At 32.3% G+C, this 56,345-nt stretch carries 67 protein-coding genes and 1 pseudogene (1 of these 68 cut by a window edge); 24 read left to right on the plus strand and 44 right to left on the minus strand.

Translation table 11 applies throughout. The annotated features are described in order from the left end of the window. Nucleotides 1-104: 104 nt before the first annotated feature. From F0460_RS09395 to F0460_RS09405, 3 genes are read left to right on the plus strand one after another with little or no spacing between them, the layout of a single operon-like run. Nucleotides 105-497, plus strand: coding sequence for a hypothetical protein (locus tag F0460_RS09395; protein WP_150012550.1), 393 nt, complete (start codon nucleotides 105-107; stop codon nucleotides 495-497). After that, nucleotides 497-805, plus strand: a complete 309-nt coding sequence (locus tag F0460_RS09400) for a hypothetical protein (RefSeq protein ID WP_150012552.1) — start codon at nucleotides 497-499, stop codon at nucleotides 803-805. Before F0460_RS09395 ends, F0460_RS09400 begins: the two co-directional genes overlap by 1 nt. A gap of 17 nt (nucleotides 806-822) precedes the next feature. Further along, the gene (locus F0460_RS09405) at nucleotides 823-1,155 is read left to right on the plus strand and encodes a hypothetical protein (RefSeq protein WP_150012554.1); all 333 of its coding nucleotides are present in this window, start codon (nucleotides 823-825) and stop codon (nucleotides 1,153-1,155) included. A 27-nt stretch (nucleotides 1,156-1,182) separates the two neighbouring features. On the opposite strand, the gene F0460_RS09410 is transcribed toward F0460_RS09405, so the two are convergent. From F0460_RS09410 to F0460_RS09445, 8 genes are all read right to left on the minus strand, one after another. Next, nucleotides 1,183-2,118: a hypothetical protein gene (locus F0460_RS09410; RefSeq protein ID WP_150012556.1), complete on the minus strand. Its 936-nt coding sequence runs from the start codon at nucleotides 2,116-2,118 to the stop codon at nucleotides 1,183-1,185. 25 nt (nucleotides 2,119-2,143) lie between these two features. Further along, entirely contained in the window at nucleotides 2,144-2,992 is an 849-nt protein-coding gene (locus tag F0460_RS09415; protein WP_150012558.1) for a hypothetical protein, read from the minus strand. Nucleotides 2,993-3,066: 74 nt separating this feature from the next. Continuing rightward, nucleotides 3,067-4,407, minus strand: coding sequence for a phage terminase large subunit (locus F0460_RS09420; RefSeq protein WP_150012560.1), 1,341 nt, complete (start codon nucleotides 4,405-4,407; stop codon nucleotides 3,067-3,069). Between the two features lie 15 nt (nucleotides 4,408-4,422). Beyond that, nucleotides 4,423-5,280 (minus strand): hypothetical protein, encoded by an 858-nt coding sequence (locus tag F0460_RS09425; RefSeq protein ID WP_150012562.1) that lies wholly within the window; start codon nucleotides 5,278-5,280, stop codon nucleotides 4,423-4,425. 220 nt (nucleotides 5,281-5,500) lie between these two features. After that, nucleotides 5,501-5,839, minus strand: coding sequence for a hypothetical protein (locus F0460_RS09430; RefSeq protein ID WP_150012564.1), 339 nt, complete (start codon nucleotides 5,837-5,839; stop codon nucleotides 5,501-5,503). 31 nt (nucleotides 5,840-5,870) lie between these two features. Continuing rightward, nucleotides 5,871-6,185 carry a hypothetical protein gene (locus tag F0460_RS09435; RefSeq protein WP_150012566.1) on the minus strand — a complete coding sequence of 105 codons (315 nt, stop codon included), beginning with the start codon at nucleotides 6,183-6,185 and terminating at the stop codon, nucleotides 5,871-5,873. Between the two features lie 2 nt (nucleotides 6,186-6,187). Next, nucleotides 6,188-6,742 (minus strand): GIY-YIG nuclease family protein, encoded by a 555-nt coding sequence (locus tag F0460_RS09440; protein ID WP_150012568.1) that lies wholly within the window; start codon nucleotides 6,740-6,742, stop codon nucleotides 6,188-6,190. A 626-nt stretch (nucleotides 6,743-7,368) separates the two neighbouring features. Then, a complete protein-coding gene (locus tag F0460_RS09445; RefSeq protein WP_150012570.1) occupies nucleotides 7,369-8,682 on the minus strand; it encodes a hypothetical protein in 1,314 nt (437 codons plus the stop codon). 1,002 nt (nucleotides 8,683-9,684) lie between these two features. Between F0460_RS09445 and F0460_RS09450 the strand changes: the two genes are divergently transcribed. Then, nucleotides 9,685-10,575: a hypothetical protein gene (locus F0460_RS09450; protein ID WP_150012572.1), complete on the plus strand. Its 891-nt coding sequence runs from the start codon at nucleotides 9,685-9,687 to the stop codon at nucleotides 10,573-10,575. A 27-nt stretch (nucleotides 10,576-10,602) separates the two neighbouring features. On the opposite strand, the gene F0460_RS09455 is transcribed toward F0460_RS09450, so the two are convergent. Then, nucleotides 10,603-10,920, minus strand: coding sequence for a hypothetical protein (locus F0460_RS09455; RefSeq protein ID WP_150012574.1), 318 nt, complete (start codon nucleotides 10,918-10,920; stop codon nucleotides 10,603-10,605). A 45-nt stretch (nucleotides 10,921-10,965) separates the two neighbouring features. Between F0460_RS09455 and F0460_RS09460 the strand changes: the two genes are divergently transcribed. Both F0460_RS09460 and F0460_RS09465 read left to right on the plus strand, forming a co-directional pair. After that, nucleotides 10,966-11,403, plus strand: coding sequence for a hypothetical protein (locus F0460_RS09460; RefSeq protein ID WP_150012576.1), 438 nt, complete (start codon nucleotides 10,966-10,968; stop codon nucleotides 11,401-11,403). A gap of 3 nt (nucleotides 11,404-11,406) precedes the next feature. Beyond that, nucleotides 11,407-11,922, plus strand: a complete 516-nt coding sequence (locus tag F0460_RS09465; protein WP_150012578.1) for a hypothetical protein — start codon at nucleotides 11,407-11,409, stop codon at nucleotides 11,920-11,922. 213 nt (nucleotides 11,923-12,135) lie between these two features. On the opposite strand, the gene F0460_RS09470 is transcribed toward F0460_RS09465, so the two are convergent. Continuing rightward, nucleotides 12,136-12,327 (minus strand): hypothetical protein, encoded by a 192-nt coding sequence (locus F0460_RS09470; protein ID WP_150012580.1) that lies wholly within the window; start codon nucleotides 12,325-12,327, stop codon nucleotides 12,136-12,138. 744 nt (nucleotides 12,328-13,071) lie between these two features. Between F0460_RS09470 and F0460_RS09475 the strand changes: the two genes are divergently transcribed. Both F0460_RS09475 and F0460_RS09480 read left to right on the plus strand, forming a co-directional pair. Next, on the plus strand, nucleotides 13,072-13,470 hold the full coding sequence (locus tag F0460_RS09475; RefSeq protein WP_150012582.1) for a hypothetical protein: 399 nt from the start codon (nucleotides 13,072-13,074) through the stop codon (nucleotides 13,468-13,470). Nucleotides 13,471-13,608: 138 nt separating this feature from the next. Then, nucleotides 13,609-13,995, plus strand: a pseudogene (locus tag F0460_RS09480) (magnesium chelatase subunit ChlI family protein); the annotation flags it as partial. Here the strand turns inward: F0460_RS09480 and F0460_RS09485 are convergent. The 6 genes from F0460_RS09485 to F0460_RS09510 all read right to left on the minus strand — a co-directional run bounded on the left by F0460_RS09485 (nucleotide 13,992) and on the right by F0460_RS09510 (nucleotide 20,075). After that, entirely contained in the window at nucleotides 13,992-14,705 is a 714-nt protein-coding gene (locus F0460_RS09485) for a hypothetical protein (RefSeq protein WP_150012586.1), read from the minus strand. The pseudogene F0460_RS09480 and the gene F0460_RS09485 sit on opposite strands and share 4 nt — an antisense overlap. 55 nt (nucleotides 14,706-14,760) lie before the next feature. Next, entirely contained in the window at nucleotides 14,761-15,627 is an 867-nt protein-coding gene (ypfJ, locus tag F0460_RS09490; protein ID WP_150012588.1) for a KPN_02809 family neutral zinc metallopeptidase, read from the minus strand. Nucleotides 15,628-15,651: 24 nt separating this feature from the next. After that, nucleotides 15,652-16,347 carry an RluA family pseudouridine synthase gene (locus tag F0460_RS09495; protein WP_150012590.1) on the minus strand — a complete coding sequence of 232 codons (696 nt, stop codon included), beginning with the start codon at nucleotides 16,345-16,347 and terminating at the stop codon, nucleotides 15,652-15,654. A 146-nt stretch (nucleotides 16,348-16,493) separates the two neighbouring features. Next, nucleotides 16,494-17,312, minus strand: a complete 819-nt coding sequence (gene panB / locus F0460_RS09500) for a 3-methyl-2-oxobutanoate hydroxymethyltransferase (protein WP_150012592.1) — start codon at nucleotides 17,310-17,312, stop codon at nucleotides 16,494-16,496. A 129-nt stretch (nucleotides 17,313-17,441) separates the two neighbouring features. Beyond that, nucleotides 17,442-18,641, minus strand: coding sequence for an SH3 domain-containing protein (locus tag F0460_RS09505; protein WP_223810795.1), 1,200 nt, complete (start codon nucleotides 18,639-18,641; stop codon nucleotides 17,442-17,444). A gap of 12 nt (nucleotides 18,642-18,653) precedes the next feature. Continuing rightward, on the minus strand, nucleotides 18,654-20,075 hold the full coding sequence (locus F0460_RS09510) for an L-serine ammonia-lyase (protein ID WP_150012594.1): 1,422 nt from the start codon (nucleotides 20,073-20,075) through the stop codon (nucleotides 18,654-18,656). 264 nt (nucleotides 20,076-20,339) lie between these two features. Here F0460_RS09510 and dnaK point away from each other — a divergent pair, with 264 nt between their 5' ends. Beyond that, the gene (gene dnaK, locus F0460_RS09515; RefSeq protein WP_150012596.1) at nucleotides 20,340-22,229 is read left to right on the plus strand and encodes a molecular chaperone DnaK; all 1,890 of its coding nucleotides are present in this window, start codon (nucleotides 20,340-20,342) and stop codon (nucleotides 22,227-22,229) included. Nucleotides 22,230-22,437: 208 nt separating this feature from the next. Next, nucleotides 22,438-23,196, plus strand: a complete 759-nt coding sequence (locus tag F0460_RS09520) for a hypothetical protein (protein WP_150012598.1) — start codon at nucleotides 22,438-22,440, stop codon at nucleotides 23,194-23,196. A 70-nt stretch (nucleotides 23,197-23,266) separates the two neighbouring features. On the opposite strand, the gene F0460_RS09525 is transcribed toward F0460_RS09520, so the two are convergent. Further along, a complete protein-coding gene (locus F0460_RS09525) occupies nucleotides 23,267-23,677 on the minus strand; it encodes a DUF4293 domain-containing protein (protein ID WP_150012600.1) in 411 nt (136 codons plus the stop codon). Nucleotides 23,678-23,861: 184 nt separating this feature from the next. Between F0460_RS09525 and rho the strand changes: the two genes are divergently transcribed. Together rho and F0460_RS09535 are read left to right on the plus strand one after the other, a co-directional pair. Next, on the plus strand, nucleotides 23,862-25,553 hold the full coding sequence (gene rho, locus F0460_RS09530; protein ID WP_150012602.1) for a transcription termination factor Rho: 1,692 nt from the start codon (nucleotides 23,862-23,864) through the stop codon (nucleotides 25,551-25,553). Between the two features lie 10 nt (nucleotides 25,554-25,563). After that, entirely contained in the window at nucleotides 25,564-25,995 is a 432-nt protein-coding gene (locus F0460_RS09535; RefSeq protein ID WP_150012604.1) for a rhodanese-like domain-containing protein, read from the plus strand. Nucleotides 25,996-26,025: 30 nt separating this feature from the next. Here the strand turns inward: F0460_RS09535 and F0460_RS09540 are convergent, their stop codons facing one another. Then, a complete protein-coding gene (locus tag F0460_RS09540; protein WP_150012606.1) occupies nucleotides 26,026-27,144 on the minus strand; it encodes an endonuclease in 1,119 nt (372 codons plus the stop codon). Nucleotides 27,145-27,150: 6 nt separating this feature from the next. Next, nucleotides 27,151-28,365, minus strand: coding sequence for an RsmB/NOP family class I SAM-dependent RNA methyltransferase (locus F0460_RS09545; RefSeq protein WP_150012608.1), 1,215 nt, complete (start codon nucleotides 28,363-28,365; stop codon nucleotides 27,151-27,153). A gap of 101 nt (nucleotides 28,366-28,466) precedes the next feature. Between F0460_RS09545 and F0460_RS09550 the strand changes: the two genes are divergently transcribed. After that, on the plus strand, nucleotides 28,467-29,123 hold the full coding sequence (locus F0460_RS09550; protein WP_150012610.1) for an HAD family hydrolase: 657 nt from the start codon (nucleotides 28,467-28,469) through the stop codon (nucleotides 29,121-29,123). A 33-nt stretch (nucleotides 29,124-29,156) separates the two neighbouring features. On the opposite strand, the gene F0460_RS09555 is transcribed toward F0460_RS09550, so the two are convergent. Then, nucleotides 29,157-29,639 carry a hypothetical protein gene (locus F0460_RS09555; RefSeq protein WP_150012612.1) on the minus strand — a complete coding sequence of 161 codons (483 nt, stop codon included), beginning with the start codon at nucleotides 29,637-29,639 and terminating at the stop codon, nucleotides 29,157-29,159. 107 nt (nucleotides 29,640-29,746) lie between these two features. Further along, nucleotides 29,747-30,166 (minus strand): nucleoside-diphosphate kinase, encoded by a 420-nt coding sequence (locus F0460_RS09560; RefSeq protein WP_125018903.1) that lies wholly within the window; start codon nucleotides 30,164-30,166, stop codon nucleotides 29,747-29,749. A gap of 99 nt (nucleotides 30,167-30,265) precedes the next feature. Between F0460_RS09560 and F0460_RS09565 the strand changes: the two genes are divergently transcribed. Further along, nucleotides 30,266-30,658: a group III truncated hemoglobin gene (locus tag F0460_RS09565; protein WP_150012614.1), complete on the plus strand. Its 393-nt coding sequence runs from the start codon at nucleotides 30,266-30,268 to the stop codon at nucleotides 30,656-30,658. On the opposite strand, the gene F0460_RS09570 is transcribed toward F0460_RS09565, so the two are convergent. The 11 genes from F0460_RS09570 to F0460_RS09620 all read right to left on the minus strand — a co-directional run bounded on the left by F0460_RS09570 (nucleotide 30,655) and on the right by F0460_RS09620 (nucleotide 39,994). Further along, entirely contained in the window at nucleotides 30,655-31,014 is a 360-nt protein-coding gene (locus tag F0460_RS09570) for a VOC family protein (protein WP_150012616.1), read from the minus strand. The genes F0460_RS09565 and F0460_RS09570 overlap by 4 nt on opposite strands. A gap of 5 nt (nucleotides 31,015-31,019) precedes the next feature. Next, nucleotides 31,020-31,715 (minus strand): hypothetical protein, encoded by a 696-nt coding sequence (locus F0460_RS09575; protein WP_091521667.1) that lies wholly within the window; start codon nucleotides 31,713-31,715, stop codon nucleotides 31,020-31,022. A gap of 83 nt (nucleotides 31,716-31,798) precedes the next feature. Further along, a complete protein-coding gene (locus F0460_RS09580) occupies nucleotides 31,799-32,011 on the minus strand; it encodes a helix-turn-helix domain-containing protein (RefSeq protein WP_150012618.1) in 213 nt (70 codons plus the stop codon). Beyond that, a complete protein-coding gene (locus tag F0460_RS09585) occupies nucleotides 31,989-33,098 on the minus strand; it encodes a serine hydrolase domain-containing protein (protein ID WP_150012620.1) in 1,110 nt (369 codons plus the stop codon). The genes F0460_RS09580 and F0460_RS09585 overlap by 23 nt, the downstream gene beginning before the upstream one ends. Before the next feature lie 4 nt (nucleotides 33,099-33,102). After that, on the minus strand, nucleotides 33,103-33,651 hold the full coding sequence (locus F0460_RS09590; RefSeq protein WP_150012622.1) for a DUF2975 domain-containing protein: 549 nt from the start codon (nucleotides 33,649-33,651) through the stop codon (nucleotides 33,103-33,105). Nucleotides 33,652-33,654: 3 nt separating this feature from the next. After that, nucleotides 33,655-34,212, minus strand: a complete 558-nt coding sequence (locus tag F0460_RS09595; RefSeq protein WP_150012624.1) for a DUF2975 domain-containing protein — start codon at nucleotides 34,210-34,212, stop codon at nucleotides 33,655-33,657. 3 nt (nucleotides 34,213-34,215) lie between these two features. Beyond that, entirely contained in the window at nucleotides 34,216-34,770 is a 555-nt protein-coding gene (locus tag F0460_RS09600) for a DUF2975 domain-containing protein (protein WP_150012626.1), read from the minus strand. 136 nt (nucleotides 34,771-34,906) lie between these two features. Further along, the gene (locus F0460_RS09605; protein WP_150012628.1) at nucleotides 34,907-36,742 is read right to left on the minus strand and encodes an ABC transporter ATP-binding protein; all 1,836 of its coding nucleotides are present in this window, start codon (nucleotides 36,740-36,742) and stop codon (nucleotides 34,907-34,909) included. Continuing rightward, nucleotides 36,742-38,472 (minus strand): phospho-sugar mutase, encoded by a 1,731-nt coding sequence (locus tag F0460_RS09610; protein WP_150012630.1) that lies wholly within the window; start codon nucleotides 38,470-38,472, stop codon nucleotides 36,742-36,744. Before F0460_RS09610 ends, F0460_RS09605 begins: the two co-directional genes overlap by 1 nt. 17 nt (nucleotides 38,473-38,489) lie before the next feature. After that, nucleotides 38,490-39,446: a glycosyltransferase family 2 protein gene (locus F0460_RS09615; RefSeq protein WP_150012632.1), complete on the minus strand. Its 957-nt coding sequence runs from the start codon at nucleotides 39,444-39,446 to the stop codon at nucleotides 38,490-38,492. Continuing rightward, nucleotides 39,446-39,994, minus strand: coding sequence for a DUF4199 domain-containing protein (locus F0460_RS09620; protein ID WP_150012634.1), 549 nt, complete (start codon nucleotides 39,992-39,994; stop codon nucleotides 39,446-39,448). The genes F0460_RS09615 and F0460_RS09620 overlap by 1 nt, the downstream gene beginning before the upstream one ends. Nucleotides 39,995-40,228: 234 nt before the next feature. On the opposite strand from F0460_RS09620, the gene F0460_RS09625 reads away from it, so the two are divergent. Then, complete coding sequence (locus F0460_RS09625) at nucleotides 40,229-40,480, plus strand: type B 50S ribosomal protein L31 (RefSeq protein ID WP_150012636.1); 252 nt, start codon at nucleotides 40,229-40,231, stop codon at nucleotides 40,478-40,480. Nucleotides 40,481-40,596: 116 nt separating this feature from the next. Next, nucleotides 40,597-41,769, plus strand: coding sequence for a GlmU family protein (locus F0460_RS09630; RefSeq protein WP_150012638.1), 1,173 nt, complete (start codon nucleotides 40,597-40,599; stop codon nucleotides 41,767-41,769). Between the two features lie 136 nt (nucleotides 41,770-41,905). Here the strand turns inward: F0460_RS09630 and F0460_RS09635 are convergent, their stop codons facing one another. Genes F0460_RS09635 through F0460_RS09645 form a run of 3 tightly spaced genes read right to left on the minus strand, consistent with a single transcriptional unit; the run spans nucleotide 41,906 to nucleotide 44,754 of the window. Continuing rightward, nucleotides 41,906-42,406, minus strand: coding sequence for a GNAT family N-acetyltransferase (locus F0460_RS09635; protein ID WP_150012640.1), 501 nt, complete (start codon nucleotides 42,404-42,406; stop codon nucleotides 41,906-41,908). Between the two features lie 6 nt (nucleotides 42,407-42,412). After that, complete coding sequence (locus F0460_RS09640) at nucleotides 42,413-44,254, minus strand: BamA/TamA family outer membrane protein (protein WP_150012642.1); 1,842 nt, start codon at nucleotides 44,252-44,254, stop codon at nucleotides 42,413-42,415. A gap of 53 nt (nucleotides 44,255-44,307) precedes the next feature. Then, a complete protein-coding gene (locus F0460_RS09645; protein ID WP_150012644.1) occupies nucleotides 44,308-44,754 on the minus strand; it encodes a DUF4268 domain-containing protein in 447 nt (148 codons plus the stop codon). Nucleotides 44,755-44,784: 30 nt separating this feature from the next. Between F0460_RS09645 and F0460_RS09650 the strand changes: the two genes are divergently transcribed. The 3 genes from F0460_RS09650 (at nucleotide 44,785) to F0460_RS09660 (ending at nucleotide 46,968) form a co-directional block, all read left to right on the plus strand. Next, complete coding sequence (locus F0460_RS09650) at nucleotides 44,785-45,423, plus strand: NUDIX hydrolase (protein WP_150012646.1); 639 nt, start codon at nucleotides 44,785-44,787, stop codon at nucleotides 45,421-45,423. A gap of 10 nt (nucleotides 45,424-45,433) precedes the next feature. Further along, nucleotides 45,434-46,072 (plus strand): alpha/beta hydrolase, encoded by a 639-nt coding sequence (locus tag F0460_RS09655; RefSeq protein WP_150012648.1) that lies wholly within the window; start codon nucleotides 45,434-45,436, stop codon nucleotides 46,070-46,072. A gap of 80 nt (nucleotides 46,073-46,152) precedes the next feature. Next, nucleotides 46,153-46,968, plus strand: coding sequence for a lysophospholipid acyltransferase family protein (locus tag F0460_RS09660; RefSeq protein ID WP_150012650.1), 816 nt, complete (start codon nucleotides 46,153-46,155; stop codon nucleotides 46,966-46,968). A gap of 67 nt (nucleotides 46,969-47,035) precedes the next feature. Here F0460_RS09660 and F0460_RS09665 read toward each other — a convergent pair whose 3' ends face one another. The 7 genes from F0460_RS09665 to F0460_RS09695 form a co-directional block, all read right to left on the minus strand. Further along, complete coding sequence (locus F0460_RS09665; protein WP_150012652.1) at nucleotides 47,036-47,479, minus strand: hypothetical protein; 444 nt, start codon at nucleotides 47,477-47,479, stop codon at nucleotides 47,036-47,038. A gap of 141 nt (nucleotides 47,480-47,620) precedes the next feature. Further along, nucleotides 47,621-48,370 (minus strand): triose-phosphate isomerase, encoded by a 750-nt coding sequence (gene tpiA / locus F0460_RS09670; protein ID WP_150012654.1) that lies wholly within the window; start codon nucleotides 48,368-48,370, stop codon nucleotides 47,621-47,623. A 1-nt stretch (nucleotide 48,371) separates the two neighbouring features. Next, nucleotides 48,372-48,953, minus strand: coding sequence for a TlpA family protein disulfide reductase (locus F0460_RS09675; protein WP_150012656.1), 582 nt, complete (start codon nucleotides 48,951-48,953; stop codon nucleotides 48,372-48,374). A 9-nt stretch (nucleotides 48,954-48,962) separates the two neighbouring features. Next, nucleotides 48,963-49,508, minus strand: coding sequence for a GNAT family N-acetyltransferase (locus F0460_RS09680; RefSeq protein ID WP_150012658.1), 546 nt, complete (start codon nucleotides 49,506-49,508; stop codon nucleotides 48,963-48,965). Between the two features lie 122 nt (nucleotides 49,509-49,630). Then, nucleotides 49,631-50,707: an ABC transporter permease gene (locus F0460_RS09685; RefSeq protein WP_150012660.1), complete on the minus strand. Its 1,077-nt coding sequence runs from the start codon at nucleotides 50,705-50,707 to the stop codon at nucleotides 49,631-49,633. Continuing rightward, the gene (locus tag F0460_RS09690; RefSeq protein ID WP_150012662.1) at nucleotides 50,707-51,798 is read right to left on the minus strand and encodes a DoxX family protein; all 1,092 of its coding nucleotides are present in this window, start codon (nucleotides 51,796-51,798) and stop codon (nucleotides 50,707-50,709) included. Before F0460_RS09690 ends, F0460_RS09685 begins: the two co-directional genes overlap by 1 nt. 33 nt (nucleotides 51,799-51,831) lie before the next feature. Continuing rightward, complete coding sequence (locus F0460_RS09695; RefSeq protein WP_150012664.1) at nucleotides 51,832-52,374, minus strand: DUF1599 domain-containing protein; 543 nt, start codon at nucleotides 52,372-52,374, stop codon at nucleotides 51,832-51,834. 86 nt (nucleotides 52,375-52,460) lie between these two features. Here F0460_RS09695 and folP point away from each other — a divergent pair, with 86 nt between their 5' ends. The 3 genes from folP to F0460_RS09710 all read left to right on the plus strand — a co-directional run bounded on the left by folP (nucleotide 52,461) and on the right by F0460_RS09710 (nucleotide 54,512). Next, entirely contained in the window at nucleotides 52,461-53,288 is an 828-nt protein-coding gene (gene folP / locus F0460_RS09700; protein WP_150012666.1) for a dihydropteroate synthase, read from the plus strand. Between the two features lie 240 nt (nucleotides 53,289-53,528). Continuing rightward, nucleotides 53,529-54,116 (plus strand): hypothetical protein, encoded by a 588-nt coding sequence (locus F0460_RS09705; protein ID WP_150012667.1) that lies wholly within the window; start codon nucleotides 53,529-53,531, stop codon nucleotides 54,114-54,116. Between the two features lie 9 nt (nucleotides 54,117-54,125). Beyond that, nucleotides 54,126-54,512 carry a hypothetical protein gene (locus F0460_RS09710; RefSeq protein ID WP_150012669.1) on the plus strand — a complete coding sequence of 129 codons (387 nt, stop codon included), beginning with the start codon at nucleotides 54,126-54,128 and terminating at the stop codon, nucleotides 54,510-54,512. Here the strand turns inward: F0460_RS09710 and rlmH are convergent. Next, nucleotides 54,478-54,951 carry a 23S rRNA (pseudouridine(1915)-N(3))-methyltransferase RlmH gene (rlmH, locus tag F0460_RS09715; RefSeq protein ID WP_150012671.1) on the minus strand — a complete coding sequence of 158 codons (474 nt, stop codon included), beginning with the start codon at nucleotides 54,949-54,951 and terminating at the stop codon, nucleotides 54,478-54,480. The genes F0460_RS09710 and rlmH overlap by 35 nt on opposite strands. Before the next feature lie 30 nt (nucleotides 54,952-54,981). Further along, nucleotides 54,982-55,323, minus strand: coding sequence for a tRNA-binding protein (locus tag F0460_RS09720; protein ID WP_150012673.1), 342 nt, complete (start codon nucleotides 55,321-55,323; stop codon nucleotides 54,982-54,984). A gap of 71 nt (nucleotides 55,324-55,394) precedes the next feature. Here F0460_RS09720 and nadC point away from each other — a divergent pair, with 71 nt between their 5' ends. Both nadC and F0460_RS09730 read left to right on the plus strand, forming a co-directional pair. Then, nucleotides 55,395-56,255: a carboxylating nicotinate-nucleotide diphosphorylase gene (gene nadC / locus F0460_RS09725; protein ID WP_150012675.1), complete on the plus strand. Its 861-nt coding sequence runs from the start codon at nucleotides 55,395-55,397 to the stop codon at nucleotides 56,253-56,255. 63 nt (nucleotides 56,256-56,318) lie between these two features. Beyond that, nucleotides 56,319-56,345: the start of a YihY/virulence factor BrkB family protein gene (locus tag F0460_RS09730; protein ID WP_150012677.1), read on the plus strand. The gene runs 840 nt beyond the window's last position; 27 of the gene's 867 nt are visible here — the first part of the coding sequence; its start codon is at nucleotides 56,319-56,321; its stop codon lies off the right edge, out of view.

A 56,345-nucleotide genomic window follows, 5' to 3' on the forward strand; every position in this document is an offset into this window, starting at 1 on the left:
GTATATATACTAATGGGATAATTATATTCTATTATAATGTAACAACCTTATCTGATTATTGATAAGGTTGTTTTTTTGTTTAATAATTAAATTAAAATAATGTAATGAAAGAAATTAAAGAATTAGAATTAAAAGTATTGGTTAATGCTGTTCAATTGGTATATCAGGATATTTCAATTATAGTCGGTGAAAAGAACGAGCCAATTTGTTATGTAAGTGATGGAGGTGATATTATAGTTGGGAATGGTAAATGTTTAAATGAATGTAATTGTACAATATATGAGATATTAGAGGAGGTTCAATATTCAAACTATTCCAAATATCTGCTTAATGTTATAGTTCCTGACTTGATAAAAGCGTACGAAAGTATAATGAGTGAGTGTGATGATTTGGTTGAATTGTACGATGATATTAATTTAGATGGGGTTGAAGAAACTTTAGGTGCTTACTATACTCTTCTAGCATTTGATAATAAAATAATCAAAAATGTTGCTTAATGGATATAGAACAAAAAGCAGATAAAATAAACAGAATATTGATAAATAAATTTGGTAATATTCTTGAGTTTAAAAACATTCTTGAATTTAAAAATATTGAAACCTCATCACCATTAGTGTTGGTTTATATTATTTTAGATAAAATAAAAGACTTTAAATATCTTGGTGTTACAGGTCATCAATTTGTTAAAACAGAAGATGATAATCATCTTTTAAATCGGTTGATGGAATGTAGAAATTTAGATGATATTTGGCTGGCAACGGGTGGATATACTGAAGATAACTTTAAATTGATTGATGAATTATAAACAAATAAATTTTAAAAATGAATAAAGTACTTTTAATTAACCACATTGGATTTAGTTCCAATTTATATGAAAAAAACGGATATTTTTACTTTAATAATCCTGCATCTAATAATGTTTTATATTTGTTTAACCACTTAACAAATAGTATAGATATAACAAATTTAACTAGGTTCTTTGTATATAATGGTGTGCAAAAATTACAGAATAAAAAATCAAAAAGAATTTATAAAATCCTACTTGAATCAGCAAATAGTTATTTAGGTGTTTATCAATCAGCCTTTATAACAGTGTATGTAATAGTTCATAAGCTTACTATTAATAGAAGTAGTAATTTTATGCTTATACCGTAAAAACCTCATCTATTGTGATGAGGTTTTTTAATGATGATTCAACGCTATATAACTTAAAATTTCTTTAGTTTTTTCCTTATTTATTTGAAGTAAATTATCCATTGCAATTGATAATACTTCTTTATCTCCATCAGATAATAAATCAACTCGCAATTTATCTGTATATATAAATTTATAGAATGATATGTATATTATAAAAGTATTTGTTTTTTCATTTAATATTAAAAATTTATCAAAAAACAGATTTATAAGCTCAATCTTTTTTTCTTTTTTCATTCCCATACTTTCAACTTCTTTTAGAAATGTTATCAGTAGCTTTCTTAAAGTGACTGTTTCTAAAATCACTGTTTTTATAAATTTTTGTACTTCGTTCTCTAAATTAGGAATTTTTGAAGCTTCATTTTCCCCTAATTCTTTTTCTAAACATTCCAAAAAAACAGAAGATATTAATATTTCCAACTTTATATTTCCAAGACTATTTTTTCTATATCTATCTAAAATGGAAATCCATGTTCTTCTAAACATCGTAACTTCTAATAACTTTATTTTATTAAAAAGTTCAGATTTATTTATAATAATTAATTCAAGTAACTTATTATATTCATCAATCTTTCTATCAATTTTATCTTTCTTGTAAAATTTAGATTGCTTCTTATTAAACTTAAATTGTACCCAAAATGCAAGAAAAGTTAATATTACCCCTGTAGTACCAATGAAAGGTGCTGTTAACCCACCAAGTGCATCACCAACCTCATTTTTATCTGACAAATCAAAATTGAACTTACTAAAATAATTATTCGATATAAGGCGAATAAAGAAAATTATTGAACCAATTAGAAATATCAAACCAAAAAATATACTACCAGCGATGCCAATTTTATTATATATCTTTTGAAATTTTTCACCAATAAACTTATCAAGTTTTGTTTTGTACTTCTTTTGTTTTAACTCTTTATTTTTCATATAGTGATTAATAGTTTATGATTGATTAAATCAAGTAAGATTCTCTTTGTTTAAAAACTTTTTCGAGAAAAGATTTTATGACCTCCATGTCTTTTGCTTTGCTAAAATGTTCAACAATTACTCTCGAAATTAAAGCTTCTAAACCTTCTGTTTTTTTTAATTTAATTGAATATAATAATGTTATAAAAAAGAAATTCTCATCATAATTGTGATAAAGCAATTGAAATTTTTTCATAAATAAATACATCAATTTAACTTTTTCTTTATCATCAATATTTAGTAATGATAGTTCATAATTAAAAGCTTCTAGTAAGTATGCAAATTTAAAATAAGTAACTATGATGGTTTCAATTTGCTTATTGTATTGCATAATTAAATCACCAGCACTTTTAAAATCTTTTGTAATATCTAAATTTTGTTTGCATGTTGATACATATTCTTTAATTATAATCTCTGTAAAGAAACTCCCTTCTAATTGCTTAGTTTTTGCAAATTTTGATAATAGAGTGGTAGTTGAAAATGATAGCAGATAATTGTAATTAAAATCTTTATAATTATCATTGGTTATTACAGAATCTAGCACTTTATTATATTCATCAACCTTTCTATCTATCTTATCATTTTTTAAAAATTTCGTCTGTTTTATATTGAAGTCATATTGTACATAGAATGCTAAAAAAGTTAATACAACAGCAATAATTGCAACAAATGGTGAAATTAACGAATTTAAAGACCCAAAAATTTTTTCGTTATCTGTGAGGTCATTTTTGAAAATGTCATTTGTAATGAGATTATAATAAAGTGAGAATAGTAGTATAAAGAATAGAGATATGACTACAATAATTATAATGCTAATAAGTTTCTTATGTTTCATAAATGTTTTAAAAATAAGAACAAATATAAAAATTATATAAACTAAAAAACATCAATCATTTTGATTGATGTTTTTTAATAAATATACCATTCACCCACATTATTTTGCAATTTGAAGTATAAACCATACACTAAAGCATCACAATAATCTGGGCTGGCATTAATAGATGCCCTAATATCTTTCTTCGAGGTGATTTTAAATTTATCATCACCATCACTTATAATTCTTTGAATAGCATTAAACTCTTTCTTTATTTGTTCCTGTGTTGCCAAATCACAAATGATACTAATATCATCAACCAATTCTGCAAATTTATAGTAAAGTTGTGTTTTAATATTTTGATAGTTCTCACGGTTAATAGGCACAGCGTTGTTATGAATGCCCACCGAACCACGGATAAAATCGGTTACTACTGAACCAATGTTATCTTTATCACAAATTAATTTATGATTAGGTAGATTGTATTTTTTTAATAACGCTTTCAAATCATTAACCGTTTGTTGCGTGTCTTGTTTAGATTTGGTTATAATATCAACCACCGTTAAATTTGACCAAACAATATAAACTGTTTTATCATCACCCATTCGGGCAATATCGGCTGATATGTGAGTAGGTTTAAATAAATCTTTATTTAAGGGTTTAAATAGGTTATTTAATTGGCGTGGCTCTATTAATTGTTGATTAGATTGTCCGACCCATTTACCTAGATAAAGCCTTGACCGTTGAGGTTCTTTTAAATTCCTCATTCGTTTTTTATATGCTTCTGACAAATGGGGGTTTTCTTCTAACGTTGAATGAATAACAGCCATGTAATCGGGTAGTTCACCTTTTACATAGGGTTGCCAAAAGTAGCTATATAACCAGCTGTTTATATCAGGATTCGTGATTGCGATTGATTTAAAAACATAATCAATATTAGCCATTGAAGGTGGAATAAAACGAATACGAGTGTTCATAATTTCGTAAAAAAAGTATTCGATTTGATTTGTTTCGTCATATATGACTGCACTCACTTGTAAAGACCCTAATCGGGCTAATTGGTTATTTCTATCACTCGGCAATACAGCACCATTGATAAGTATTATTTCACTACCGTTTTCAAATTTTAGTGTTGATGTTCCTCGGTCAAATTTATATACTGATGCTGGTATATTTTGTAATTCCATCACTTCATCGAGCGATTTTATTACGGTGTTTAATGTATCGGTGATATTTTTTCTAACGATTGCCAATCTAAACCCCTCATATTTTAGGCACATCTTTAATCCCCAAAATTGGGCAATGATTGATTTTGCAGAGCCAGCTGAACCACTTAATAAAATCTCGCTGGTGGTTGAATCTTGCATATAATTAAGTGCAAGTTTTTGTTTAGGGGTTATTAAAAATTGTTTCTTTTTCTCATCTTTTTTGGACATTTAAAAATGTTAATTTTATAAATCTTCAAAATCAAAATCTTCATTAGATTCAGTTAATTTTGGTGGTGATGGTGGCAATTGTTTATCCTCAACAACTTGTGCATCTATGTACAAATTTTCATTCCAAACAATTTTTTCAATTGTGGTGGTTGTGTTTTTATGTGAAATATCTTGCCATTTGTCACGGTATTTGTTAGTAAACATAAATTTAGATGCGATTGCATTTATCTTGCCCGATGTCATGTACATCTCTAGTAATTGCTCGTACATCAAATCAATTTCGTACAATCGGTCACGAAGTAATTCGTTCTTTAAAAATTCCTTTTCTAAATCGGCTAATGATACACGAACACCATTTTTTTGTTTATAATGGATTAAAAATTGAAAATAATTTGACCTAGGTATCTCTTTTCTAAACACGACACAACTTGACGAATTCAAGTACGTGGCACTCTCTAGCCATTCAATCCATTCGTCACATAGACTATTTATAAATTCATCGGTAAATATGTTTTTCATTGTATTATCTTCATTTTCTTGAATTGGTTCAATTTCAATCGGCTCAATTTCATTATTGTTGCCATCATCTAAAAATTCGGTTACCATTTCACCATAAAATTTATATGCTGTTGTTAACCTTGATTGATATTTTTCTGATGATTGATACTTTTTAATTGAATTTTTATATCCTTCTGTTTCTCGATATTTCTTATTGTATTCAATAAAATAATCTCGGTTTTTATCACGGTATTCTTGTCTATATTTAATACCGTTAGGGTTTTGAGATTCCCATTTTCGATTTCTCGCCTTTCCCTTTTCTGATTGATTGTATTCGTACTGCTTTTGTTTTCTTTCTTCAGGTGTTTGTGCCATACTATCAATTAAGAATTTTATTTAATGATGATATTGTTGCTATCATCATCTTTTTAGCAGATTTAAAATCAACCGATTCATCTAGTTCAATCGTATCATCAATCACGGTAACGTTTAATATATTGTACCTTAACCAGCATTTATATTTAAACAAAAATTTATCATCAACCACAACCACCGAATATTTAATAAATGAATTGTGTTTAATTGCTATCATGATTTAATCAAATAAGGTTTTATATAATTTTAAAGCGACCATTCTCGATTTAATTAAACTTATACAACTACCACAATTGGGTGTGATTGTTATTTTATTATTAAAAATCTCAAGATTCAGCCTTTTAAATTCGGGTATGTCTTCATTTTTTAAAATCTTTTCATTTAGATTTTCAATAAATTCTTTTTCTTCATCGTTTAATTCATACCCGATGTAAGTAGAATAAGGAAAATATTTTTTAAACTTTTCTCTTCTTAACTCTAAATTGTTGACTTGTTCGATTGATTCATTGTTAATTTCTTCATTAAATGAATCATTATTTATATCTTTTTTCTTTGCCATTTGTATTTATATTATTTTTAAAAAAGGGTGGTTAATTGCCACCCTCATAATTTATTACTGTTATTGTTGTTATCTTTTTTAAGGAATAGTTTAATACTACTATTAGTTGGCTATTATCTATTTTTAATTGTATTGAATCACATACATCAACTACTTTCTCTAAAATTTGATTGCTAAAAGAGTAAAGGTGTATATCTTCAATTAAATAGCCAATTTCATTGCCTTTATCATTTATTAAATAAGTGTATTCGGAATTTAAAAAGTTATCTAAATTTTGGCGATTCATTACAAACTCTACCACTTCATCACACCATTCGTGTTTTTTACTAAAAATTAAACTCTGCATGATTAGTTAAGATAATTTTTTAAAGCACCATGTAAATTGGCTAGTGATTTTAATTCGGCTGGTGTCATCAAATCTATGTACTTATAGCGTTTGTTCTGACCAATTTCGCCCGATGCTAATCGGTAATAGTAATTGTTAGATTTATCTTTTATCTCTTTTCTTAATTCTTTACCATTTGTAATTTCACCTGTTAGATAGTCAAATATAGGTGTGTATTCTGACCTACAATTTGTTCGGTCTTTAGGCAAATTATTGCCAATGCCACCAGCTAGTATATTGGTTAGATTATAACCTTTATTTCTATAATCTTCGATTAAATACGATTCATAATCGTATGCCTGTTCAGGTGAAAAAAAGTAAGCGATTATATCAACTTTAATATTTTCTTTTCCAATTTCATTTTTAATGGCTAACCACCCTTTATTGCGAGAGTTACCACATAAATCTTTTGCTCTTTTTAATGAGCCACAGCCTACATAGAATGGTTGTTTTGTTAATGTGTTGCTGTGAGAATAGACCACATAAATTTTTAAATTGCTGTCATGATTAGTTAACATTTTGATTAATTTATTTTTATATCATATATATTAATATTTTAATCGGCTCTTGCAAAAACATGGATTTTTTATACAAATAGTTGAACAAAATGAGAAACCTCGCTATTACTTTGATAGCGAGGTTTTTTTATAAAATAAATTAATAATTATGAAAGCTAATCACTTCTTTCATCTTCTATATATTATATAGGAAAAACGAAAAAAGTTGTAAGAATTTGAAAAGTTTTTTAACCAAATTTTTAAAGCTAATTTTTTGTAGAATATAATTTTTTTGTACTTTTGTAGAGTTGATATTATCATTATATCTACACTAGATTAAAGCTTGTTGTTTTAATCGTTATCGCAGTAAGAATTTTCTTACTGTGAAGTTGATAGCCTGCTATCAAGGTTAACCTAAAGTTTCAATTATGCTTGTAGCAATTTTAATTTTAGCAATTCTGAACTCTAAAATACCTAATTCTCACATATTTATAGGGAAGGGTAAAGTCCAAAGAGTTTATTTAAAGATTAATGGGCGTGGAAGAAAGGGTAAAACTCTAATATGTTATTATCCTGATTTGAATATTATGAACCTATGTGTCTGACGAATCAAAAATATAAAGCACCTTGTTTTCAAGGTGCTTTTTTTATTCAAAATTAAAGCTAACTTTTAAACCCATTTCAGCGAATTTATTTGTCAGATGTTGAATCACCAAATCTTTATCATCAGCATCATTAAAGTAAATGCAATCATGTAACGTAAAGAGGAAATGTGAATTTTTACAAACTGATGGTGTTGTACTAAAAATATCAAATTCCATGCTTTGTAATTTAGATGCTAACGTTCCATTTTCTTTTTTAGAATCGTTTATTTCTTTTAGTGTTAACCATGTTTGAGGGTAAAGCTTTTTAAATAAAGCATTAGTTAAATTATTTTTGGCAGTTTTAAAATCAAATAATATTTCTGAAAAAACAGCCACTTTAGATTGCTTTCTATCATTATCGTTAAGCAACATAAACTGTTCGTAAATCACACCATTTTGGCAATCATCAATAAATGAGTTATCAATCTTTAAATTATTAAGTTTAGCATAATAACATAGTATTAATAATTGGCTATTAGTAAGGTCAACATTAAAGAATTTTCGATTTAAAAATGGTCTTAATTCCTTCGGCATGTAGGTTAAGTGTGAATAAATTCTTTTAGATTTTTCGCCTGACTTTAAATACTTTTTAACCCCGAATAATAAGATGTAATTGATTCGGTATATTAGTTTATTTAAATGTTCTTTTTGTTGTGCGCTGTTAAAGAAATCATTGATTGAATAAGTTAATGCTGATGGCTTATCTAATGTTGTTGTAATTAGCGTGTCAATCATTCTTTTATCAGTAATTGCAACAACCTCATCATTATAATTTTCTGATATGGTTTTCTTTTCTAACTTATCAATTTTCTTTGGGTCTTCTATAAATATTATAGAATAATTCTCTGCTGTGTAAATTAATCTTTTACTTATTATATAAGCGTAACAATGTGAATCTGTTCCATTGTAATAAGTTCCAGTTCGTTCAATAATCTTTAAATTATGAAGTAAACACAATATCATTTCATAATCTTTTCCAAGAATATTTTTGATAGTTATAGCATCAATATTAAAAATGAACTTATTATCATTATGTTCATGTAAGCTTATCATGTATTGAAGAAATTCAGAAATTTTCCCAACTCTAATTGCTAAACCATTATTGACATCCCTTTTATCTTTACCATTATAAAAAGTGAATTGTTTATTTAGTTTGTTTCTTTGGGGAAAATCAGACCAATCTAAATTCTTATAATTTTCGATATTTGTAATATCATTTATAATATCATTCGGAAATATTGATACAATATTATTAATGTTGTTTTTTGTTATGTTTAAATTATTGTTTAAACCATAAATTGTAATTTTTTTAGTCACTTTGTTAATACTATTTTTAGTATATATTAAAAGTGATTGCGCCCCTTTGCACCTATACCACTATTTTAGATAATAGTTGAATATTTTTTATTGCTGGGGTGTGGTATAGGTGCAGGATTATACTATAAATATTAAATAATGTATATATCTATGTATAATAATTATAATATATCTATAATAATATTTCGTCTTAATCTATTATCTATCTATATCATGTCCGTTTTGGTGATTGGTCGGGGTGCGTGTTATTATAAAAAAAGAAATCCAGCCTTAAAGCTGGATTTTATTTGAAGTCTAAAAAATAGTATTATTAGTGACTAAACTAATTGAATAAGCAACTTCAACTTACTCATAGCTTATATATAATAAAGTAACTACTCCCTTTAACATTTATCTTATTTTGTTAAATTTATGTTAAAATGTAAATACATTAATTATTTATCACTAATTTCACATCGTAGAATAAAAGTAACCTCTGTCCTACCAAAGGGAAACTATAAAGTTTATTATACTTTTTTTCAAGTTAGGGAAGAGTAACGTCACACACTCTTCAATTGCTTTCATTATAAATCTAACGACTAATGATGAAGCAATTTTACATTTGAACCAATCATGTTTTGAATGATTAGTTGGTTCGTTTTTTTCCATTTTTTCCATTTTTTAATTTTGTGTCATAGGCTAACTATTGAGTCTAATTTTACAAATTGATTAATGATAAAGATAACAAACATTCTTTATCATTCAAAAATTTAATTTAAATTACTTATTAACAAAATTTGTTCATAATTCGTCAAAAAATTATAAAAGGGAACAACCCAATCTTAATATATACTGTAATAACAAATGATACTGTTTATGTCAGCAAAATAGATTTGTTTGTTATTTATAACATCATTGATTTGGTTTTGTAATTCTTTTGATTTGTATTTTTTATATATTTATAGCTGACAAAATTAAAAGCACCCTCATAGGTGCTTTTTTTATTATATTTAAACCAAAAACATGAACATTGATGAAATATTAGATACCTTCCATATTGAGGATTTGGAAAGTAGAGAGAAAGTAAAATTTATTATCAATAATGATACTTTTGAATCGAATAAGATACTCTTTGGTTACTATCTTAATACTGCAAGAGATTTGTATAAAGAGACAAAAGAAGCCACAAGTGTTAGTAAAAATGATAGTACCTTATTTATAGAAAAAATATATCTTAATTTATGTACTTTAGGAATATTAATAGATAAGGGTAGTGGTGAAACAGACCTTGGAATTGTCTATGATTTTAATGCAATATGTACAATATCAAGGAATATAGCTGAAACTATTGCACAATTTAATGTGATTTTTACTAAATCAAAAAATGAAGATGAAGAAAAGTTTAACCTACTATTATTAAAGTATAACTATGCTTTTCAACGTTTCAAATTATTTGATGATAAACATGAATCAAATCAACCATATAAACTAGAAGCAAAAAAAGAACTTGATATTATTGATAATGAAATAAGAACACATAAAATTTTTAAACCACATTTTAAATATAAGATGGTGCATAAATTTAATTATGTTCAGAATGGTAAATTTTACTCATCTTCACTTTCAGATTTAATTGATGGAATAATAAGTGAGTATAAAATTTTTAGTAGTGGATACAAGCCAAAATTTTACAAACTTCTGTCAAACGAATCACACACAACCATTGGTGTATTAGATTACTTTAAATATTTTCCTACTACCGAAAGAGTACAAAATGGAATAAATAGGATAATAGATGTTGTATTCCAATACCTTAAATGCTTGTATTCTTCAATGGTAAAATATTATAATATTGAAGGAAATCGCCATTTTGCATTATTACAAACAATTCATTACATAAAAAAGAATAGTTAATAAAAACACTCCTTAAAGGGGTGTTTTTTATTTCACAGTAATTTTATTATCAACCCTCCAGCCAATCCGAACCACATTTTTATTATAATACATAAAAAACTCGTGTTCAATTATATCAATCTTTTGTAAAATCCTTTTCATTTTCGCCTCATTTAACCCCTCAAAATCCATAAAAATACCCAAACAATTACCTTTCTTATCTAGCACTTTATAAACATGATTAAGGCTCATCTTTAAATCTTTATCCCATATTTTGGTTGAATCGCTAGCACTTGCATTGACATACTTAAACATAGAAAAGGTTAAGTTTATCTCATAAGCATTGATGAATTTATTTGATTGCATGGTATTATAATAATTATATATAGATTATAAAATTAATGATAAATAATGTCGCCAAAATATGTCATATTAGAAAACCTCATCTTTATTCTTAACCAGCATTCAACCGATAATGTTACCCTTTTGCATTATAAAAAATCAAAATCTAAAAAGTATTTTTTTAGCAATGAATATTTCATTTTACTTAACACCGATGATAATGAATATGCTGGTAAAGTCTTTCAAACAACATTATATGATGATAACGACAATTTTTTATATGAGGATATACCCTTTAAATACACAACAGAAAAGTACTATTATTTTATAGATGATTTGGTTGATGACCTTCTAAAAAGATTTAAAAATTGTAATATACCAATTGATTTAAAAACCTCATCATTTATAAAAGCTACCTATAAAAAACAATGGATACATCAGTTATGCAATTTGAATGATAATTTTAATATTCTTGATGAAATGGCTGATGATTTTAATAATATATAATACATGAAGATAGATTTTAATACCCTTAAAAAAATATGTCAAGATGAAAATGAGGTATATTTTACCAAATACGATTGCTGGCAATATAGCATACCATCACAATTATTAGTATTACACAAAGACAATGATACTTATATTGATATTTATGATACTTTGATAAAAAACAATTTAATAACAATTGATAACGATAATTATTCAAAATCATTTATGCGTAAAGCATTTGCATTTTCCATGAATGCAGTTTTCGTTGACTATTATAATATTCAAAATAAACCTTATTTAATACACCATTGTTTAACTGTTGGTGATTTAATTGATTACAGATTTTATAAAAGAATAGACAATAAATTATACCAATTTAAAATGGCATTTATTGTAGAATTAAATGATGATAAACAATTAATAATTAGAACATTTGATACCAATTTAGACTTTGTAAAAGCATGTAAGGATAGTCTATTGAGGGTTAATAAAAATTTGATGGAAAGAGAATATTTAAGGCTTAATAAAAAAAGGTGATGAATATAGTAATAGATGACTTATAAAAAATATGTAAGTAGGTCAATTTTAATTACTTATTTCATTCATTTCTACTTTTCTTATATTTAATTATTCTGTTTTTCTTTTATTTTTTTTTCGTTTTTCTTTTGTTTTAAAAAAAATGTATCTATCTTTGCATGTATCAAAAAGAAATGAAAAAGGAACTGACTGTGAATCAGTCCCTTTTAAAGTCTAGTTTACATAAGTAAGAATAAATTCAATTATTTCTACAAATATTTTAAGGGTTATTGCAAGTGACCCAATTTTAGAAATAATGTCCTTCTTCTTTGATTTTGGAGGTTTTTCCATAATAAAAGTATGAGGTGTTAGTAATTCCGTTCCCGAAGCCATGTCGGTGCATGTTGTTGTTTGTGTCCCATTCATGAGATTTTGTGAATTTAAATTCATCCTTTAGTTATTTAAGCGTTACGTTAGTGATATAGACTAGTAAGGCAAATTTGTTTTGCAAAATTAAGAAATTATTTTGATATTTCCTAATATTTTGTTAACTATTTTCGGCTACATGATTATTTTTATGAATTCTGTAACTAATTAAAATAAAAATCAATTATTCAGTAGCAAATTTATAGTAAATAACTCAATTTAATAATTTTCCCTTATTACTAAAACACATATTACCTCACATTCTAATCTAACCAAAAATCTATTTTTCAAAAGTTTATATTGGTAAATTTTAAAATTTCATATTGTAAATTCAATTAACTACAACAAATTTATATTGAATATTTCTAGTTAAGAAATTAATCCTAATATTGCTAAACATACAATTTAACCAAAAAACATTTCAAAATTTTGAAATGGTGAATTTCAAATTTCCATAAGCAAAAGACCCCAGCTAACATAATTTAGCTGGGGTCTTTTTTAGTCAAAAATTTAATAGTATAACATATATAATTATTGTTCTATTCCCTTTCAAACCCTTATTTTTACTACATTTAAAGCGATTTAAGAGCTTCTTTATTGCGTGCTAACATTATTCTTCTTTCCAAATATAATGGCTTAAATCGCTCATTTAGGATATAATAATTATAATTATTTACAACTTTTTTTACCCATTTCAACAACTTTTTTTAAAAATTCTATATAAGGAATATAAAAAGTTATAAAATGAAAAAGTACACAGATAAAGAAAAGATTAAGTTTGAAATATATGGTGAAGAATTAAATGAATATATTGAATTTACTTATGGTTACTCAACTTTTGGTAAAATGATTGATGCAATGATTGCACAACGAGTTGACAAAATCGAACCAATTTTAATTGATAATAGGATAGAAGCACCACATTTAATTGATAGAAAAGGTTTAGCCGATATGTTTGGCACATCGACCGAAAATATTATAAAATGGCAAAAGAATAAAACTATTGAAAATGTATATGTAGCTGATACAAACAAGGTCTATTATAATTTTAAAAATTCAATTGAAGCGATTAAAAACATGTCAAATATCAAATCAAAATATTTGGATAATTTAAAGATGAATCTTCAAAAATATATACTGTAAGTCTTGAATTTGAAGGAATTACAACTTAATACAAGTTTTGTTATTTAAACAATAATTACTATGTTTGGAGGAAATATTGGAGGCGATTAGCTGTTGAAATTGATAAACCTAGTGTTTATAAGGGTTTGAACCCTATGAGTTGACCTGCACATTGAAGTTAATCCTGTTCCGTTTGAAAAGCTGGCGGATAAATCAACAGCCGAAAAAAGCGATGCTATAAGAAACCGTGTCATCCACGCTCGTTCGCTTCAATCAAAAAGATTTAAAGAGTATCATGGAATTCATTACAACGCACAAATGCCTACAAAACTCATTTCGATTTTTTGTGAGCTCGATGAAACTTCACTGAATCTATTGCAAACAGCCATGGAAAAACTGAATTTATCTGCCCGAGCGTACGACAGAATTTTAAAAGTTGCACGAACAATTGCCGATTTGGAAACTGCCGATAAAATAAAACCCCAGCATATTGCCGAGGCTATTCAGTACCGAAGTTTAGATCGTGATTTATGGACAAACAATTAAGATTGTTGTTCAGTTATATGTGTGTATAAACTGTATGCAACTATGTAGTTTAAAGGCAAAGTTAACACGATTCCGATTCCGAAAAATAAAATCCCAATAAACGACAAAAGATAGGTAAATGCGATGAATGCAAATAAAAATCCCGGTTTTTGATTGACCGTTTGTATACTGAAATTCACGCTTTTTGTAATGTTGAAATTGCTTATATAAATGCTTGGAACGGCGAAATAAGTTAAAAGTTGTATCAGCAGACTAATGCCTAAACCAACCAAGCCAAAACCGGCAAGTTCCAAATAATAAGATATTGCGGTAGTTATAATTTGAATAAGGATGATTACATTCAATGCTTTTAGTCCCTGTTTACTAAAAATAGTTGTAAAGGCACTGCCTAAATCGGCATATGGTTGTGCGTTTACTTTTTTGATCATACCGTAAATTCCGCCAAAAAAATAATGCAGAACTATGCTTGCCACCATGTTTACAATCATAATTTCGGTTGCATTTGCGGCAATAAATTCTTCGGCAATTGTTTGGTTAGAAAGTTTTATAAACTCGTCGGGCGATCCTATTAAAGAAATCAACCCAACCATATAAATAAACGAAACAATTATAAACGTAAGAAAAATATACAAACCAGCCGTAACTGATACTTTTTTGGCAAGGGAAATTATTTGTTCTGATAATTTCAGCTGATCGATTTCGTAACTCATATAAAAATAAAATGCCTCGCAAAAGTACGAAGCATTTTTTTAATTGTTTGCTGTTTTAGTATCGAATACTGTTATATATTGTTTCAATATCGCCTTGGTTGATATCTCCTGTGTTATATCCTTTCATAAACCAGGCTTTACGCTCTGCCGATGTTCCGTGGGTAAAAGTTTCCGGTTGAACGTGACCTTGCATTTTACTCTGAATGGCGTCATCACCAACTGCTTGTGCTGCACTAATTGCTTCTTCAATATCGCCAGCTTCCAACTTTTCTTTGTTACGGCTTGCCCAAACTCCTGCATAAAAATCTGCCTGTAATTCTTGTGCAACCGATAACTTGTTGGCTGCTGCTTTACCTTTGCCTTCTTGTGCTTGACGAACTTTTTGATTGGTTCCTACTAATGTTTGTATGTGATGACCAACTTCATGTGCAATTACGTAGGCAATAGCAAAATCGCCACCTTTTGCTCCAAAACGTGTACGCAATTCTTCGAAAAAGCGTAAATCCATATAGATTTTTTGATCAGCCGGACAATAAAACGGACCTGCTGCAGATGTTGCCGAACCGCATGAAGTATTTACACCATCATCAAACAAAACCATTCCCGGCTCTTGATACTTTTGACCGTTTTCTTGAAAAATTTGTGTCCAAGTTTCATTATTATAAACAAAATTAGCTTCAGAAAACTGTCCTAATGTTATTTCCTCGTCTGATAATTCTCTTGTTTTTACTTGTTCCGATGATTGTGTTGTGCCCTGTGTTTGGTTTAAAATGTTACCGATTACCTGACCGGTTTCTCCACCAAACATGGTTAATAATAATGCAACCACACCAATGATTCCGCCGCCAACAACGGCTTTACCACCGCCCGACATTCCGCGACGGTCTTCAAAACCACCGCTACTTTTTCTTTCCCATTTCATATCTAAAATTTTTAATCTAATATACTATTTTTCTACATTTTTCCAAATAATATCATCGGGAACCGGAGCAATAATTTTTATTTCTTCTTTAGTAACGGGATGGTTCAATACTAATTTTCGTGCGTGCAGATGAATTCCGCCGTTTGGATTGCTTCGATCGAAACCATATTTTAAATCGCCTTTAATAGGGCAGCCAATGGCAGTTAACTGACAACGGATCTGATGATGACGACCCGTATGTAGATTGATTTCTAACGCAAAATAAGAATTCAATTTTTGAATGATCTTATAATCTAAAACCGCTTGCTTGCTGTCTTTAACTTCTTTTAAATGCGCTTTTGATGTATTGTTTTTTGGATTTCGAGTTAGGTAGTGAATCAACGTATCGCTTTCTTTTGGCGGCTGATTTTTTACAACTGCCCAATAGGTTTTCTGCGTTTCACGATTTTTAAACAAATCGTTCAGTCGGGTTAACGCCTTCGATGTTTTTGCAAACAACACAATGCCTGATGTTGGTCTGTCTAACCTATGAACCACACCCAAAAAAACCGCGCCCGGTTTACTGTATTTATCTTTTATGTATTCTTTTACAACATCGCTTAAAGGTTTGTCGCCGGTTTCATCGCCCTGAACAATATCGCCCACACGCTTATTTACCACAATTATATGGTTGTCTTCGTATAAAACCTGTAAATTTTCTTTTGTTGAATAGATTTTCATTAGTTATGAAAATAATAATTTACCACAGATGCACAGATGAAAATGTGATTTCATTTGATTGTTTTAGATGCAATGTATTTTGTAGATCAAATCTAGAGAAATATTTAGATTGAAGAAAAGATCTGTGCATCTGTGGTTTATCGTAATTAATACTGCTCTGTTGTATTAGGGAAATCTTTTGATTTTACATCGTCAACATACTGACCGATAGATTTTGTCATGTCTTCGTATAAATTCATGTATCGTCTTAAAAATTTAGGACTGAATTCATGCGTCATTCCAATCATATCGTGTACAACTAAAACCTGACCGTCAACGCCGCCACCTGCACCAATTCCAATAATCGGGATAGATACTTCTTGTGCGACTCTTGTAGCTAATGTTGCCGGAATTTTCTCTAAAACAATGGCAAAACATCCAATTTTTTCCAACATTTTAGCGTCTTCGATCAATTTTTCGGCTTCAGCATCTTCTTTTGCTCTAACCGTATATGTTCCGAATTTATAAATAGATTGCGGCGTTAAACCCAAATGCCCCATGACAGGAACACCAGCACCCAAAATCTTTTTAATTCCCTCTTTAATTTCTTTACCGCCTTCTAACTTCAAGGCATGCGCACCACTTTCTTTCATTACGCGAATGGCAGATTCTAATGCTTTTTTAGAATCAGATTGATAGGTTCCAAAAGGTAAATCAACCACTACCAATGCACGATCTACACCACGAACCACGCACGATGCATGATAAATCATCTGGTCTAAAGTTATAGGTAAAGTAGTTTCGTGACCCGCCATTACGTTGCTGGCAGAATCGCCCACCAAAATCACGTCAACCCCGGCAGAATCTACAATTTTAGCCATGGTATAATCGTAAGCGGTAAGCATAGAGATTTTTTCTCCGTTTTGTTTCATATCAAAAAGCGACTTGGTAGTCACTATTTTATAATCTTTTTTTGCAACAGACATACTGTAATAATTGTTGTTTAGTTGTGGTAAAATTAGATAAAAAGTTTAAGAAAAAGGCAGTTAGCTGTTATTTCTTGCTTTTTTCGTTTAAATACTGAAGTTCAAATTGTGTTTATTGTAAGTTTCTATTTAACAATAATAATGAGCCGTTACTTTAAAAAGGTGGTCATTTTTAAACTGAAATTCGTACGTCATGTAATCATTGCTGATGTAATATGAATTGGTAAGCGGATTTATAGAGGAGATCAATCCCATACCGGCTTTTAAAAATTCGGTAGGAGTTGTTGTATTATTTAAATAGGTGTTTTTAATTTTAAAACCGTTGGTATTTACCATTTCCATAGATCGTATGTGGTAGGTTTTATTTACATCGTGCCCAATACATTCTACCGAACCAAAAAACACGTTGGTTTCATAATCGCCCAAACCACAATCGTCTAAATTGGTATATTGATCTTTAATCTTTCCTAAATTAGTTTCCAAAAAAGCTTTTTTAAATCCCTTTTCAGGTTCTACTTCGTTATTCAATGTAAAGCCAAACTGCTTTTCCTTCTGTAATTTAATCGGAAGATTAAAATCGTCTTTTGGAATATTCTTTAAAACATCGGCTTGCAGTAAACAAATCTCCGCAACATCCTGTTGATTATTTTTTGATGCAAATTCGGCATACAAACGCAAAGCCGCTTCGTTTTCTTCGGGATTGCTGTTCCAACCTAATTCTAAAATACGTTCTGCAAATTTCTTTTGATCTTCTAAAGTTTCGGCCTTTTTGTATTCGTTCTTTAAAGCATTTAAATCTGGTCGCTTGCCAACATATTTCACAGGAATGTATCCTTTTTTATCATCAATCTGCACCGGAATCCAAGATTCTGCATTGTATGGATAATAATAAATTGGTACAGGTGTTCCGTTTAACAGATTTCCTACAGCTGCAGACGAACTGTTAGGTAATTCGCGAATTTTAAGACTTGCAACTGTTGTAAACAAATGGGGCGATCCGTAATAACCATCGTTTTCTATAATAATTGCCGGCGATTTTTCGTAATCGTCGCTGGCATTTAAACGTTCTTTTACATTGTAAGTATCGGTAATGTAAATGGTTTCGGTATGCGGTGTGTAAACTTTATAAACATATTTATCCTGAAGAAATTCATACGAATCTATTTGTGCACCACGTAGAAAAATGCCCACGGCTTTTGATCCTTTTTCGTTGTTAAATGCAACGGTGGGAGTTACCACATACAAACGAGGTAATGGTTTGACAGGATGTTTAGGTTGCGCCCAAAATTGAGTTGTTGAAAGTAAAACAAATAAAAGTGCTTTTTTCATTGATAAAATGCATTAACAGTCGGCCATATTAACGGCAATTGCCAAACCACCTTCTGATGTTTCTTTGTATTTGTTGTTCATATCCTGCGCAGTTCGCCACATGGTATTCACAACTTTATCTAACGGAACTTTTACGTTTTTAGGATCGGTGTCTAACGCCAATTCGGCTGCGTTAATGGCTTTAATGGCACCCATGGTGTTGCGTTCAATACATGGAATCTGTACCAAACCACCAATTGGGTCGCACGTTAAACCTAAATGATGTTCCATGGCAATTTCGGCAGCAACGGTAACTTGTTCGGGTGTTCCGCCCATTAATTCGCACAATGCCGCAGCAGCCATTGCAGACGATACGCCAATTTCTGCCTGACAACCGCCCATTGCAGCAGATATAGTCGCTCCTTTTTTAAAGATCGAACCAATTTCGCCGGCAACCATTAAAAACTGTTTAATTTCTTTATCGCCCGCTTTATGGTTTTCAATAGTTAAGTAATACATTAAAACGGCAGGTATTACGCCTGCGCTTCCGTTGGTAGGTGCAGTAACCACGCGACCTAACGATGCGTTAACTTCGTTTACCGACAAAGCAAAACAGCTTACCCATTTTAAGATCTGACGGAAATAAACTTTTGTTTTGCGAATGGTTTGCAGCCATTCCTGCGGATTGTTATAAGGTAAATCGCCTTTTAATTTTTGATACGTATCGTAAGCACGTCTGCGAACATTCAATCCGCCCGGAAGTGTTCCTTCGGTGTGGCAACCAATGTAGATACACTCTAGCATGGTGTTCCAAATGCGCATTAGTTCATGATCGATTTCTTCGGGAGATCGTAACGATAATTCGTTTTCGTAAACCAGTTCTGATATTGATTTGTTTTCTTGTTTGCAGAAAGCTAAAAGTTCATCGGCTTTATCAATAGGAAATGGGAAAGTCGCTTTAATTTCGTCTTTTTCTGAACTTTCTGAAGATTCTTCTTTTACAACGAATCCGCCACCAATAGAGTAGAAGGTTGATACATATTCGCCACCCTGATAAAATGCCGTAAACGTTAAACCGTTGGCATGAAAAGGTAAAAAGTTTTTGTTGAATACAATATTTTCGCTTGGATTAAACTGTATGTGGACAGCATTTCCCAAGTTTAAAATATTTGTTTGCTTGATTTGATCGATAATTCCGGAGATATCATCAACAGGAACGTATTCAGGATCGGCACCGCTTAAACCCAGCATTACTGCTAAATCGGTAGCATGACCAATTCCGGTTAACGAAAGCGATCCGTATAAATCAACAGAAACACGTTCAACCTTTTCAAAAATATTCAACTCTTTTAATTCGGCAATAAAGCGTTCGGCGGCTCTCCAAGGTCCTAATGTGTGGGAGCTCGATGGACCAACGCCAATTTTTAACATATCAAAAACCGAAATACATTCCATAAAAATCAAACAATTAATAAAGCGAAGATAGGCAAAAATAAATGGAAGTTTTTTAAAATTTTGTTAGATATGACAAATGTTTGCAACAGATACTTTTTGACATTATTGTTGATTAATTATGAAGCGATTTCTGACAGTATGTCATTTTGTTCTGACGGTTTCTGACATTTTTTTATACTTTTTAAGTTAGGCACAACAATTGACTAATAGAATCCGTGAACAAATCACAAAAACAATAAATACAAAATAAAAAGATATAATAATATGAGTAAGATAATTGGAATTGACTTAGGAACTACGAACTCTTGTGTTGCTGTAATGGAAGGTAACGAAGCTGTGGTTATTCCAAATGCAGAAGGTAAAAGAACAACGCCGTCTGTGATTGCCTTTGTAGAAGGTGGCGAAATTAAAGTGGGTGATCCTGCAAAACGTCAGGCGGTAACAAACCCTACAAAAACCATAGCGTCTATTAAGCGTTTTATGGGTGAGAAATTTTCTGAAGTTCAGAAAGAATTAACCCACACTGCTTACAAAGTAGTTAAGGGTGATAACGATACACCACGTGTTGATATCGACGGTCGTTTGTACACTCCGCAAGAATTATCGGCAATGACACTTCAAAAAATGAAGAAAACTGCCGAAGATTATTTAGGACAAACAGTTACACAGGCAGTTATTACGGTTCCTGCATATTTTAACGATGCACAACGTCAGGCTACTAAAGAAGCTGGTCAAATTGCTGGTTTAGAAGTTATGCGTATTATCAACGAACCTACTGCTGCTGCGTTAGCTTACGGTTTAGATAAAGGCGGACAAGATAAGAAAATTGCAGTTTACGATTTAGGTGGTGGTACATTTGATATCTCGATCTTAGAATTAGGTGACGGAGTTTTTGAAGTATTGTCTACAAACGGAGATACACATTTAGGAGGTGACGATTTTGACCAAGTAATCATTAACTGGTTAGCAAACGAATTTAATAGTGCAGAAGGTGTAGATTTACGTCAGGATCCAATGGCATTACAACGTTTAAAAGAAGCTGCAGAGAAAGCGAAGATCGAATTATCATCATCAGCTCAAACTGAAATCAACTTACCTTACGTAACTGCTACTGCTACAGGACCAAAACACTTGGTACAAACATTAACTCGTGCAAAATTCGAGCAATTAGCAGACGAATTGGTACGTCGTTCAATGGAACCATGTAAAAAAGCTTTAAACGATGCAGGTTTATCAATCTCTGATATCGATGAGGTAATCTTGGTAGGTGGATCAACACGTATTCCGGTAATTCAGGAACAAGTAGAGAAATTCTTCGGTAAAAAACCATCAAAAGGAGTAAATCCTGACGAAGTTGTTGCTTTAGGAGCTGCAATTCAAGGTGGCGTTTTAACGGGCGATGTTAAAGACGTATTGTTGTTAGACGTTACACCTTTATCATTAGGAATTGAAACTATGGGTGGTGTTTTTACAAAGTTAATCGAATCGAACACAACCATTCCAACAAAAAAATCACAAGTGTTTTCTACGGCTGTAGATAATCAGCCATCGGTAGAAATTCACGTATTGCAAGGTGAGCGCCCAATGGCAAACGATAATAAAACAATTGGTCGTTTCCATTTAGACGGTTTACCACCAGCACAACGCGGTGTGCCACAAATTGAAGTTACTTTTGATATTGATGCAAACGGTATCATTAAAGTATCGGCAACCGATAAAGGAACAGGAAAATCACACGATATCCGTATCGAAGCTTCTTCAGGATTAACTCCGGAAGAAATCGAAAAAATGAAGAAAGAAGCGGAAGCAAATGCTGAAGCAGATAATAAATTGAAAGAAACTGCTGATAAATTAAACGAGGCAGACGGAATGGTTTTCCAAACCGAAAAACAATTGAAAGAGTTTGGCGATAAATTGTCAGACGCTAACAAATCGAACATCGAAGGTGCATTGGAAGAATTGAAAAAAGCATACGAAACTCGTGAAGTAGCTACAATTCAACCTGCTTTAGACAAAATCAACGAAGCTTGGAAAGCAGCATCGGAAGAAATGTACAAAGCACAAGACGGTCAGCAAGGTGGTGCGCAACAAGCACAACCAACGCAAGACGGTGGCGATGCTACACAAGATGTAGATTACGAAGAAGTAAAGTAATAGATTTTTTCATAAATGCGAAAAACCTCAAGCAGAAATGTTTGAGGTTTTTTGTTTATATTTATATTTTAAAAATAACACTCTTATGAAAAACAAATACTTATCATTAACATTTTTGTCAGTTTTATTATTTAGCTGTAATAATAATGATGAAGAAATCGTAGAGAGCTATACATCAGACTTTCCAAATATAGATAATACGCAGGCAATGGGCGTGGGAGAAACTTTATCAACACCAACTGCAACGAATGTAAAATTAGATTCTATGAAGATGTATTATTATGATTTCTTTTCTAAAGCTACACCAAGTTTACCAGGATTGACTTATATGTATGAAACTAAAGAATCTCATCCGCCATCTACTTTATTAGAGATTAAGCATTATTTTACTTATGAAGCAAATGGATTTGTTGATACGAGAACTGTTGTTTTAAGCGGATTTTATAATACAACCTTTACATTTGCATTTAACTATGATTATAATGATGTTAATGAATTAGAAATGTCAGATTTAGTCATTTATAAGAACAATGAAATGGTTCATGAAAATACTTTAGATTATAGTGTAAATGATCCTAATGAATCTTTAAAGTATTATCAATACAATCAGTACAATGTCACATCTAATAGTGTAACAGATTTTAAAACGCCAAAGAATGTGTATAATCCTGAGAGGAATTTATTACCTCCTAACATTAGATTACAATATCTGAATTTATTAGATAATGGTGTGAGTGGTTTTGATTTCGGAAATTATTATTATGTAGTTCGGGATCTATTTGATAACAGAGGATTTATAAATACACATTGTACATTTCCTTTACAGAATGAATATATAGAACATCATCAACCCGTTTTACTTGATAATATTCAATACAAAGTAAGGCAAGATCATTATCCTGAAATTATTCAGTACGGCAATGTTTATGCTGGTGGATATCGTTTTTTGTATTACTATAAAAACTAAAATTATACTCACAAAAAAATCCGACCATTGGTCGGATTTTTTAACGCACTAATAAACTAAGATAAAAGGTTTATCGTATACGATCTGCAGATTTCACAAGATCTTCGTCCTTCTTTATGGCTTTGTTGGCTAATGCCAGCAAAATGATAGATCCGATAGGAAGAAACATCCCAATACCCTTCTCTGAAACCAAAGTTTCTCCAGATAAATTTAGCGATTGATACACAAATAATCCTAGTAATATAAAGTTCAATATCATGTTCAATCTGTTATAAACAAATTGAGTTTGTCTTTTTTTGTAAGAGAAAATCGAAATAATACTTAAAGCTGCACTTGCACCAAACATCAACGTGTATAAGGTACTTTGCCCAACGCGAAAATCTATCCCGTTTGCATCTTTCCATAAAGGAAAAACTAAAGATAAAACGCCTGCAATAATAAATGCCAATGCTAAATAAACCGATTGTATTCTCTGAATCATTACTATTTATTTGATTACAAAAGTAACACTAAATTTCATTAAAAAACATTGATATTTAAAAAAAAATTGTAATATTGCATTAGAAAATCGTAACTTCTTCATTGTTCGAGCTTTCTATCCTTAACAGATATCCTTCTCTTAAGAAAAATCACAATAATAATATCTAACAACAACGTCATAATTTATGTTTGACAAAAATGTGTTAAAGGGTATGAAGTTGCCCGAACTTAAAGAAATAGCTAAGAAAGTAGGCGTTGAAAAGTTGAATCTTAAAAAAGAGGAACTTATTGAGGCAGTTTTAAAAATTCAAGAAGAATTTCAGAAAAGCGAGCCTAAAGCAGAAACACCTGTTAAAGAAGCATCTGAGGTAACGAATGACTCTGCTGAAAAGAAAGAAAAAAGAAAGCGCATTCACAATGCACCTGAAGAGCAAACAGAGCAGACTTCTTTACCTGAAAATCCGCAACCAGTTGCAGAAGAGGGAATTAAAACTGAAGTACCTCAAAATCCTTCTGCCGAAAAGCAACGCAAACCTCAGAATAAAAATCAAAACCAACGCAATAAAACGAACAATCAGCCACAGGTTCAATCAGAACCAGTAAATGTTGAAAAAGATGTTGTTGCCGAAGTCCCTGCTGAAGAAATAGTTGTGGTGGCTGAAAAGCAAATTCAGAACCCAAACCAAAATAGAAATAAAAACCAAAATCCAAATCAGAATCAGAAAAAGCAAAATTACCGCGATCCTGATTACGAATTTGAAGGGATTATAGAATGCGAAGGTGTTCTTGAAGTTCCAAAAGATGGTGGTTCGCACGGATATCTGCGTTCTGCAGATTACAACTACCGTAAATCACCAGACGATGTGTATATCTCGCAATCTCAAATTCGTTTGTTTGGTTTAAAAAAAGGTGATACCATTAAAGGAATTGTTCGTCCACCAAAAGGAAACGAGCAACATTTTCCGCTGGTTCGTATCACAAAAATCAACGGACATGAGCCTGATGAGGTTCGCGATCGTCCTTCATTCGAACATTTAACACCGCTTTTTCCTAAAGATAAATTCAATTTATCGGGTAATAATTCTAAACTTTCAACACGCATTATCGATCTGTTTGCGCCAATAGGTAAGGGGCAGCGTGGTATGATTGTGGCACAGCCGAAAACCGGTAAAACGATGATGTTGAAAGAGATTGCCAATGCTATTGCAGACAATCATCCGGAAGTTTATCAGATTGTTTTGTTGATCGATGAACGCCCTGAAGAGGTTACCGATATGCAGCGTAACGTACGTGCAGAGGTTGTAGCTTCTACGTTTGATGAAGAAGCACGTTACCACGTAGAATTAGCTGATATGGTTTTAGAAAAAGCAAAACGTTTGGTTGAGTGTGGGCATGATGTAGTTATCTTGTTAGATTCTATTACACGTTTGGCGCGTGCCTACAATACGGTTCAGCCGGCATCGGGTAGAGTGTTGTCTGGTGGTGTTGATGCCAATGCATTGCAAAAACCTAAACGTTTTTTTGGAGCGGCACGTAACATTGAAAATGGCGGATCGTTAACAATCATTGCTACTGCTTTAACCGATACAGGTTCTAAAATGGACGATGTAATTTTCGAAGAATTTAAAGGAACTGGTAATATGGAATTGCAGTTAGATCGTAAAATTGCGAACAAACGTATCTTCCCGGCTGTTGATTTAACGTCATCATCAACCCGTCGCGACGATTTATTGCAGGATCGATATACAAACAGCAAAATGGTTGTTTTACGTAATATTTTGGCAGATATGAATCCGGTTGAAGCAATTACGTTTATTCATGATCGTATCAAAAACACCAAATCAAACGACGAGTTTTTTGACAGTATGCGTGATTAATTTTATCAGAATGAAAAAAGCAATTTTTTTACTTATACTATTTTTTGGATTTTTAAACGGAACATCGGCTCAAAGTTTTACCGATGTTTGGACACCTAAACAGTTAATGGAAACGAAAATATTGTCAGATAAAATTCAGCAGAATAAAATGAAAAATACTTTTGTAGTTAACATTGGTCCCGATGCTGTTATAAAAAAATCATTCAACGCAGGTGCAGCTAAAGATGCTAAAAATTTAGAAACGCTTAAGCAATACTTAAAAAAGATTCCTAAAGATAAAGAGGTTGTTTTGTATTGCGGTTGTTGTCCGTTTGATAAATGCCCTAATATTCGCCCGGCATTTAAAATGTTGATTGATTTAGGTTATAAAAACGCAAAACTTTTAAATATTCCAAAGAATATAAAAATAGACTGGATAGATAAAGGTTATCCAATAAATTAAAAACTCCGATCAGCCGATCGGAGTTTTTTGTTACTTAACTATAAATTTCTTTGTAGTTGCTTTCTTTCCACTTGTTAGTTTAAGAATATACGTTCCACTTTTTAAATGATTAATAGTGAAAACTTCATCGTTAAATTGTGGGTTTGATACTTTCTTGACTAATTTTCCTTCTAAATTATAAACCGTAATTAAATCAATTTTTTCTTTAGTAGAGATGAATATCGTGTTTTTTGGTGCCGGATTTGGATACACATTAAACTCAACCAATTCGGCTTTGTTCGCGCTTAATAAGTGTGGATACCAAACAGCAGTTACATATTGCGGATTATCAATGTAAGGATTTCTGTTTCCTTGCTCACTGTAGATATAATTATTCAAATCTGTTTCACGGGCATTTACCGGATCTTGCAAATGCCACTGATAAAGCACATCTAAAAAACCTGTAGTAAATACTTTATCGGTAGATCCATCGAACATCGCTTTGACCTGTGTTTGCGTTTGTGTGGTATCTGTATAAAAATCATCCATTAAATCTTCATACCTTGTAGCAAAGTAAAAATAAGCACGTGCAATATCTCCTTTAAACTCATCGATAGGCTCAACAACAGTTCCCGAAAAACCAGCTACACCACTTGTACCGCGTTTTGTTCCGTTTTGCGATGTGTAATTTGCAGAAGCTACTGTTCCAAAAGGTAAATTTCCGCGTTCTCCATTAACTTTTCCATCACTTGGCCAAACGTGAAACGCATCTGTTTTCATTGGAGTATTTTCATCGAAATACGATTGCGGAATTAAATGTTCACGATTGTAGCAATCACCTTCGCTGCTGTAATTCCCACATTGATCAGAAATCACAGTGTAAGTGTAAGGGTCAACAGCAACCGGTTTTTCAGAATAAATATCTAAAATGGTATTATCGTTTTCGTAATATTTGTCACGGAAACCATTATTGGTAGCATTAGAACTATATAAATTCCACAAACCAGGAGTATAGCTTAAAGCGTTGTGATTTGCTGAAATTATTGTTTTTAATTGCGATTTTAATGTGTAGCCCGTTGCAGTTGCACTGTTGTAATAATTCGCCGGTGCCTGCGCAAAAATTGTAAATGAACAACAAACAGTTACAATAAATGATGTGATTTTTTTCATATTTAATTATTTTATGCGTTCCATTAAACACATGTAAAAACCATCGAACCCAGATTGTGATGCCAATACTTTCTCGTCTGTTACAAACTTAAAGTTTTTACCAAAATCGGTGTTTAAGAAATGGTTAATTTGTTTTTCGTTTTCGGATGGCAGAATAGAACACGTTGCATATACTAGTTTTCCGCCCACTTTAACCATTTTAGAATAATTTTCTAAAACTTCTTGCTGTGTTTTTTTTATGTTATCGATAAACTCTGGTTGCAGTTTCCACTTACTGTCAGGATTACGTTTTAGAACACCTAAGCCGGAACAAGGCGCGTCAATCAATACTCGGTCTGCCTTATCGTGTAATTTTTTTATTACTTTGGTTGAATCTATAATTCGGTATTCCACATTAAAAACTCCGTTACGCTTGGCACGGATTTTTAACTGTCTCTGCTTACTTTCATATAAATCCATGGCAATAATCTGCCCTTTGTTTTCCATTTTAGCAGCAATGTGTAATGTTTTACCACCTGCTCCTGCACATGTATCAACAACGCGCATTCCCGGTTGAACATCTAATAAAGGAACAACTTTTTGCGAAGAAGCATCTTGTACTTCAAAGAATCCTTCTTTAAAAAGAGGTGTCATAAAAACATTTGCACGCTCCTTCAAAATTAAAGCATCAGGATATTTATCGTGAAATTCGGTGTCAATATCCAAATCCATTAACTGTGCACGCAATTGCTGTTTCGTGGTTTTCAACGTATTGACTCTTAAAACAACATTAGCCTGTTGGTTTTGTGCAGCAAGTTCTTTTGTCCAAACTTCTTCGCCCAATTCTTTCACGCCCAATTCATCCATCCAATCAGGAATCGATTCACGGTATTTTCTAATTTTAGAAAGCTCGTCGAATTTTCCTTTAATTCTGCGAACCGGTGTGTTTTCAAAATATTTCCAATCGGGTAGGGTAATACCGCGCAAAACTGCCCAAACAGCAAAAGTTCTCCAAATATCATCACGAGTAAAAGGATCTTTTGTTTCGGCAATTTCAGTATATAATCTTTTCCAACGAACAATTTCGTATATGGTTTCGGCAACAAACTTGCGGTCTTTTGCACCCCAGCGAGGGTCTCTTTTTAAAGCTTTTGCAACTTCTTTATCGGCATATTCACCATCGTTAAATATACTTAAAAGAGAATCTATAACTGCAAAAACCAAATTTCTGTGTAAACGCATTTTTTATTTAAATAAGCCTACAAAGTTACGATTTATATGTTGGTTGTGAAATACTTTTTTTACGCTAGCTTTATGTACCTTTGCATAAACGTTTGATAATTATGGTTAAAACCGTTATTTTTGATATGGACGGGGTGATTGTTGATACAGAGCCTGTACATAAATACGCTTATTTTAAGCATTTTGAAGAATTAGGGATTGATGTTTCTGAAGAATTGTATGCTACTTTTACAGGAAATTCGACAAGAAATGTGTTTCAAAAAATAAAAGATCAGTTTGGATTGGATCATGAAGTAGAAGATTTAATACAGAGAAAACGTTCTCTTTTTAATGATGCTTTTGATACAAAACCCGATTTGGAACTGATTGCGGGAGTTGAAAATTTAATTAAAGATTTGCATGCCAGTAATGTAGAATTGATTTTGGCGTCATCGGCTTCTAAAAGTACTATTAGCCGCGTTTTTAATCGATTTAATCTAAACGATTATTTTACGCATAAAGTTAGTGGTGAGGATTTCGTAAAATCAAAACCCGATCCTACTATTTTTATTCATGCGGCTTCGTTATCTAAAAATAAAGTGGAAGAATGTATTGTGATTGAAGACAGTACAAACGGAGTGAAAGCAGCCTGTGCTGCTGGAATTTATTGTTTGGGATACAACAGCGAAAATTCTAAACTGCAAAATTTAGAAGGAGCCAGCGTTTTAGTTAACGACTTTTTTAAGGTTAACGCCGAATTTATAAAGAATTTGAAATAAAAAAAATCCCGAGTAATCGGGATTTTTTATTGACTATTTCATTCTTTCGAATTTGTCTATGCTTTCAGATTTTATATAGCTACCTTCAGATTCTACTTCAAACATATTATATAAATGCAACTTGTTTTCGTTCGATACTAAAATAGTATAAGGATATGGATAATTTTTCAAAATCAATTGATTTCCATTTCGTTCGTAAGTAGTTGTGCCTTCACTTTCTCTAGCTTCATTTGATCCTGATGTAGGAATGTAGGTATAATAGTCTACTGTATTGTCTGCTTTAAATTCATATGTTTTAATAATTCCATACATAGAACCCTCTTCCTCATCTAAATTATCAATTAAAACATCTCCATCCATCACAATTTTTGAATGTGTAGATGTTGCATTCCATTTTCCTAATAAATGATTTTTTTCTTGTTCTACTACTGGAGTTGAACTGTCATCTGATGAACAAGCTGTTAACGAAGTGAAACCCAGTACTGCCATAAACAGTAAAATACCGACTTTTTTCATAAGGTGTTTGTTTAAGTTTAAATTTAAGAATTACGAATATAGTTAAATTTAACAAAATAAAAAAATCCACCTTTATCGGGTGGATTTAAAATATCTGTATCAGTTGATTAGAACTGCTCTCTTCCTGCAAAGTGGAAAGCTGCTTCAATTTCTGCATTTTCGTCAGAATCTGAACCGTGAACTGCATTTTCACCAATTGATTTTGCATATTTTTTACGGATTGTTCCTTCTGCAGCATCAGCTGGGTTTGTAGCACCAATTAATGTACGGAAATCCTCAACAGCGTTATCTTTTTCCAAGATTGCTGCAACGATTGGTCCTCTTGACATGAACTCTACTAATTCACCATAAAACGGACGCTCTGCATGAACTTCGTAAAATTTCTTAGCATCAGCAACTGTTAATTGCGTTAATTTCATTGCAACGATTCTGAAACCGCCTTCAGCAATCATATTTAATATTCCACCAATACTTCCAGCTTCTACAGCGTCTGGTTTAATCATTGTAAATGTTCTAGTACCTGCCATTTTTTTAAGTTTAATTTGTTTGCAAAAATAACTATTTTATAAAAATATAAACCATTTTAATTTAAATACTTTGTAAATTTATAGAAACTTATTTGCGCAATGAAACACGATGTTGAAAACAGGGAAGATTTAGAAAAACTGGTTCGAATTTTTTATGATAAGGTACGGAAAGATGAAGAAATTGGTCCGATTTTTAATTCGATCATTACCGATTGGGAACCTCATTTACAAAAGATTACCGATTTTTGGGAGCAGCACGTTTTCGGAGTTCAAAAATATAAAGGAAACCCGATTGAAGCACATAATAAGGTTGACGCCAAAACAAACCACAATGTAACGGCACACAATTTTGGAACCTGGTTGTTTTATTGGATGCAGACTTTAGACGAACTTTTTGACGGACCTAATAAGGAAGTTTTAAAGTTTAAAGCCCGTAAAATGCAAACTGTTTTTTTTGTAAATATGGTACAGGCACGATCAAAAACGGTTTAAGTTTTCGATCCGAATTGTAAAATATATCCGTTATTGTCTTTAATAGCAAATTCCATCATTCCCCATTCAAAAGTTTCTAAAGGATATACAATTTCAACAGATTTTTTTAAAATGTTCCAAAATTCTTCTGCGTTTTCGACTTCAAAATAGAACGATCCTGTAAAACCAATTTTATCAAACTTTATATGAGCATTTGGTTTAGATAGCATAATCTCTATTTCGTTTTTATGCAAAGAAGCCCATTGCCATTCTTCATTAAAGTCAGTACATATAAAACCTAAAACTTCTGTATAAAATTTTATAGTTTCTGCTAGATTTTCTGTATAAAGTATCGGAGTTAATCTTTTGAAATACATACTGATTAAATTAAAATATCACTTTCCAAATCAGATTTTTCAATCAAAAATTCAAAACCTAAACGTTCTACCACTTCAATCACCAGTTTTTTATACCAGTTTTCAGATTTTGGATGAATATACAAGCGCTCAATCATTTCGTTTACATCAATCAACACCTTAACACCTTCGTTCACATGAAGATCCAAATGAGTGACATCGGTAATCACGCGGACTTCGTGTTCGTACTGAAAACTTTTTCGCTTGAAAAGAAACGGGAAAAAATCATCATCAAAAGGAATGTGTTCTTTTTTATAGTCGATATAATTTACCTCGCCAATAAACTGATCTGCTCTCGGTTCAATCAATGCTTTCTTTAAACTGCCTATGGTGGACTGTATCGCCAAACCTTCGTTATTCTTTGTAAAAACCTGCCACATAGCATAACTTTCGTATGAATTGGCGTGCCAGCTACTTATTACAATATTCTTGCGTTTTGACTTGTAGGCATCTAAATATTCCGGATTATCTGCCAGCAGTTTTTTAATTTCTTCGTACGTAGGTTCGCTAAAAGTTCCTTCAAACTGATCTTCAAACTTATCAGATCGAGCCATAAACATACGTTTAGACAGCAACAAATCCAGAAATTTAGAAAGATCTAAATACTTCCAAATTATGGTGTCGTTTTCAGGAATATGTAGTTTTTGGTTTTCTTTAAACATTTAGAATTTCTTTCTTTTAAAGATAATAATTTACAGATGATTTGAAATGCTGAAATTGTTCTTTAAAAATAAAAAATCTGAAACTAATCTCTATCAGGAATATACTCTAAAATATCACTTGGCTGGCAGTTTAGTTCTTTGCAAATGGCTTCTAAAGTAGAAAAACGAACGGCTTTAGCTTTTCCGGTTTTCAAAATAGATAAGTTGGCAGTTGTTATACCAATTTTGTCTGCCAGCTCTTGCGACTGCATTTTGCGTTTTGCCAGCATAACATCAAGGTTTACTATTATTGCCATTTGTTATTTTTTTGAGTTGTGAAATTAACTGCTGCTGCATTTCGTAAATTGCTTCCATATGTTTTTCATCGGCAGCGTTTGCAAAAATCGTGATTCCTAATTTATTTTCAGGGATTAAAATTGCGTGCGTGTAAAAGGTGCCGGTGGTTCCATCGTGAAAACTCAACTTTTGAGTTCCTTGAACGGCATTTCCCCAACCATAGCTGTAATTATCCACCTCAAAGTGCATTTTTTTAAAGTTTTCAGACTTTAATATACCTATTTCAGAATTATATCCTTTTAAATGGAGTTGCAACCACGAGGAATAATCAACAATATTCATAGATAAATCACCAGCCGAAAGCATAAAATCTTCTAATTTGTACGAATGTGTTGATGGCAAAGCTGTCAGTTCGTTATTTTCAACCCAATGTCCCCAAGCGTGATTCAAGCTTTTTTTGTTTGGAAATCCAAAACTGTAATCCCAATTCTGCTGTTTCATGAAATCTGCCAATAAATTTTCGTACGATTTTTTTGCAGATTTTTCAATCATCATAGCTGCCAGCACATAACCCGCGTTTGAATAGGTTCCTTTTTCTACGGTTGGTTGTGCTAAAACTTGTTGTGCAAATTCTACTCGTTTTGATTCGGTTGTTTTAGCCGTTATTTTTAATGAAAGAAATTCTGTACCTGCTGTGAATGGCTGAACTTGTGCGTTGTGCGACAATAAATCTTTTAATGTTATGGAATGATATGCCGAGTTTTTATCATTTTTCAATTCAGGAAAGAGTGAAAAAAAAGGAGTTTCTAACGATAAATTTCCTTTTTCGATTTGTTGGAATGCTAGAAACGATGTAAACGCTTTGGTGTTTGATCCTATATGAAACAAAGTTTTATTGGTAACAGCTTCGCTGCTTTTGTTAGAAATTGTTCCTGCTGTTCCGTAAAATACGTTATCACCATTAATTACAGCAGCTGCCATTGCAGGAATATTATTTTCTTTTATCGATTTCTGTAGCAAACTATCGATAACTTTACTATGTTGTGTATTTTGTGCTAACATTAAAGTTGTTGTTAATGTAAAACAAAGTGTGATTATTTTTTTCATGATATTATATAGTTAGTTCGTTTTCTTGTTTTAATTCTATGTTTTCTTCTTTTTGAATTTTAGCTATTTGAAATACCTTACTTAATACTAAAAAGAACAAACCGATGATTAATCCGTTTAGTGGAAAATTGAATAAATTGGTTAAGGAATTTTCATTATAATCAATCCCGATATATCCTTTCAAATCATTAAAATAAAAAGGAAGAATCGATTTTGACATGACAGAAATTAAGTAACCAGCCAAATAAATAATTCCCATGACTTTAAAATTTCGTATTACCTGATTAGTAAACAACTGAAGTTTTATAAATGAATCAATATTTTTCTTGAATAAAAAAAGAGAATATACATACGAAGCATAGAAAATTAATATACTTGTAAGGAACAAATACATAGGAAGTTTATTTTTATCGGAAAAAACTATAGTCGTTTGAATTCCTAACTCATAACCTAAAAAGATACATATGAGTAGAACAAAAAATAAAATTCCTATTCCAAATAAACTATAAAATAATATATTGATGATAAGGCTTAAAAGATGTAATGTTTTCATAAGTTAAATAGTTAATTCGTTTTCTTGTTTTAATTCGATGTTTTCTTCTTTTTGTTTTTTAGCTTCTTTAAAAACCTGGCTTAACACCAAAAAGAAAAAGCCTATGATTAGTCCGCCTAAAGGAGATTGTAATTGGTTAAAAGCGGCCTCTGAAATAGGTGAAGTTTTACCTATGATATCTTCTGGTCTTTTAATGATTACATATTTGGATAATGTAAATGTTAGGAGATAATTGATTATAAATATGATTCCTATCCAATTGAATCTTTTTGAATGTTTATTATTGTAGAAATCTCTTTTTTCGAAATTTCGAACACTTAAGTTAAAAAGAAATATCGCAACAAAATATAAGATATAAAGAATCCAAATCAAAATAAAGAAAGATTTAATGATTATATCTTTTTCATCAATAAATTCATTGCCATTAATCAGTAATGTCCATTCTGAATAATCATCATATCTTAAAGAGCTTTTGGTTGCTAAAAAGAATATAATTCCGAATAAAAAGATTGCTACCGTTAAAAAATGTGATAGCCAGCCAAATATTTTTAATGTTTTCATAAGTTATATAGTTAAATCGTTTTCTGATTGAAATTCAATTCCTTTTTTAATAATCTGCGTAATTACCAAAAGAATTATTGCCATAAAAAACCACACATCTGATCCTGTTAAATTTAAAGACTCAAGGCTTGTTATTTTGGCACCCTGACCTGTAATCCATACGCAGAATTCGGATCCGCAATGCGTAAACAGACCAATCCCGAAAGACAAGTACGATAGTTTTAAAATGAAATCTTTTAAATGTGTATTGAATGGTTTTGTGAAATCTAGTTTTTTCTCTGAAAGCAGTTTAAGGATCAAGTAAAACATAATTGCTTTTAATACGGCTATGATAATCATTACGAGTGCAAGCACTGTAAAATGATTGGTATTAAGCTGGTAAATTGCCAATATATCGGCACCTTCCCAAAAATTCTTTACTGCATCGGGATTAATAAAGAGCGTAATAAACGTATTAACGATGATTGCACCGGCTTCTACACATAAACCAATAAAAATGATCCACGTTAGCAAAAGCAATACTTTTAAAATATGACTTGTAGTAATTCTAATTTCCATATCTGTCAGTTTTTAAATTAATGATAAAAAACATTTTATTATTGACAAAGATATATAAATTATCGAAAAACAATAATTTATGTAATAAAAAAAATCACTCAATTGAGTGGTTTTTTACTTTTTTATATGTAATTATTTAATTTTCAAATGATTGAAGCGAAACTAATTTAGCATACGTACCATTTTTAGCTAACAGTTCTTCGTGTGTACCTTGTTCGGCAATTTCGCCATGATGCATCACCACAATTAAATCGGCTTTTTGAATGGTCGATAATCTGTGGGCAATAACAACCGAAGTGCGGTTTTCCATCATTTTTTCCAATGCATCTTGTACTAAACGTTCGCTTTCGGTATCTAATGCCGATGTTGCTTCGTCTAAAACCATAATCGGTGGATTTTTTAACACAGCACGCGCAATAGAAATACGTTGTTTTTGTCCGCCCGAAAGTTTTCCGCCGCCATCACCAATATTAGTATTGATTCCTTCAGGTAAATTCTGAACAAACTCGTATGCATTGGCAATTTTCAACGCAGCAATAACCTCGTCATCGGTAGCGTTCAACTTTCCAATTCTAACATTGTCAGCAATACTACCGTTAAACATAATACTGTCTTGCGTTACCAAACCTAACTGATCGCGTAATGAAACCAAACGGATATCTTTAATATTTGTACCGTCGATCAACAATTCGCCTTGTTCTACATCATAAAAACGCATCAGTAAATTTGCTATTGTACTTTTACCAGAACCCGACTGACCAACCAACGCAACGGTTTTTCCTTTAGGAATTTCCAAATTAAAATTCTTCAACACATTGTATTCGCCGTTGTAAGAAAATGTAACATTTTTTATGGCGATTTTATCATTAAAGCTTTCAATATTTGTTGATTTAATAGTATCTTCAATAGTATTTGGTGTTTCAATAATTTCAAAGACCCTCTCTGCAGCTGCCATACCGTTTTTAACCTGATAAGTTGCTTTTGAAATAGCTTTTGCAGGTGTTAAAATATTATAAGCCAATCCGATATAGGCAATGAATAAAGATCCATCTAATGATTTATCAACCAATACTAAACTTCCGCCATAAAATAATAATACCGCAATAACTACAATTCCTAAAAATTCAGACATGGGTGATGCTAAATTATTTTTCTTGCCAATTTTGTTTGTAAGGGTATACATTCTACCAACAGAATCATTAAATAAACTCTTGAAAAATCCTTCTGCATTGTATCCTTTAACTACTTTTAAACCAGCTAAAGTTTCATCAACTATTGAAATTAAATAACCACCTTCTTGTTGTGCTCGGGTTGATTGTGATTTTAAAGATTTTCCGATCACAGAAATTATTAATCCCGATATAGGAATAAAAATAAAGACAAATAAAGTTAACTGCCAACTTATCTTTATCATCGCAATCAATGAAAAAATAATAGTTAATGGCTCCTTTACAATCAGTTCTAAAAGCATGAAGAAAGAATTTTGCATTTCACCAACATCTCCCAACATTCGTGACATAACATCTCCTTTACGCTTCTCCGAATAATATGCAATAGGTAAATTCACAATTTTATCGTACATTTTTTTACGTAGATCACGTAGTACACCTGTCTTTAATTTCATTAAATGTTGTAGACCTAAATACCCCGAAATGTTTTTAAATAGAAATGTTATGATAACAAATGAAACTGTTAGTAACAGCGCGTAATTTGGACCATATTTTTCAGAATAGTGGGTTACATAATAAAATAACGTATCATTTAAATAGGTGTCAATTTGTGAAATGCCATTATATGTTGGTAACTGTGTTATTTTTTCTTCATTACCGAACAAAACCTTAAGTACAGGAAAAATCATAACCATTCCCATTGTACCAAAAAGGGCATACAGAATATTAAAAATAACGTTTAAAACGATATTTCTTTTATAAAATAAAGCGTAAGGAATAAATTTTTTTAAATTATCGTCCATTAATTTAAATTCATATCGTTAATAATGCGTTGAATTTTATCTGCTAGATATTCGTCGGCATCTTTTATTTCTTCAACGTTTTCAATAGCTGTATTGGTGCTAAAGTAAAACTTGATTTTAGGCTCGGTTCCACTTGGGCGCGCACAAATTTTAGAACCGTCTTCTAAATAATAAATCAACACGTTTGATTTTGGTAAGAACAAAGGCTCAGTTTCGTTCGAAAACAAATTAGTAGCAATAGAACTTTGATAATCTTCTACAAAAACAACACGTTCACCTGCAATTTCCTTTAGCGGATTGTTGCGTAATTCAGTCATCATGGTAGCGATTTCTTCAGCACCGTCTTTTCCTTTTTTGGTTAACGAAATTAAATGTTCCTTATAATAACCAAAATCGGCATACAAGTTTTGCAGTTCTTTGTAAACCGATGAACCCGATGCTTTTGCAATAGCAGCAATTTCGCAGATTAATAAGGTTGACGCAACGGCATCTTTATCGCGAACGGCATCGCCTACCATATAACCAAAACTTTCTTCGCCACCGCCAATAAATTTCTGTTCAGGGAAATCTTTAATAAATTTAGCGATCCATTTAAAACCGGTTAATCCAACTTTACAATCAACTTCGTAAGCTTCGGCAAGTGCCAAAATCATTGGAGTTGATACAATGGTTGATCCTATAAAATGTTTTTTACCTTCTAATTTTCCGTCGCGTTTCCATTGTTCCAACAAAAAGGCAGTCATAACAACCATTGCCTGATTTCCGTTCAATAAAATCATTTTTCCTTCGTTATCTCGAACGGCAATTCCCAATCGGTCAGAATCCGGGTCAGTTCCAATAACAATATCGGCATTTGTTTCATTTGCCAGATCAATTGCCATTTTCAACGCTTCAGGTTCTTCGGGATTTGGTGATTTAACCGTAGGGAAATCTCCGTTTGGTTCCGCCTGTTCCGCTACAATATTCACATTGATGTAACCAGCTTTTTCCAAAACATTCGGAATAGCTTTGATCGATGTTCCGTGTAACGACGTGTAAACGATTTTTAAGTCTTTACGAGCATCTTCAGGAAGATTAAACGTAGCATTTTCAATTGATGATTGTGCAAAAGCTTCATCGATTTCTTTGCCGATATATTCGATTAATTCCGGATTTGAATCGAACAAAATATCCGAATAATCCAAATTATCAATTACCTGAATAATTTCCTTGTCTTGCGGTGGAACCAACTGTCCGCCATCTTGCCAATACACCTTGTAACCGTTGTATTCAGGCGGATTGTGCGAGGCTGTTAATACAATTCCTGCGTGACAATTTAAATATCGAACCGCAAAAGATAATTCCGGCGTAGGACGTAAATCTTCAAACAAAAAAACCTTGATTCCGTTTGCAGAAAAAACATCGGCAACCACTTTCGCTAACGATTTACTGTTGTGGCGGCAATCGTAAGCAATTGCTACCTTAATTTGTTCGTTTGGAAAACTCTTTTTTAAATATTGAGATAATCCTTGCGTATTTTTACCTAATGTGTATTTGTTGATTCGGTTGGTGCCAACGCCCATTATGCCGCGCATTCCGCCGGTTCCGAATTCTAAATTACGGTAAAAAGCGTCTTCTAATTCTTTTGGAGAAGAAGTAAGTAATTCTTTTACCAGGTTTTGCGTTTCAACATCAAAAGGATCTTGGATCCATTTATTGCTGTGTTCTAATATATTTTTAGGAATGTCCATTTTCTTGATTAATTAAATTATAAGTTGCTTTTAGTTGCTATTTTATAACGCGGTTCATTGTTTTTTGTTCGAAGGATAATTTCGCCCAAGAAACCTGCCAAAAACAGCTGCGTACCTAATATCATTGCGGTAAGCGATATGTAAAACCACGGATTATTTGCTACCAAAATTGCGGGTTCGTGCATTGAAAGTTTGTACAGTTTGTAAACGCCGATAAACGCCGCACTGCAAAAACCTACAATGAACATAATAACGCCCAACGCGCCAAACAAATGCATTGGCCTTTTACCGAATTTAGATAAAAACCAAATAGTGATTAAGTCTAAAAAACCGTTTACAAACCGGCTCATTCCAAACTTTGAAACACCGTATTTACGTGCCTGATGCTGTACGACTTTTTCACCGATTTTGTTAAAACCTGCATTTTTTGCCAACACGGGAATATAGCGGTGCATTTCGCCATAAACATCAATGTTTTTTACTACTTTATTGCTGTAAGCTTTTAAACCACAGTTGAAATCGTTTAGTTGAACGCCCGATGTTTTGCGTGCTGCCCAGTTGAATAATTTTGACGGAAGGTTTTTTGATACGATGGAATCATAACGTTTCTTTTTCCAACCTGAAACCAAATCGAATTTTTGATTGACGATCATGTTGTATAAATCGGGGATTTCATCGGGACTGTCTTGCAAATCGGCATCCATTGTAATAACAACATCGCCATTCGCAATTGCAAAACCTGCGTGCAACGCTTGCGATTTTCCAAAATTTTTCTGAAAACGGATTCCTTTCACATTGGTATCGTTTTTAGAAAGATTATCAATAATACCCCAAGATTCATCGGTGCTTCCGTCATCAATAAAAACAACTTCATACGAATAGTTGTTCTGCTGCATTACTTTTGTAATCCAACGGTACAATTCGGGTAGCGATTCGGCTTCGTTCAATAAAGGAATTAAAATCGTAAGGTTCATTATTGGTTTCTTGGTGTTGAAAGTTCTGATCTGTTTTTAAATGTCAATGCAATTAACAAACCTGCAATTGATGAACCTAAAATGGTTTGTGCGTAACTGAAAAATAATGTTTTTGGCGAAAAGTTATCGTCGGCATTATTGTTTACAACGCTGATTTTTTCGTTAATTTCAGCTTCAGATAAATTTAAATCTTTACCAATTTTCTGTGTCATTTCAATCATCAGATCATTAGTAACTATCTTTGCTTCGGGATTTACAAAGTTGAACAATATATACTGTATAATGTAGTTTGCCAGAAATCCTAAAACAATCATTATAAAAAAGGCAGTAAAACCTTCTTTAAAAGTAATAAGGTTGTTTAAGCGTCTTTTGGTGATCCAAACGCAGCAAATTCCTAAAATTAAAACTACAACCATATTTACAATGGTAAGGTACGATTTTACGAACAACGTATAATCTGCAAAGAAAACAATTAGGTTTACAAGTGCGTAGTAAGCCATTAAAATATAGCCGAATGTTAAACCTGTTGTTTTACTGATAGTATTCATGGTTTTATGAATTTTTATAAAATCTTACAAATATACAAAAATAGGCGGTAGAAAATTTTGCTGTTTCATGATAAAAAAAGTATAAAGTTATGTTTGCAGATTAAAAATATGTTCTTAAATTTGCATTCTGAAAAATAAACAATTACATAAAAAGCTGTTGTTTTGTTTATACCTTTTTGAGAGATAAAAGCATCAGAATAAAAAACAGCAATTAATTTAAAAACAAGATTTACAATGAAACAAGGTCTTCACCCAGAAAATTACAGATTAGTAGCGTTTAAAGATATGTCTAACGAGGACGTATTCATAACAAAATCAACAGTTGATACAAAAGAAACAATTGAAGTTGATGGAGTAGAGTACCCAGTTTATAAAATGGAGATTTCGCGTACATCGCACCCATTCTACACAGGTAAATCTAAATTAATTGATACAGCAGGTCGTATCGATAAATTCAAAAACAAATACTCTAAATTCAAAAAATAATTTTTGGATTCATCAAAATATCAAAGCCTTACTTTTTAGTAGGGCTTTTTGTTTGTATTTAAACTGTTGATCTAAACAAAAACTTTGTACCTTTAAGCCTTTAAAAAAGCATAAAAATGAACTACATATTATACGACGGATCTGTGCGTAACAACTTGTTGCCGTTTACATTTACACGACCTGTTGCCGATATCCGCATTGGAATTTTAACCATTCGCGAAAAGTGGGAAAAGTATTTGGGAACCACAACAACTACGGTAACCGAAGAATATTTGTCTGAAAAATTCCCGATGGTTGAAATGGCAGAAAACGTAATGATTAATGCATCGTTTTGTCCGAATGAAGTGTTGGTGGAAATGATTCAGTTTTTACAGCCAAACCAGGCAATTGTGAAGAACGATGAAATTATTGCTTTTTATACCACAGATGAACAGGAAGAAGTAGTTTTTGAAGAGTATGATTTATTAGAAATTGAAGAAGATTGTTTGGAGGTGGAACATACCTGGGATATTTTTCAAAAGAACGATCAGGCAATTCGCGATGATTTTGAGTTGCTTACACAAGACCGTAAATCACAATCAATTCCTTCTACAGTAAATGTTTTAGGAGCTGAAAATATTTTTATTGAAGAAGGTGCCGTTTTAAATTTTTGTACCTTAAACGCAACAACCGGACCTATTTATATTGGAAAAGATGCCGAAATTATGGAAGGATCTGTAATTCGCGGACCTTTTGCGTTGTGCGATCATGCGCAGGTTAAACTGGCGACAAAGATTTATGGAGCAACAACGGTTGGTCCACATTCACGTGTTGGCGGAGAAGTGAACAATTCGGTTCTTTTTGCATATTCAAACAAAGGGCATGACGGATTTTTAGGAAATGCCGTTTTGGGAGAATGGTGTAACATTGGTGCAGATAGTAACAATTCTAACCTTAAAAATAATTACGAATCGGTTAAATTATGGAATTACGAAAGTGAACGTTTTGAAAATACAAGCTTGCAGTTTTGCGGTTTAATGATGGGCGATCACAGTAAATGCGGCATTAACACTATGTTTAATACGGGAACGGTTGTTGGTGTGGCTGCAAATATTTTTGGTGCAGGTTTTCCAAGAAATTACATTCCGAATTTTACATGGGGTGGTGCACAAGGAACACAAGCATATTTACCGGTAAAAGCTTTTGAAACCGCTAAAATTGTTATGAGTCGCCGTAATATTGATTTTACCGATTTAGATGAAGATATTTTAACCCACATTTTTAACGAAACTAAAGAGTGGCAGAAATAAATAATTGAGTTGCCTAAAGAGTTGCTTACATGTCAAGCTGAACTTGTTTCAGCTTCGCACACTTTTTTATATATAAATAATGAGATTCCGGATCAAGTCCGGAATGACAAAGAAAATACTTTTTAGGCAGCTGCTTTTATTTTTCTATTTTATAAATTAAAGCTTCTTTATTTTCAAACACACAGTCAGTTTCATAAATCAAACCAATTTTTTCCAATACTTTGATTGATGCTGTATTTTCTTTCATTGCACGTCCAATTATTCGTTTTAATTTCAAAGCTTCAAAGCCATATTTTAAACAGGCGGCTGCACTTTCGTTAGCGTAACCTTTGTTCCATTCTTCTTCAAAAAAGCGAAAGCCAATGTCGGTTTCATTTTCTAGTTCCCCATATTTCAAACCGCACCAGCCTATAAATTCGTTAGATTCTTTATTAATCACAGCCCATCGTCCGTAACCGTTTGCCTTATAATCTTTATAGTTTTCTAAAAACGATTTTGCTTCTTCAATACTTTTAAAGGCAGCATTTCCGGTATATTTAATTACTTTCGGATTTAAGTTCAGTTGATAAAACTTTTCAGCATCATCTAAAATAAATTCTCTTAAAAGTAATCGGTCGGTTTCAATAATAAATTTCATACTACATTAATTATAAGGCACCAATTCCGGCTTGCCATAATCGAACTGTTGCAGGTTAAAATTAGTGTTTCGCAGGTTGTTGGTTTTAAAAATATTGTGTCCGTTACCCGGAATATTCGGATAAAAAGCCAAGGAGAACTGGAAATTATTAAAAACCAGATAATCGTTACTAATTACCACACCCAAACCAATTTTACTGTACATATCTTTTGTTACAAACGTATTGTCATTATCGCCCATAAAACCTATCGAAGTACTAAAAAACGGACTAAATCTAAAGCCTAACCATTCATACGGAGCGTACGACTGCAGCTGTAAATTCAATAAAACTTTTTTAGTTCCGCGCAATTCGTAACTGTCAAATCCATCAATACCGTAAGCTCCGTTCAAGGTAATTTTATCCATAGCATAATCCCATCTGTTTAAACCAATAACAATTTCCGGATTGAAAAAGTGCCTGAAACCCCAACGCCCCCAATGATACAATTTAGAAAAATACAATCCTTCTACTCTAAAAACACCTTCTTCAAAACGTTTTTCGTTAATATAACTTCCCCACTGAACTTCTCCACCAAAATAACCACGCCTAGTGTATTTTCCCAAAGCAAACTGCGCACCTATGTACGGACGATTGATATTGTTTTTCTGCTGAATTCCGCCTGTAATCATAAACGTTTTTCCTACCGCAATATCTTCAATCATATCATAATAAAAAATGTAACGGTCTTGCACATAGTTGATCGATGCCAAACCAACCGTTGCCATATACAATTTTTGGTTGGTAAAGTAATTATGCGGATCGTACTCACCAACAGGATGTTCTGTATAATTTTTTGAGTAATAGCGCAGCGATGTGATTAAATTAGTTTGTACCTTATGTAGGTTATTATAACGGTAATACAAAGGGGTTGAATGCCCAAGCCACAAATCGATATCATTCGATTTAAAACTTTGAAGTTTGCGTATGCCTTCTAAATTAGGAACCGAATCTCGAGTTGAGCTTTGATACCATGTAGTACCGCCTGCCCAACGCGTCATTGGTGTTAGAAACCTTCGGTTTGCATATACCTGTTTAATGTAATTTTCGGCTAAATCTAAATTGTAATAAACACCGGCATCAATAAACGTCTGTCCGATATTATTTACCTGATATTGCGTTCTGTAGGCGTGTCGACCTTCTTTAAAACGCGTACGGTATTGGTTGTTGAAATAATGACCCAATCCACCAAAATTACGCGTAGTTAAACTTAATCGAGCACTCGATGTTGATAATGATCCGGTGGGATACCAGCTCCATGCATCTAAAACCTTTATGTGGATATCTACAGAATCGGAATTTTCTGAAATTGTTTCAGGCTTTACCGAAACTCTACGAATATAACGCTGTGTACGCAATAAACGTTCAGATTCTTTTAATTTGATGGAATCTAAAGGTTGGTTGCGTTTAAAAAGCAATAAACTGCGAACAGTAAATTGCTTGGTTTTTAAATGGAGTCTGTTTCCAATTTTCTCGATCTGTTTTTTAGGAACACGGGTAGAATCCTGAATAGAAAAACCAAAAGGATCGTATGTATCAATAATTATATTACGAATAACCTTACCTTGAAATTTTTCAAAATCGTAGTCAATATCGGCTTGCTTTACCGCCTGTACATTGGTATTTACGTTTGTTGCCTTTTTACGAACAAGCAGTTTGTGTAGTTGCCTTGTAAACTTTCCCTTTTTAGAAAGTTCTTCCAGTTTTTGCATTTGTTGCTGTGTTGTTACAATGCTGTCTTTCGTTTGCGAAAAAGCACTGCAACAACATAAAAATGCAAGTAATACTAAAAACTGATAATATCTTTTCAAGGCTGTGTTTTAAAAACATTAAAGTACTAAAAGTTTTTATATGTGTAGATTTGTTAGGTGTTAATTTCTAAATCTTTAATATAATCTTCGTATTCGTAGAAAAACAGTTCAAAATTAGTCATTTTCTCTGCGAAAAAATCATAAATTTCCTGCCATGTGTTTTTATTGTTCACACTTACGCTTTTATCGATATCAACCCAAATTCTACTGATTAATTTTCCGTTTGGCAGGTAATAATTACGTTCAAAAACTGCATCGGGTAAAAATTCTTCCAACAAAATAGCCTTTAACGATTCTATCTTTTCAAAATAAATTTTGCGTTTTTCATCGTCTTTCGGTTCAATTTCCAAAGCAACCTGTGCCGTTTTGTTATCCACAAAAAACTTAAAAGTAACATCTTTTATCTTGGTATTATGCAACAGCCATTTGCGTGGATAAGTATCAGCAAACCCAGTCCAGAAATCTTTTTTTATTTGTAGCGCTTCTTGTTTACTAAACATTGAGTATATTTAAAAATATTTTTGTGAGCTATGCAATTTGAACAGTTTTTAGATAAAATAAGTGTTGTGGCAAAACAACCGTTATTTGCCTTGGATGCCCATTTGAAAATGGCACCGTTAGAGCGTGTTCAATACCTTCAAAATTACGATTATTCTGCAAAGAATCCTAAAGCATCGGCAGTTTTAAGTTTGTTCTACCCTAAAAACGGTTTGGCGCATCTGCTTTTAATTGTTCGATCGTCTTATCCGGGTGTACATTCATCTCAAATTGCTTTTCCGGGCGGTAAGAAAGAATTAGAAGATTTAGATTTGCAGGAAACCGCTTTGCGCGAAGCAAATGAAGAGGTAGGAGTTAGTTCAACGGAAATTGAAATTGTAAAGCAATGGAGCGATTTGTATATTCCGCCGAGTAATTTTATGGTTTCTGCTTTCATGGGAATATCACAACAGACGCAAAATTTTGTGTTGCAACCTGATGAAGTGAGTGGTATTATTGAACTTCCTGTAACCGATCTGCTAAACGATTCGTTGGTACAAAACGTTCGTATGAACACATCGTATGGAAGCGACATTTCTGTTCCGGCTTTTGTAATTAACGATCATATTGTCTGGGGTGCAACTGCTATGATTTTAAGTGAAATTAAAGAAACTTTTAGAGCCGTTTTTTAATTTTTGGCTGATGAGGAAAATCTATATTTTTAGTGGATTAGGAGTTGATAAAAGAGTATTTGACAACATTGATTTTTCAGATTTAAACATTGCTTTTGTTGATTGGATCGATCCTATAAAAAACGAAACCTTTGAAAGTTATGCAAAACGAATTTCAAAAGATTTTGAAAAAGATGCCATTTTAATAGGATTGTCTTTTGGCGGAATGTTAGCTGTTGAGGTTTCTAAAATCATTCCTGTTAAAAAGGTCATTTTAATTGCATCTGCTAAAAATAAAAGTGAATTACCTAAATGGTTTCTACTTGCAGGAAAGTTAAAATTAAATCGAATAGTTCCTTCTTCATTATTAAAAACAACAAATTTTATTACCAATTGGCTTTTTGGAGCAACCACTTCAACAGAAAAGTTGTTATTGAAAAACATTATAAAAGATACTGATCCCAGATTTTTAAAATGGGCGGTCGATCAAATTGTTAATTGGAAAAACCTATCTGTACCTCAAAACTGCATTCGTATTCATGGCACAAACGATCGTATTCTTCCTGCAAAATACCTAAAAGTTGATTACAAAATTAAAAACGGCGGACATTTTATGACGGTTAATAAAGCAAAAGAGATTGAAGTTATTATTAAAAAGCTTTGTTGTTAATGATTTATTCATTTTCAGGTTTGTTAAAAACCAAAAATCTATAATGTTTAAGATGTATCTTTGTTATTTCAAAAGAAAATATGAGCTTGTTTAAAAAAGATCCGTTCGGACATATAATATTTATCAAAAAGTGGTTAATCAGAATCTTTGGTGTTCTTACGCATAAGCGCTACCGTGGCTTTAACCAGTTGGTAATTGATGGATCTGAAGTCATAAAAAATCTTCCTGAAAACAACGTACTTTTTATATCGAACCATCAAACGTATTTTGCCGATGTAGTGGCAATGTTTCATGTTTTCAATGCCAGTTTAAAGGGTAGAGTTGATAATATTAAGAATGTACTTTATCTATGGAATCCAAAGATGAATCTCTATTACGTTAGTGCGAAGGAAACAATGGAATCGGGTATTTTACCAAGGATTATGGGTTATACCGGAGCAATAACCGTTGAAAGAACGTGGCGTGCAAAAGGGAAAGATGTTGAAGAAAAAAAAGCTGTTAACCCGAACGATACCGAAAATATTAAAAAAGCGTTACAAGATGGTTGGGTAATTACGTTTCCGCAGGGAACCACCAAATCATTTAAACCGGTGCGTAAGGGAACGGCACATATTATTAAGGAGCATAAACCAATTGTGGTACCTATCGTTATTGATGGATTTCGACGTTCGTTTGATAAAAAAGGATTGTGGCTTAAAAAGAAAGGTATTCTACAAACTTTTACTATTAAAGAACCTTTACAGATTGATTATGAAAACGAAACCATTGAACAGATTGTTGAAAAAATCGAATATGCTATTGAACAGCATCCGTCGTTTTTAAAAGTGATTCCTACCGAAGTTATTGAAAGCGATAAAAAACTGAATAAAGACCGTCGTTTTCCGTTTGAATATTAATTGACTCAAGTTTTCTACAATTAACTTTTATGAAACACCGTCACTTCGAGCGAAGTCGAGAAGTTAATTAAAAAGCATTCAGCGGAATATTAAATCCTAACGAAAAACTGAAGCCATCAATTGGTTTTAAATCTTGCTTAGTTTTAATATCAAAACCGTATCCAAAACCAAACTCAACAATACTTGCTATAGATAATCCTACTTTAGGCGTGGCAGTGTACGGCGTTAATTCGCCTTCTACAAACGGAACAATTAAATTGTTAAACGTAGGGTAAAATGTAAAACTTCCTTCAGGAATTACCAAAAACTGATCTCTAAAATAAGCTAAATTAGCATTGGCTTCCAGTTTAATTCCTACTGCATTTCCTGCCAACGGCTGTAAATAATAACCACCTACTTTTAGCATGTTTCCTGCTTGTGACTGATAAGCCACCGACGGACCCACTAAAAAATCTTGGGCATTTGCTAACAAAGGAAATGCTAAAGTAATGATGAATAAGAATTTTTTCATTTGTAGATTTTTAAGTTTTAATAGCCATTTTGTTTGGAATTAAGACCTCACAGGTTTTTAAAACCTGTGAGGTCTGTCTTTATTAGAAGCTTCTCGTTCATAGAAACCAAGCTTCTCATCACCCAACGAGAAGCTTGATTTCTATATCGCATTAATAATCGCAGTGAAATCTGCAGTATTTAAAGCGGCACCGCCAATTAAACCACCGTCAACATCGGGTTGCGAAAAAATGGTTTTTGCATTGTCTGGCTTTACGCTGCCACCGTATAAAATGGTCACGTTATCTGCCAAACTGCCGTAATGATGAGCAATTTGCTCGCGAATAAACTGATGCATTTCTTGTGCTTCTTCCGGAGTTGCAGTTTCGCCTGTACCAATTGCCCAAACAGGTTCGTAAGCAATTATTATGTTTTCCCAAGCTTCTTTTGGTAAATGAAACAAAGAATCTTTTAACTGATAAAACACCACGTTTTGAAACTGTTTGCTTTTACGGTCTTTTAATTCTTCGCCTACACAAAAAATCACGCGCATTTTATGGCGTAAAGCGGTATCAACTTTATTTGCCAATGAAGACGGAGTTTCCTTAAAATACTGTCTGCGTTCTGAATGCCCCAAAATAACGGTTTCAACACCTACGCTTTTTAGCATATCGGCAGAAATTTCGCCTGTAAAAGCACCACCTTCAGCCTGATGCATATTTTGTGCAGCTACCGTAATATTGGTGTCTTCTAAAATTTGCGTTGCCAGCATTAAGTTGGTAAAAGCCGGTGCAACCATAACCTCGACTTCTTTACCGGTTGGCATATTGTTTACTAAATCATTTAAAAAAGCTACAGTTTCCTGTGCGTTTTTATGCATTTTCCAGTTGCCTGCAATAACTTTATGTCTCATATTAAGGTTGTAATTTATCTAATGTTTTAATTAAAAGGGTGTCGTTTGCTACAATGGCTTTTTTAAGTGCGATGTTTCCTTGGGCATCGACTAAAATATAACGCGGAATCCAATCTAATTGAATAGACTGACCAAATTCGTCTTTCATTTTTTCGTTCAGATAGTAGTGATCGCCTTTTAAATCGTAATTTTTAATAGCTTCTGTCCATTTGTCTTTTGTTTTATCTAACGATAGAAAAACGTAAGACGCCTTTGGATATTTCTGCTGAAGGTTCTTTAATTCGGGAAATCCTTTGATACAATCGGGACACCATGATGCCCAAACATCAATAACGATTGGAGATCCTTTATGCTTCTCTAAAATGTTTTTGAACGAAATTTTGTTTCCTGAAACATCGTCAAACTCCTTATTTAAAGTAACCGAACTGAATTTTTTATCGTTAATTGAAATGGTATCTTTTTTAATTGCCAACGTATCTTTAAGATCTTCTATTTCGTGTGCAATTTTCTCGTCAACTTTTTTAGTATCACAACTTATCGCGATAAATCCCAAAGCTAAAAGGGTTATAAAAATCTTTTTCATATTTAATAATTATTTTCGTTCATCTGTTGATAAAATTGCATAGCCATAATTATCTGACCAGCCAGATTTTAAAGGTAATAATTTTCTAGTATGCGCTTCTCTTAACATTCCAACTTTTTCTAAAACAGTTATTGAGCCAATGTTTTCAATTGCACAACCGGCTTCTATTCTGTGGAGGTTAAGATTTTCAAACCCAAAATCTATTATTTTTTTTAAACTTTCAGTCGCATAACCTTTATTCCAAAAATTGAAATGATATTGAAACCAAACTTCTGCGTTCCTATAATGTTCTTTTCCTAAATTTAGTCCAATTAATCCGATAAATTTATTTTCTTCAATCAATTCAACTACAAAAGTATATCGTTTGATATTTTCTTGGCTATTATCAGAAATCCATTTTTCAACAGAAACAGATGTTTCGTATATATTCTGTGGAATTCCTGCAGTATTAAACTTGGCTGTTTCTTCTAAACACTGTAAATTATAAACGTTTTCAATATCTAATTCAGAAATAAGTCTAATATTTAATCTTTCGGTTTTTAAATTAATTTCCATTTTTTAAATATTGTCTTGGATAAAAGTTGAGCAGTTCAATGTATCGAGGAGTTTTTTAATTATAAGTTCTCGACAAGCTAGAACTGACGAAGATCGATTAATATAAACTTTCGATAATTACACTATTTTAATTTAATTCTTGGATCTAAATAAGCGTAGATTAAATCTACTAAAATGGTAATTAATACAAAGGTGGTGGCTACAACGATAACCGATCCCATGATTACCGGAAGGTCTAAATTATTCAGCGCATCAACTATTTCTTTACCTAAACCGTTCCAGCCGAAAATATATTCAACAAAAACCGCACCAGCCAACATAGATGCAAACCAACCCGAAATTGCTGTTACAACCGGATTCATAGCATTTTTCAACGCATGTTTGGTTATGATTTTATAGGTCGATAATCCTTTGGCTCTTGCGGTACGAATGTATTCCTGATTCATTACTTCTAACAGCGAATTTCGCATTAACTGTATTACAACACCCAATGGTCGAATTCCTAAAACCACTGCGGGAAGTATGGCGTTTTTCAATGCTAAATGCGTTCCTTCTCCAAAATCATCAACTTCGTACAAACTGCCGGTCATGTTTAAACCCGTGTAATTGTGCAACACGTAGCCAAAAATCCAAGCGAATAAAATTGCACTGAAAAACGATGGTACACTCATACCTAACGTACTGATTAACGCAATCAATCGATCGAAAAAACTGTTGGCATTCAAAGCCGATAAAACGCCCAACACTACACCAATAAGCAATGCAATTACAATGGAAAGCACGGCTAAAACTACGGTACTTGGCAGGGTGTGTAAAATAATATCGGTTACTTTTTTGCCGTTTTTCTGGAAACTTTCGCGCAGATAAGGCGTTTTTAAAACGACATCGTACTTTTTTGTGCTGAATAAAACGCTTCCACCATATTTTTCTTCAGTATAAAACGTATAATGATCGTTTTGATTTTTGTGAAACGATACCGGCGATAAATCGTTCAAATAATATAAATATTGTGTTGAAACGGGTTGGTCAAAACCATACTTCTTTTTAATTAATGCCAATTGTTCCGAGTTTTCGTTTTGATCTAACATCATTCTGGCAGGATCGCCCGGCAAAATGTTGAACAATATAAACACAACGGTTACTACGCCAAAAAGCGTAAAAAACGAATAGCCTAATTTATTTAGAAAGTAGGTAACCACTATTTTTTAATTTCGGAATAATTCTTTTTCAAGATGGTTTTTAGTTCTGATCCAACGAATTTTTTCTCGTTAATACCGTCCCATTCTTTGATTTTGTTACCATTCCAAAAATAAATGATTCCAGGTGTATCTTTACCGCTACCCAACAATTTCCAAAACGGAATTACCTCAATAATCTTGTAAGGATATATTGCACCAGCAAACGAAAAGAAATCAGGAATTTTCTCTGGTTCTTCGTTCATAAAAACAATTTGGATTTTCGGGAAATTTTTATCTTTCGCTTTCATTTCCGTCAGTTCTTTTGCAACATCTCTACAATGCTCACAACCAGGTACAAACAATGCCAATATTTTTTTACCTTGATCGATATTCGAAAAATACTGTGCATAACCCGATTTTACTTGTGCAGGTTCATCAACAACCGGTTTAGCTATTTCAGTCGGAACTTCTTCTGTAACCGTTGTTTCAGCTGGAGTTATAGCTACCGGTTCAGTTGGTTGTGTTTCAATCGTTTCTGTTTTTTCTAAAGGCGTTTCAATTTCTTCTGTAGCAACTTCTGCTACTTTTGGCTGAATTGGCGCGATCATAAATAATGCTAAAATTGATGCAAAAGTTATGGTTGATAAAACCCAGAAATTGTTCCCTTCTTTTACCGTTTTAGATGTAACGTATAAGTAAATGATCAATAAGATAATGGCAACAACGTTTTTAATAATCGCTTCGATAGGTGTCATTGGCAACAAACTTCCAAAACATCCGCAGTTACCAGAATTACCACCGGTTTGTATGGTATCAATCGTTAAATGAACTGTGAAAACCACCAACATTAATATGGTAGACGGAACTACAATTCTTCGCAAGAAATTATTCTGTAACAGTAAAATTCCTAATGCCAATTCAATGCCAATCAAAATTCGAGAGAAAAATACGGCAAAATCTTCCGAAAATCCAAGTGGATACAATTGCTTAACTTCAAATGTTGAAATAGCAAAATACGGACTCGGGTATAATTTGGCAACGGCAGAAATCAAGAATAAAAACGAAATAATTATTCTAATTGTCCACGGTAAATATTTTTTAAAGTTTTCCATTTTTATTTTTCAAAATAAGGTTTAAAATATATATTATTGGGCAAAATCCATTAAAATTAAAGCAAAAACCGCGTAATTAATCATGTCTTGATAATTAGCATCCAATCCTTCTGAAACAATGGTTTTTCCGTTATTGTCTTCAATTTGTTTAACGCGCAACAATTTTTGCAGAATAATATCGGTGTGCGATGAAATACGCATATCGCGCCAAGCCTCGCCGTAATCGTGGTTTTTATTCAGCATTAATTCCTTGGTAATCGCCAAATGTTTATCGTACAAATCAATTGCTTCTTGGTTTGTTAGATCGGCTTCTTTAGAAACCCCTTTTTCCAACTGAATCAACGCCATAATGCTGTAATTGATGATTCCAATGAATTCTGAAGTTTCATCTTCATCAATCTTTCTTACATCATTTTCCTGTAAAGATCTAATTCTACACGCTTTAATGTAAATTTGATCGGTTAACGACGGTAGTCTTAAAATGCGCCACGCACACCCGTAATCTTGTAATTTTTTAATGTATAATTGTCGGCAAATGGCAATTATTTTATCATATTGTTCCGCTGTAGAAAGCATATTCAAGTATCTTTGTGTAAATTTTATCAAAAATAACAATCTGTTTTCACAATAAAAATTAAAAGCAGGTAATTATTCCAATAATAATGAAATCAATCAACTGTAAAGGCAAATTAATCACGTTTGAAGTTCCAAAAGTAATGGGGATTTTAAATGTTACACCCAATTCTTTTTTCGATGGCGGATTGCATAATTCGTTAGAAAAAATCGAACAACAAACCGAAAGAATGTTGTTAGAAGGTGCTGATATTATTGATATTGGTGCGTATTCAACTCAACCAAATGCACCTTTTGTTTCAGAAAAAGAAGAGTTGGAACGAATTACCCCTGTGGTGAAACATTTGGTTGATAAATTTCCCGATATTATTTTATCAGTTGATACTTTTAGGTCTGAAGTTGCAAAACAGACATTGGATTTGGGTGCAGCGATGATAAACGATGTTTCGGCAGGAAATTTAGACGATAAAATGATGCAGGTTGTAGGTAGTTTTAAAGCGCCGTACATTATGATGCACATGAAGGGAACGCCGAAAAACATGCAGCAGTTTACCAATTATGATGATGTTATGCAGGAAATGATTTATTATTTTTCTGATAAAATAGCACAGGCACAAAAGCACGGAATTGTTGATGTGATTGTGGATCCCGGTTTTGGATTTTCGAAAACATTGGATCAGAATTACGAAGTTTTAAATAAGCTGGATTTACTGCGGCATTTAAATGTTCCGGTATTATCGGCACTTTCAAGAAAATCGATGATTTATAAATTTTTCAAAACCACGCCGCAAGAGGCATTAAACGGAACAACGGTTTTAAATACCATTTCATTAACAAAAGGAGCTAATTTGTTGCGTGTACACGATGTGAAAGAAGCGGTAGAATGTGTAAAACTATATAAGAAAACAGATAATTAATTTGCCACAGATTCACAGATAAAAAACACTTATGTATGAAGATTTTCTAACTGAATGTCCAATTTAAATAACCACAGATTTAGGGATTTACATTGATTTATAATCCTAAAAATCTTTTAATCTGTGGTAAAAAAAAATTAAAAGAGTGTTGATGCATTTTAAGTATATATTTGGCTTTTGAAATCTATAAGAATATAAATCTGTGCATCTGTGGTAAAAAGATAAAATCTATCAATGATTATGAAAACTAAACTATTTACCTTGATTTTTGGTACGATTTTATTCGCATCTTGTCAACAAAAAGAAATGAAAATCAGTCGATCTGATTTTTCTGTTGTAACTGAAATGACTGATTTTAGTCCGGCATATATTATTAAGAATGCAGAAAGTAAAGTCGAAATCAAAAAAAACAGCTTGATAGGAAATACGCATTGGGTACTTTCTGTTGATAGGGATTTAACGATGAATGAAGTTGCTCCGTTTTTACATGAACTGACCGAAAAAAAGCATAAAGTTGGCGGTATGCACGAAGATACCAAAGATATTTACATGGTTTACAGCGATACCCTTCACAAGCAAAATGCGTATGTAAAAATTCCGTTTAAAAGCTTTGCTTTAGGCGAGCAACCCGTTTATGAATTAGCTGAAGGAGTTCAAAGTTTGTTTTTAAAATCGGTTGCCGATGCAAAAAATCCTTTAGATAAAACACAGACTTATTTGGTAAGAATCGATGAAAAAATAAGGGTTGAAACCTTTGTGAATATTCTAATAGAATTAGAAAAACAAAAGGTTTCAGAAAGCCTGAATAGCGAAGTTTATGTGAATTAATAGTGATTGATGATGAATAAAAAATGGATATTTAATATTTCGATTTTACTAAATGTACTTTTTATAGTTGTATTTGTTTTTAATTATTTTAATTCGCCAACGTATGAGCTAGGAAGATTAAAGAAAGATTTAAAAATAAGTTATTTCAGTAGCGATAGTACATTTTTTTACCTGCCAAAAGGACTGACTGTAAGAAATGTATCTCAAAGAGGGATAGCTGCGATTAGTCAATTTGAGAATGAGAGATTTGCAATTGTTATTACAAGTGATAATGATTTGGTAGATTATGATGTTTCTAAAGATAGTTTAAGCCCTGTTGGTAATTTTTATTCTGCGGATAATTATAAATATGAACAAAAATCTATTGATGATGATACGGTTCATTCTTTAAAATAGTAAAACCACGGTAAATCTGTTCAATAACAAACAAACGGACCATTTGGTGCGAAAACGTCATAGCTGAAAGCGATATTTTACCGTTTGCTTTTTTGTAAACATCGTCTGAAAAACCATAAGGTCCGCCAATTACAAATACCAAAGTTTTAATACCAGCATTCATTTTCTTTTGAAGTTCATCGGCAAAACCAACGCTCGAAAAACTTTTTCCGTTTTCATCCAATAAAATCAAATGATCGGTTGCGGTAAGTTTACTTAAAATCAATTCGCCTTCTTTTTGCTTTTGTTGCGCTTCCGAAAGGTTTTTAACATTTTTAATATCGGCAATAACCTCTAAATCAAACTTAATATAAAAGCCCAAACGCTTGGTATATTCGTCAATTAACGCTTGCAGATTTTTATTGTCGGTTTTACCAATTGCCAAAAGTTTGATGTTCATAGAAATTTGTTTTTGCAAAAATAGTTTAGTTTAGCCAATTGCCAAACCATTTTCTACAGCTTTTCCCGGAGCAAGCAAAGTAACTTCCTTATCACTACCAACAACGCCCAAAACCAGACATTCGCTCATAAAATCGGCAATTTGCTTTGGTGGAAAATTAACCACAGCAACAATTTGTTTACCAATTAAATCATCAATACCATACAAAACGGTAATTTGCGCCGATGTTTTTCTAATGCCTATTTCTGATCCAAAATCAATCCACAATTTATAAGCAGGATTTTTAGCTTTTTCAAACGGTTGTGCATCAATGATGGTTCCTACACGAATATCGATCTTTTCAAAATCGTTCCAAGAAATTTCTGTTTTCATTATTGTTTTATCTGTAACTATATTCCAAAAATACCAAAATTTCGTACTTTAGCCATTAAAGATTGAAAAAAATGATATCAAAAGAACAGTTTAATAAAGAATTAGAATTAATTATACAAAATGCCATTCGTGAAGACGTAGGCGATGGCGATCATAGTTCGTTAGCCTGTATTCCTGCAGATGCTATGGGAAAAGCAAAATTATTAGTGAAAGACGAGGGAATTTTAGCCGGAGTTGATTTTGCTAAAATGGTTTTTAATTATGTGGATCCAAAAATGCAGGTCGAAGTTTTTATAAACGACGGAACTCCTGTGAAATACGGTGATATTGCTTTTTATGTTACAGGTAAATCACAATCGATCTTAAAAGCAGAACGCGTGGTTTTAAATTCCATGCAGCGAATGAGTGCTATTGCAACGAAAACCAAGTTTTTTGTAAATTTAGTGGAAGGAACGAAAGCAAAAGTGTTGGATACCCGCAAAACTACGCCGGGAATTCGCGCTATTGAAAAATGGGCAGTAAAGATTGGCGGAGGCGAAAATCATCGCTTTGCTTTATACGATATGATTATGCTGAAAGACAATCATATTGATTTTGCAGGCGGAATTACACAGGCAATCACACAAACAAAGCAGTATTTAAAAGACAATAACAAAGACTTAAAGATTATTGTTGAAGCCAGAAATTTAACCGAAATTGAAGAAATTCTTACAAATGATGGTGTTTATCAAATTTTAATCGATAACTTTAATTATGATGATACCAAAACAGCCGTTGCAATGATAAACGGTAAGTGTTTTGCAGAATCATCGGGAAATATCAACGAAAAAACCATTCGTAATTATGCAGAATGTGGTGTCGATTTTATATCAAGCGGCGCACTAACACACTCTGTTTACAATATGGATTTAAGTTTAAAAGCCGTTTTATAATTGGGGAAATCATCAGTTAAAATAACAAAACTGCCGGTCATTGGCAAACTCATTAAGCTTTCTATGCGGACAAAGCTGCCCGGTTTAGAA

It is taken from the genome of Paenimyroides baculatum (assembly GCF_008629655.1).
Lineage (GTDB): Bacteria > Bacteroidota > Bacteroidia > Flavobacteriales > Flavobacteriaceae > Flavobacterium > Flavobacterium baculatum.

Bases quoted from the DNA above. Each gene is read 5' to 3' on its own strand.
- F0460_RS09680 (WP_150012658.1), bottom strand. From the start codon at position 49,508: ATGGAAATTAATTTAAAAACCGAAAGATTAAATATTAGACTTATTTCT.
- F0460_RS09660 (WP_150012650.1), top strand. From the start codon at position 46,153: ATGAGCTTGTTTAAAAAAGATCCGTTCGGACATATAATATTTATCAAA.
- F0460_RS09720 (WP_150012673.1), bottom strand. From the start codon at position 55,323: ATGAAAACAGAAATTTCTTGGAACGATTTTGAAAAGATCGATATTCGT.
- F0460_RS09405 (WP_150012554.1), top strand. From the start codon at position 823: ATGAATAAAGTACTTTTAATTAACCACATTGGATTTAGTTCCAATTTA.
- F0460_RS09410 (WP_150012556.1), bottom strand. From the start codon at position 2,118: ATGAAAAATAAAGAGTTAAAACAAAAGAAGTACAAAACAAAACTTGAT.
- F0460_RS09525 (WP_150012600.1), bottom strand. From the start codon at position 23,677: ATGATTCAGAGAATACAATCGGTTTATTTAGCATTGGCATTTATTATT.
- F0460_RS09710 (WP_150012669.1), top strand. From the start codon at position 54,126: ATGATGAATAAAAAATGGATATTTAATATTTCGATTTTACTAAATGTA.
- F0460_RS09580 (WP_150012618.1), bottom strand. From the start codon at position 32,011: ATGGCAATAATAGTAAACCTTGATGTTATGCTGGCAAAACGCAAAATG.
- nadC (WP_150012675.1), top strand. From the start codon at position 55,395: ATGATATCAAAAGAACAGTTTAATAAAGAATTAGAATTAATTATACAA.
- F0460_RS09625 (WP_150012636.1), top strand. From the start codon at position 40,229: ATGAAACAAGGTCTTCACCCAGAAAATTACAGATTAGTAGCGTTTAAA.
- F0460_RS09455 (WP_150012574.1), bottom strand. From the start codon at position 10,920: ATGCAATCAAATAAATTCATCAATGCTTATGAGATAAACTTAACCTTT.
- F0460_RS09575 (WP_091521667.1), bottom strand. From the start codon at position 31,715: ATGTTTAAAGAAAACCAAAAACTACATATTCCTGAAAACGACACCATA.
- F0460_RS09415 (WP_150012558.1), bottom strand. From the start codon at position 2,992: ATGAAACATAAGAAACTTATTAGCATTATAATTATTGTAGTCATATCT.
- rho (WP_150012602.1), top strand. From the start codon at position 23,862: ATGTTTGACAAAAATGTGTTAAAGGGTATGAAGTTGCCCGAACTTAAA.
- F0460_RS09420 (WP_150012560.1), bottom strand. From the start codon at position 4,407: ATGTCCAAAAAAGATGAGAAAAAGAAACAATTTTTAATAACCCCTAAA.
- F0460_RS09560 (WP_125018903.1), bottom strand. From the start codon at position 30,166: ATGGCAGGTACTAGAACATTTACAATGATTAAACCAGACGCTGTAGAA.
- F0460_RS09540 (WP_150012606.1), bottom strand. From the start codon at position 27,144: ATGAAAAAAATCACATCATTTATTGTAACTGTTTGTTGTTCATTTACA.
- F0460_RS09615 (WP_150012632.1), bottom strand. From the start codon at position 39,446: ATGAACCTTACGATTTTAATTCCTTTATTGAACGAAGCCGAATCGCTA.
- F0460_RS09400 (WP_150012552.1), top strand. From the start codon at position 497: ATGGATATAGAACAAAAAGCAGATAAAATAAACAGAATATTGATAAAT.
- F0460_RS09440 (WP_150012568.1), bottom strand. From the start codon at position 6,742: ATGTTAACTAATCATGACAGCAATTTAAAAATTTATGTGGTCTATTCT.
- F0460_RS09650 (WP_150012646.1), top strand. From the start codon at position 44,785: ATGCAATTTGAACAGTTTTTAGATAAAATAAGTGTTGTGGCAAAACAA.
- F0460_RS09520 (WP_150012598.1), top strand. From the start codon at position 22,438: ATGGGCGTGGGAGAAACTTTATCAACACCAACTGCAACGAATGTAAAA.
- F0460_RS09425 (WP_150012562.1), bottom strand. From the start codon at position 5,280: ATGGCACAAACACCTGAAGAAAGAAAACAAAAGCAGTACGAATACAAT.
- F0460_RS09535 (WP_150012604.1), top strand. From the start codon at position 25,564: ATGAAAAAAGCAATTTTTTTACTTATACTATTTTTTGGATTTTTAAAC.
- F0460_RS09705 (WP_150012667.1), top strand. From the start codon at position 53,529: ATGAAAACTAAACTATTTACCTTGATTTTTGGTACGATTTTATTCGCA.
- ypfJ (WP_150012588.1), bottom strand. From the start codon at position 15,627: ATGAAATGGGAAAGAAAAAGTAGCGGTGGTTTTGAAGACCGTCGCGGA.
- F0460_RS09595 (WP_150012624.1), bottom strand. From the start codon at position 34,212: ATGAAAACATTAAAAATATTTGGCTGGCTATCACATTTTTTAACGGTA.
- F0460_RS09585 (WP_150012620.1), bottom strand. From the start codon at position 33,098: ATGAAAAAAATAATCACACTTTGTTTTACATTAACAACAACTTTAATG.
- F0460_RS09555 (WP_150012612.1), bottom strand. From the start codon at position 29,639: ATGAAAAAAGTCGGTATTTTACTGTTTATGGCAGTACTGGGTTTCACT.
- F0460_RS09450 (WP_150012572.1), top strand. From the start codon at position 9,685: ATGAACATTGATGAAATATTAGATACCTTCCATATTGAGGATTTGGAA.
- F0460_RS09645 (WP_150012644.1), bottom strand. From the start codon at position 44,754: ATGTTTAGTAAACAAGAAGCGCTACAAATAAAAAAAGATTTCTGGACT.
- F0460_RS09630 (WP_150012638.1), top strand. From the start codon at position 40,597: ATGAACTACATATTATACGACGGATCTGTGCGTAACAACTTGTTGCCG.
- F0460_RS09460 (WP_150012576.1), top strand. From the start codon at position 10,966: ATGTCGCCAAAATATGTCATATTAGAAAACCTCATCTTTATTCTTAAC.
- F0460_RS09565 (WP_150012614.1), top strand. From the start codon at position 30,266: ATGAAACACGATGTTGAAAACAGGGAAGATTTAGAAAAACTGGTTCGA.
- folP (WP_150012666.1), top strand. From the start codon at position 52,461: ATGAAATCAATCAACTGTAAAGGCAAATTAATCACGTTTGAAGTTCCA.
- F0460_RS09570 (WP_150012616.1), bottom strand. From the start codon at position 31,014: ATGTATTTCAAAAGATTAACTCCGATACTTTATACAGAAAATCTAGCA.
- F0460_RS09430 (WP_150012564.1), bottom strand. From the start codon at position 5,839: ATGGCAAAGAAAAAAGATATAAATAATGATTCATTTAATGAAGAAATT.
- F0460_RS09635 (WP_150012640.1), bottom strand. From the start codon at position 42,406: ATGAAATTTATTATTGAAACCGACCGATTACTTTTAAGAGAATTTATT.
- F0460_RS09600 (WP_150012626.1), bottom strand. From the start codon at position 34,770: ATGGAAATTAGAATTACTACAAGTCATATTTTAAAAGTATTGCTTTTG.
- F0460_RS09465 (WP_150012578.1), top strand. From the start codon at position 11,407: ATGAAGATAGATTTTAATACCCTTAAAAAAATATGTCAAGATGAAAAT.
- F0460_RS09590 (WP_150012622.1), bottom strand. From the start codon at position 33,651: ATGAAAACATTACATCTTTTAAGCCTTATCATCAATATATTATTTTAT.
- tpiA (WP_150012654.1), bottom strand. From the start codon at position 48,370: ATGAGACATAAAGTTATTGCAGGCAACTGGAAAATGCATAAAAACGCA.
- F0460_RS09475 (WP_150012582.1), top strand. From the start codon at position 13,072: ATGAAAAAGTACACAGATAAAGAAAAGATTAAGTTTGAAATATATGGT.
- F0460_RS09695 (WP_150012664.1), bottom strand. From the start codon at position 52,374: ATGCTTTCTACAGCGGAACAATATGATAAAATAATTGCCATTTGCCGA.
- F0460_RS09610 (WP_150012630.1), bottom strand. From the start codon at position 38,472: ATGGACATTCCTAAAAATATATTAGAACACAGCAATAAATGGATCCAA.
- panB (WP_150012592.1), bottom strand. From the start codon at position 17,312: ATGTCTGTTGCAAAAAAAGATTATAAAATAGTGACTACCAAGTCGCTT.
- F0460_RS09470 (WP_150012580.1), bottom strand. From the start codon at position 12,327: ATGAATGGGACACAAACAACAACATGCACCGACATGGCTTCGGGAACG.
- F0460_RS09665 (WP_150012652.1), bottom strand. From the start codon at position 47,479: ATGAAAAAATTCTTATTCATCATTACTTTAGCATTTCCTTTGTTAGCA.
- F0460_RS09675 (WP_150012656.1), bottom strand. From the start codon at position 48,953: ATGAAAAAGATTTTTATAACCCTTTTAGCTTTGGGATTTATCGCGATA.
- F0460_RS09505 (WP_223810795.1), bottom strand. From the start codon at position 18,641: ATGAAAAAAGCACTTTTATTTGTTTTACTTTCAACAACTCAATTTTGG.
- rlmH (WP_150012671.1), bottom strand. From the start codon at position 54,951: ATGAACATCAAACTTTTGGCAATTGGTAAAACCGACAATAAAAATCTG.
- F0460_RS09605 (WP_150012628.1), bottom strand. From the start codon at position 36,742: ATGGACGATAATTTAAAAAAATTTATTCCTTACGCTTTATTTTATAAA.
- F0460_RS09435 (WP_150012566.1), bottom strand. From the start codon at position 6,185: ATGCAGAGTTTAATTTTTAGTAAAAAACACGAATGGTGTGATGAAGTG.
- F0460_RS09495 (WP_150012590.1), bottom strand. From the start codon at position 16,347: ATGAAAATCTATTCAACAAAAGAAAATTTACAGGTTTTATACGAAGAC.
- F0460_RS09690 (WP_150012662.1), bottom strand. From the start codon at position 51,798: ATGGAAAACTTTAAAAAATATTTACCGTGGACAATTAGAATAATTATT.
- F0460_RS09550 (WP_150012610.1), top strand. From the start codon at position 28,467: ATGGTTAAAACCGTTATTTTTGATATGGACGGGGTGATTGTTGATACA.
- F0460_RS09620 (WP_150012634.1), bottom strand. From the start codon at position 39,994: ATGAATACTATCAGTAAAACAACAGGTTTAACATTCGGCTATATTTTA.
- F0460_RS09395 (WP_150012550.1), top strand. From the start codon at position 105: ATGAAAGAAATTAAAGAATTAGAATTAAAAGTATTGGTTAATGCTGTT.
- F0460_RS09510 (WP_150012594.1), bottom strand. From the start codon at position 20,075: ATGGAATGTATTTCGGTTTTTGATATGTTAAAAATTGGCGTTGGTCCA.
- F0460_RS09655 (WP_150012648.1), top strand. From the start codon at position 45,434: ATGAGGAAAATCTATATTTTTAGTGGATTAGGAGTTGATAAAAGAGTA.
- dnaK (WP_150012596.1), top strand. From the start codon at position 20,340: ATGAGTAAGATAATTGGAATTGACTTAGGAACTACGAACTCTTGTGTT.
- F0460_RS09545 (WP_150012608.1), bottom strand. From the start codon at position 28,365: ATGCGTTTACACAGAAATTTGGTTTTTGCAGTTATAGATTCTCTTTTA.
- F0460_RS09485 (WP_150012586.1), bottom strand. From the start codon at position 14,705: ATGAGTTACGAAATCGATCAGCTGAAATTATCAGAACAAATAATTTCC.